Annotated in this window: 59 protein-coding genes, 1 pseudogene and 1 other annotated feature (1 of these 61 cut by a window edge); of the genes and pseudogenes, 24 read left to right on the top strand and 36 right to left on the bottom strand. The window is 52.4% G+C overall.

The genetic code is table 11. The annotated features are described in order from the left end of the window. Positions 1-512 carry the 3' portion of an MBL fold metallo-hydrolase gene (locus JTA15_RS07810; protein ID WP_255580175.1) on the top strand. The gene continues 448 nt to the left of window position 1, outside the view, so the window shows 512 of its 960 coding nt (coding positions 449-960); the start codon falls outside the window, past its left edge; it ends in the stop codon at positions 510-512. A gap of 106 nt (positions 513-618) precedes the next feature. Here the strand turns inward: JTA15_RS07810 and JTA15_RS07805 are convergent, their stop codons facing one another. Further along, positions 619-1386, bottom strand: a complete 768-nt coding sequence (locus JTA15_RS07805; RefSeq protein WP_020882412.1) for an alpha/beta fold hydrolase — start codon at positions 1384-1386, stop codon at positions 619-621. 75 nt (positions 1387-1461) lie between these two features. After that, positions 1462-2283 (bottom strand): alpha/beta fold hydrolase, encoded by an 822-nt coding sequence (locus JTA15_RS07800; protein WP_219373077.1) that lies wholly within the window; start codon positions 2281-2283, stop codon positions 1462-1464. 140 nt (positions 2284-2423) lie between these two features. On the opposite strand from JTA15_RS07800, the gene JTA15_RS07795 reads away from it, so the two are divergent. Further along, on the top strand, positions 2424-2903 hold the full coding sequence (locus JTA15_RS07795) for a MarR family winged helix-turn-helix transcriptional regulator (protein ID WP_047744755.1): 480 nt from the start codon (positions 2424-2426) through the stop codon (positions 2901-2903). A gap of 181 nt (positions 2904-3084) precedes the next feature. On the opposite strand, the gene JTA15_RS07790 is transcribed toward JTA15_RS07795, so the two are convergent. The 4 genes from JTA15_RS07790 to JTA15_RS07775 form a co-directional block, all read right to left on the bottom strand. Then, positions 3085-4233 carry an MFS transporter gene (locus JTA15_RS07790; protein ID WP_219373076.1) on the bottom strand — a complete coding sequence of 383 codons (1149 nt, stop codon included), beginning with the start codon at positions 4231-4233 and terminating at the stop codon, positions 3085-3087. 62 nt (positions 4234-4295) lie between these two features. Then, a complete protein-coding gene (gene add / locus JTA15_RS07785; protein ID WP_255580174.1) occupies positions 4296-5192 on the bottom strand; it encodes an adenosine deaminase in 897 nt (298 codons plus the stop codon). Positions 5193-5267: 75 nt separating this feature from the next. Next, positions 5268-6233: a nucleoside hydrolase gene (locus JTA15_RS07780; RefSeq protein ID WP_044867516.1), complete on the bottom strand. Its 966-nt coding sequence runs from the start codon at positions 6231-6233 to the stop codon at positions 5268-5270. 304 nt (positions 6234-6537) lie between these two features. Further along, positions 6538-7203 carry a Crp/Fnr family transcriptional regulator gene (locus JTA15_RS07775; RefSeq protein WP_020882419.1) on the bottom strand — a complete coding sequence of 222 codons (666 nt, stop codon included), beginning with the start codon at positions 7201-7203 and terminating at the stop codon, positions 6538-6540. A 254-nt stretch (positions 7204-7457) separates the two neighbouring features. Here JTA15_RS07775 and JTA15_RS07770 point away from each other — a divergent pair, with 254 nt between their 5' ends. Next, entirely contained in the window at positions 7458-7991 is a 534-nt protein-coding gene (locus JTA15_RS07770; RefSeq protein ID WP_025203966.1) for a hypothetical protein, read from the top strand. 317 nt (positions 7992-8308) lie between these two features. On the opposite strand, the gene JTA15_RS07765 is transcribed toward JTA15_RS07770, so the two are convergent. Next, positions 8309-8914, bottom strand: coding sequence for a hypothetical protein (locus JTA15_RS07765; protein WP_032679692.1), 606 nt, complete (start codon positions 8912-8914; stop codon positions 8309-8311). A 589-nt stretch (positions 8915-9503) separates the two neighbouring features. On the opposite strand from JTA15_RS07765, the gene cspA reads away from it, so the two are divergent. After that, the gene (cspA, locus tag JTA15_RS07760) at positions 9504-9716 is read left to right on the top strand and encodes an RNA chaperone/antiterminator CspA (RefSeq protein WP_014170400.1); all 213 of its coding nucleotides are present in this window, start codon (positions 9504-9506) and stop codon (positions 9714-9716) included. A 166-nt stretch (positions 9717-9882) separates the two neighbouring features. Here cspA and JTA15_RS21720 read toward each other — a convergent pair whose 3' ends face one another. The 4 genes and pseudogenes from JTA15_RS21720 to JTA15_RS07745 form a co-directional block, all read right to left on the bottom strand. After that, complete coding sequence (locus JTA15_RS21720; RefSeq protein WP_323696500.1) at positions 9883-10611, bottom strand: mechanosensitive ion channel domain-containing protein; 729 nt, start codon at positions 10609-10611, stop codon at positions 9883-9885. A gap of 107 nt (positions 10612-10718) precedes the next feature. Continuing rightward, a pseudogene (locus JTA15_RS21715) lies at positions 10719-11139 on the bottom strand (hypothetical protein). A 314-nt stretch (positions 11140-11453) separates the two neighbouring features. Next, on the bottom strand, positions 11454-12323 hold the full coding sequence (locus JTA15_RS07750) for an aldo/keto reductase (RefSeq protein ID WP_219373075.1): 870 nt from the start codon (positions 12321-12323) through the stop codon (positions 11454-11456). 143 nt (positions 12324-12466) lie between these two features. Then, the gene (locus JTA15_RS07745) at positions 12467-13231 is read right to left on the bottom strand and encodes an SDR family NAD(P)-dependent oxidoreductase (protein ID WP_014170397.1); all 765 of its coding nucleotides are present in this window, start codon (positions 13229-13231) and stop codon (positions 12467-12469) included. A gap of 264 nt (positions 13232-13495) precedes the next feature. Between JTA15_RS07745 and JTA15_RS07740 the strand changes: the two genes are divergently transcribed. Next, positions 13496-14395: a LysR family transcriptional regulator gene (locus JTA15_RS07740; protein ID WP_014170396.1), complete on the top strand. Its 900-nt coding sequence runs from the start codon at positions 13496-13498 to the stop codon at positions 14393-14395. A 75-nt stretch (positions 14396-14470) separates the two neighbouring features. On the opposite strand, the gene JTA15_RS07735 is transcribed toward JTA15_RS07740, so the two are convergent. The 8 genes from JTA15_RS07735 to JTA15_RS07700 all read right to left on the bottom strand — a co-directional run bounded on the left by JTA15_RS07735 (position 14471) and on the right by JTA15_RS07700 (position 20020). Next, on the bottom strand, positions 14471-15262 hold the full coding sequence (locus JTA15_RS07735; RefSeq protein ID WP_148576738.1) for a carboxymuconolactone decarboxylase family protein: 792 nt from the start codon (positions 15260-15262) through the stop codon (positions 14471-14473). Continuing rightward, a complete protein-coding gene (locus tag JTA15_RS07730; RefSeq protein ID WP_223399140.1) occupies positions 15262-15759 on the bottom strand; it encodes a cupin domain-containing protein in 498 nt (165 codons plus the stop codon). The genes JTA15_RS07735 and JTA15_RS07730 overlap by 1 nt, the downstream gene beginning before the upstream one ends. A 108-nt stretch (positions 15760-15867) precedes the next feature. After that, complete coding sequence (locus tag JTA15_RS07725; protein ID WP_020882425.1) at positions 15868-16224, bottom strand: cyclophilin-like fold protein; 357 nt, start codon at positions 16222-16224, stop codon at positions 15868-15870. Between the two features lie 173 nt (positions 16225-16397). Beyond that, positions 16398-17501: an FAD-dependent oxidoreductase gene (locus JTA15_RS07720; protein WP_113656292.1), complete on the bottom strand. Its 1104-nt coding sequence runs from the start codon at positions 17499-17501 to the stop codon at positions 16398-16400. Continuing rightward, positions 17498-18181, bottom strand: coding sequence for a cupin domain-containing protein (locus JTA15_RS07715; protein WP_198922389.1), 684 nt, complete (start codon positions 18179-18181; stop codon positions 17498-17500). The genes JTA15_RS07720 and JTA15_RS07715 overlap by 4 nt, the downstream gene beginning before the upstream one ends. A gap of 43 nt (positions 18182-18224) precedes the next feature. Continuing rightward, positions 18225-18569 (bottom strand): carboxymuconolactone decarboxylase family protein, encoded by a 345-nt coding sequence (locus tag JTA15_RS07710; protein WP_014170390.1) that lies wholly within the window; start codon positions 18567-18569, stop codon positions 18225-18227. A gap of 38 nt (positions 18570-18607) precedes the next feature. After that, a complete protein-coding gene (locus JTA15_RS07705) occupies positions 18608-18889 on the bottom strand; it encodes a hypothetical protein (protein WP_014170391.1) in 282 nt (93 codons plus the stop codon). Positions 18890-19105: 216 nt separating this feature from the next. Beyond that, positions 19106-20020, bottom strand: a complete 915-nt coding sequence (locus JTA15_RS07700; RefSeq protein ID WP_014170388.1) for a LysR substrate-binding domain-containing protein — start codon at positions 20018-20020, stop codon at positions 19106-19108. Positions 20021-20196: 176 nt separating this feature from the next. Between JTA15_RS07700 and JTA15_RS07695 the strand changes: the two genes are divergently transcribed. Continuing rightward, on the top strand, positions 20197-20973 hold the full coding sequence (locus JTA15_RS07695; protein ID WP_219373074.1) for an SDR family NAD(P)-dependent oxidoreductase: 777 nt from the start codon (positions 20197-20199) through the stop codon (positions 20971-20973). A 25-nt stretch (positions 20974-20998) separates the two neighbouring features. Beyond that, positions 20999-22027, top strand: coding sequence for an alcohol dehydrogenase catalytic domain-containing protein (locus JTA15_RS07690; RefSeq protein WP_219373073.1), 1029 nt, complete (start codon positions 20999-21001; stop codon positions 22025-22027). A 43-nt stretch (positions 22028-22070) separates the two neighbouring features. On the opposite strand, the gene trpA is transcribed toward JTA15_RS07690, so the two are convergent. The 6 genes from trpA to trpL all read right to left on the bottom strand — a co-directional run bounded on the left by trpA (position 22071) and on the right by trpL (position 28744). Continuing rightward, positions 22071-22880 carry a tryptophan synthase subunit alpha gene (gene trpA / locus JTA15_RS07685; protein ID WP_014170385.1) on the bottom strand — a complete coding sequence of 270 codons (810 nt, stop codon included), beginning with the start codon at positions 22878-22880 and terminating at the stop codon, positions 22071-22073. Next, positions 22880-24073, bottom strand: coding sequence for a tryptophan synthase subunit beta (trpB, locus tag JTA15_RS07680; RefSeq protein WP_219373072.1), 1194 nt, complete (start codon positions 24071-24073; stop codon positions 22880-22882). The genes trpA and trpB overlap by 1 nt, the downstream gene beginning before the upstream one ends. Before the next feature lie 10 nt (positions 24074-24083). After that, positions 24084-25442 carry a bifunctional indole-3-glycerol-phosphate synthase TrpC/phosphoribosylanthranilate isomerase TrpF gene (gene trpCF / locus JTA15_RS07675; protein WP_219373071.1) on the bottom strand — a complete coding sequence of 453 codons (1359 nt, stop codon included), beginning with the start codon at positions 25440-25442 and terminating at the stop codon, positions 24084-24086. Between the two features lie 3 nt (positions 25443-25445). Continuing rightward, entirely contained in the window at positions 25446-27041 is a 1596-nt protein-coding gene (trpD, locus tag JTA15_RS07670) for a bifunctional anthranilate synthase glutamate amidotransferase component TrpG/anthranilate phosphoribosyltransferase TrpD (RefSeq protein ID WP_014170382.1), read from the bottom strand. Continuing rightward, entirely contained in the window at positions 27041-28603 is a 1563-nt protein-coding gene (locus tag JTA15_RS07665; RefSeq protein WP_025203978.1) for an anthranilate synthase component 1, read from the bottom strand. Before JTA15_RS07665 ends, trpD begins: the two co-directional genes overlap by 1 nt. Before the next feature lie 25 nt (positions 28604-28628). Then, positions 28629-28723: a sequence feature (Trp leader region), on the bottom strand. Continuing rightward, positions 28700-28744, bottom strand: coding sequence for a trp operon leader peptide (gene trpL / locus JTA15_RS21900; RefSeq protein ID WP_106993556.1), 45 nt, complete (start codon positions 28742-28744; stop codon positions 28700-28702). Its footprint overlaps the feature before it by 24 nt. Positions 28745-28871: 127 nt before the next feature. Between trpL and rnm the strand changes: the two genes are divergently transcribed. The 3 genes from rnm (at position 28872) to rluB (ending at position 31354) form a co-directional block, all read left to right on the top strand. After that, positions 28872-29765, top strand: a complete 894-nt coding sequence (rnm, locus tag JTA15_RS07655; RefSeq protein WP_219373070.1) for an RNase AM — start codon at positions 28872-28874, stop codon at positions 29763-29765. Then, positions 29762-30382 (top strand): L-threonylcarbamoyladenylate synthase, encoded by a 621-nt coding sequence (locus JTA15_RS07650; RefSeq protein WP_003856793.1) that lies wholly within the window; start codon positions 29762-29764, stop codon positions 30380-30382. Before rnm ends, JTA15_RS07650 begins: the two co-directional genes overlap by 4 nt. Positions 30383-30478: 96 nt before the next feature. Next, positions 30479-31354 carry a 23S rRNA pseudouridine(2605) synthase RluB gene (gene rluB, locus JTA15_RS07645; protein WP_008502809.1) on the top strand — a complete coding sequence of 292 codons (876 nt, stop codon included), beginning with the start codon at positions 30479-30481 and terminating at the stop codon, positions 31352-31354. Positions 31355-31389: 35 nt separating this feature from the next. Here rluB and cobO read toward each other — a convergent pair whose 3' ends face one another. Together cobO and JTA15_RS07635 are read right to left on the bottom strand one after the other, a co-directional pair. After that, a complete protein-coding gene (gene cobO / locus JTA15_RS07640; protein ID WP_151712347.1) occupies positions 31390-31980 on the bottom strand; it encodes a cob(I)yrinic acid a,c-diamide adenosyltransferase in 591 nt (196 codons plus the stop codon). Beyond that, entirely contained in the window at positions 31977-32738 is a 762-nt protein-coding gene (locus JTA15_RS07635; RefSeq protein WP_020882436.1) for a YciK family oxidoreductase, read from the bottom strand. Before JTA15_RS07635 ends, cobO begins: the two co-directional genes overlap by 4 nt. Positions 32739-32988: 250 nt before the next feature. Here JTA15_RS07635 and sohB point away from each other — a divergent pair, with 250 nt between their 5' ends. Beyond that, a complete protein-coding gene (gene sohB / locus JTA15_RS07630) occupies positions 32989-34035 on the top strand; it encodes a protease SohB (RefSeq protein WP_020882437.1) in 1047 nt (348 codons plus the stop codon). Positions 34036-34069: 34 nt separating this feature from the next. On the opposite strand, the gene JTA15_RS07625 is transcribed toward sohB, so the two are convergent. Next, positions 34070-34321, bottom strand: a complete 252-nt coding sequence (locus JTA15_RS07625) for a YciN family protein (RefSeq protein WP_020882438.1) — start codon at positions 34319-34321, stop codon at positions 34070-34072. A gap of 399 nt (positions 34322-34720) precedes the next feature. On the opposite strand from JTA15_RS07625, the gene topA reads away from it, so the two are divergent. From topA to acnA, 6 genes are all read left to right on the top strand, one after another. Further along, a complete protein-coding gene (gene topA / locus JTA15_RS07620; RefSeq protein WP_020882439.1) occupies positions 34721-37318 on the top strand; it encodes a type I DNA topoisomerase in 2598 nt (865 codons plus the stop codon). A gap of 187 nt (positions 37319-37505) precedes the next feature. Next, on the top strand, positions 37506-38480 hold the full coding sequence (gene cysB / locus JTA15_RS07615) for an HTH-type transcriptional regulator CysB (protein WP_006175683.1): 975 nt from the start codon (positions 37506-37508) through the stop codon (positions 38478-38480). 338 nt (positions 38481-38818) lie between these two features. Further along, positions 38819-38959 carry a YmiA family putative membrane protein gene (locus JTA15_RS07610; protein WP_214579162.1) on the top strand — a complete coding sequence of 47 codons (141 nt, stop codon included), beginning with the start codon at positions 38819-38821 and terminating at the stop codon, positions 38957-38959. Between the two features lie 2 nt (positions 38960-38961). Beyond that, positions 38962-39132: a hypothetical protein gene (locus JTA15_RS07605; protein WP_032669764.1), complete on the top strand. Its 171-nt coding sequence runs from the start codon at positions 38962-38964 to the stop codon at positions 39130-39132. Between the two features lie 140 nt (positions 39133-39272). Further along, a complete protein-coding gene (ymiC, locus tag JTA15_RS21710; protein ID WP_032669830.1) occupies positions 39273-39371 on the top strand; it encodes a small membrane protein YmiC in 99 nt (32 codons plus the stop codon). Positions 39372-39534: 163 nt separating this feature from the next. Continuing rightward, complete coding sequence (acnA, locus tag JTA15_RS07600) at positions 39535-42210, top strand: aconitate hydratase AcnA (protein ID WP_138013898.1); 2676 nt, start codon at positions 39535-39537, stop codon at positions 42208-42210. A gap of 44 nt (positions 42211-42254) precedes the next feature. On the opposite strand, the gene ribA is transcribed toward acnA, so the two are convergent. Next, on the bottom strand, positions 42255-42845 hold the full coding sequence (ribA, locus tag JTA15_RS07595; protein WP_003856813.1) for a GTP cyclohydrolase II: 591 nt from the start codon (positions 42843-42845) through the stop codon (positions 42255-42257). 197 nt (positions 42846-43042) lie between these two features. Between ribA and pgpB the strand changes: the two genes are divergently transcribed. The 5 genes from pgpB to yciH all read left to right on the top strand — a co-directional run bounded on the left by pgpB (position 43043) and on the right by yciH (position 46692). After that, the gene (gene pgpB / locus JTA15_RS07590; RefSeq protein ID WP_020882442.1) at positions 43043-43810 is read left to right on the top strand and encodes a phosphatidylglycerophosphatase B; all 768 of its coding nucleotides are present in this window, start codon (positions 43043-43045) and stop codon (positions 43808-43810) included. 148 nt (positions 43811-43958) lie between these two features. Beyond that, positions 43959-44267 (top strand): LapA family protein, encoded by a 309-nt coding sequence (locus tag JTA15_RS07585; protein WP_013096374.1) that lies wholly within the window; start codon positions 43959-43961, stop codon positions 44265-44267. 6 nt (positions 44268-44273) lie between these two features. Then, complete coding sequence (gene lapB, locus JTA15_RS07580; RefSeq protein WP_014170367.1) at positions 44274-45443, top strand: lipopolysaccharide assembly protein LapB; 1170 nt, start codon at positions 44274-44276, stop codon at positions 45441-45443. Between the two features lie 185 nt (positions 45444-45628). Further along, entirely contained in the window at positions 45629-46366 is a 738-nt protein-coding gene (gene pyrF, locus JTA15_RS07575) for an orotidine-5'-phosphate decarboxylase (RefSeq protein ID WP_020882443.1), read from the top strand. Beyond that, positions 46366-46692 carry a stress response translation initiation inhibitor YciH gene (yciH, locus tag JTA15_RS07570; protein WP_014170365.1) on the top strand — a complete coding sequence of 109 codons (327 nt, stop codon included), beginning with the start codon at positions 46366-46368 and terminating at the stop codon, positions 46690-46692. The genes pyrF and yciH overlap by 1 nt, the downstream gene beginning before the upstream one ends. 104 nt (positions 46693-46796) lie before the next feature. Here yciH and osmB read toward each other — a convergent pair whose 3' ends face one another. The 3 genes from osmB to JTA15_RS07555 all read right to left on the bottom strand — a co-directional run bounded on the left by osmB (position 46797) and on the right by JTA15_RS07555 (position 48257). Continuing rightward, entirely contained in the window at positions 46797-47015 is a 219-nt protein-coding gene (gene osmB, locus JTA15_RS07565) for an osmotically-inducible lipoprotein OsmB (protein ID WP_008501216.1), read from the bottom strand. A gap of 263 nt (positions 47016-47278) precedes the next feature. Further along, positions 47279-48031, bottom strand: a complete 753-nt coding sequence (locus JTA15_RS07560) for a DNA-binding transcriptional regulator YciT (protein WP_020882444.1) — start codon at positions 48029-48031, stop codon at positions 47279-47281. Between the two features lie 43 nt (positions 48032-48074). Beyond that, positions 48075-48257, bottom strand: coding sequence for a hypothetical protein (locus tag JTA15_RS07555; RefSeq protein WP_025204000.1), 183 nt, complete (start codon positions 48255-48257; stop codon positions 48075-48077). Positions 48258-48449: 192 nt separating this feature from the next. On the opposite strand from JTA15_RS07555, the gene JTA15_RS07550 reads away from it, so the two are divergent. Further along, complete coding sequence (locus JTA15_RS07550; protein ID WP_014170362.1) at positions 48450-49316, top strand: crotonase/enoyl-CoA hydratase family protein; 867 nt, start codon at positions 48450-48452, stop codon at positions 49314-49316. Here the strand turns inward: JTA15_RS07550 and pdeR are convergent. The 4 genes from pdeR to fabI all read right to left on the bottom strand — a co-directional run bounded on the left by pdeR (position 49313) and on the right by fabI (position 55583). Continuing rightward, positions 49313-51304, bottom strand: a complete 1992-nt coding sequence (gene pdeR / locus JTA15_RS07545) for a cyclic di-GMP phosphodiesterase (RefSeq protein WP_219373069.1) — start codon at positions 51302-51304, stop codon at positions 49313-49315. The two genes, JTA15_RS07550 and pdeR, sit on opposite strands and share 4 nt — an antisense overlap. 324 nt (positions 51305-51628) lie before the next feature. Beyond that, complete coding sequence (locus JTA15_RS07540) at positions 51629-53563, bottom strand: exoribonuclease II (protein WP_219373068.1); 1935 nt, start codon at positions 53561-53563, stop codon at positions 51629-51631. Between the two features lie 88 nt (positions 53564-53651). After that, complete coding sequence (locus tag JTA15_RS07535) at positions 53652-54638, bottom strand: CMD domain-containing protein (RefSeq protein WP_014170359.1); 987 nt, start codon at positions 54636-54638, stop codon at positions 53652-53654. 156 nt (positions 54639-54794) lie between these two features. Next, positions 54795-55583: an enoyl-ACP reductase FabI gene (fabI, locus tag JTA15_RS07530; protein WP_020882447.1), complete on the bottom strand. Its 789-nt coding sequence runs from the start codon at positions 55581-55583 to the stop codon at positions 54795-54797. 317 nt (positions 55584-55900) lie between these two features. Between fabI and JTA15_RS07525 the strand changes: the two genes are divergently transcribed. After that, entirely contained in the window at positions 55901-56566 is a 666-nt protein-coding gene (locus JTA15_RS07525) for a helix-turn-helix transcriptional regulator (protein WP_255580169.1), read from the top strand.

Genomic DNA, 56566 nt, shown 5'->3' with positions numbered 1-56566 from the left:
TTATTGAGGGTGTGAAAGCGCGCATGCGGTCAGACCTTCGCATTCATGTCGCTGCTGCTGAGGTGGAATTTTGGCGTGAGCCCGATTTTTCACAGGTTTCCATGCCGCCTGGTTTCCCGGAAGCACTGCGCCAAACCGCTACCCAATTTTTGCAAGCGTACCAGACTCAACTGCATACATTCGAAGAGGAATACGAGGTTGCACCCGGCGTGCGTGTCGTTCGTACAGGCGGGCATACTCCCGGACACAGCGTGGTAAGGCTGGCCTCTGAGGGGGAACGACTCACCTTTGCCGGCGATGCCATTTTCCAGGTTGGGTTTGAACATCCTGACTGGTTCAATGGTTTCGACCATTATCCCGAAGAAGCGGCACAGATTCGCATTCGTCTGCTGCAGGAACTGGCAGATAACAGGGAGTCATTGATCGCTACTCATCTCTCATTCCCGTCTGTCTGCCATGTTGCTGTCGACGGCGATACGTTCCGTTGCATCCCGGGTCCCTGGGATTATTAAGAATACCGCTGACGTCATTTTTACGGATACCGGCAGGAACATAAGAGGCATTACTTATACGGCCATCCCTCAGGCGAGGGATGGCGTTCAGGGGGGAGAGCGATGTTTACTTCGCCGCTTCCTCAATAAGTGTGGCAACGTCCTGCGGATGAGAAACCATCACGACATGGGATGCGCCCTTGATCACCACGGTATGTTTTGATCCCGCGCGTTCAGCCATGAATCGCAAACCCTGGGCGGGGATATTCTTGTCGCCGTCACCGTAAATAAAGTAAGAGGGCAGTTTTTTCCAGGCAGGTGCCCCTGACTTTTCAGTTAAAGCCGCTTCGGTAATCGGTCTTTGCCCTGCGGCCATCAGCGCTGCCTCTTTAGCTGAAACGTCATGTGCGAATTGCTGGTGGAACTTCGCCTGGTCGATGGAGAGATCGACGCTACCATCAGCCAGCTTCACCGGTGCGGCGAGCGCCTGGCCAAGCGTGCCGCCAGGGAATTTTCCGGCCAGGTCGGCCGCCGCTTCACCGGCATCCGGAGCAAATGCGGCGACATACACCAGCGATTTCACATTGTTTGTATCACGGGCCGCGTTCGTAATGACCTGGCCACCATAGGAATGGCCGACAAGGACGACCGGTCCCTTAATATTGTTCACCACGGAAGAGACGTAAGCCGCATCAGTCGAAACACTGCGCAGCGGATTCGCCGCAGCGACGACGTTATACCCGTCCTTTTGCAGGATTTGGGTAACGCCATTCCAGCTAGAAGAGTCGGCAAAGGCACCATGAACCAGGACAACAGTCGGCTTAGCGGTTTCTGCGATAGCACTGGCAGACAGCAAAACGGTGGCAACGGCAAGGGAGGCAGCAAATTTGGACATGATCGTTCCTCTTTTCAATTCAGTTTAAAGGCTATGCATATGATGGTTGCGGCCTGTCTGGAACAGGCCACCTTGTTAGCTGCGAATAAAGGCCAGTACGTCAGCGTTAAAGCGATCGGCTTCTGTCTCCGCCAGTCCATGTGAACCGCCGGCATATATCGTCAGCGTCGCATTCGCGACGATCTCAGCGGCGCGGTGTGCGGATGCCTTAATGGGGACAATCTGGTCGTCGTCGCCATGAATAATCAGGGTAGGGCGATCAATCTGCTGCAGGTCGTGTGTGTAATCGACTTCAGAGAACTCATGGATGCAGTCATATTGCCCTTTAATACCGCCCTGCAGGCCGATTCTGCGGAAGTTTTCACGTAACCCGTCATTGGTGGGGACATGGTCACGGTTGAAGCCATAGAACGGAACCGTCAGGTCGAAGAAAAACTGTGAGCGGTTTTTGGCCGTGCCTTCGCGGATGGCATCAAACACCTCCATCGGGGTGCCGTGAGGATTGGCATCCGTCCGGAGCATCAGAGGAGGGACAGCGCCGACCAGAACGACTTTAGCCACACGTGAGGTACCATGACGACCGATATAATGAGCAACTTCGCCGCCCCCTGTTGAGTGACCCACTAAAATCAGATCCTTCAGATCCAGCGCCTCAATCAGCTCAGCGAGATCGTCCGCATACTGATCCATATTGTTGCCGTGGAAAGTCTGGTCCGAACGCCCGTGGCTGCGACGGTCGTGTGCGATGACCCGGAAACCCTTCTGGCTGAAAAACAGCATCTGCTGATCCCAGGCATCAGACGATAACGGCCATCCATGAGCGAAGAGGATAGGCTGACCTGAACCCCAGTCTTTGTAGAAAATGCCTGTTCCGTCTGTGGTGGTGAAAGTTGTCATTTCGTTCTCCTGTCATGTGTTGTGCTATTAGTTTGTGTGCGACTTATTTGCGTGCAAATGAATATGGCAGCCCTTTTTGCCTTTGTCAATCGCTTGCAATTAAATCGTATGCAAATTATTTTAGAGGGACTGGAGGACATATGACTAAACACACTACTTCCGAGGATTCCCTGCCCGATGTGCACGGCATGCTCTGTTTCTCTCTTTACTCAGCGGGACATGCTTTTACCCAGCTCTATCGTCCCATGCTCGATAAGCTTGGCCTGACCTATCCCCAGTATCTGGTGATGGTCACCTTGTGGAATCAGGATGGGCGAACAGTGAAGGAACTGAGTGGAATTCTTTTTCTTGAGTCCAGCACGCTGACCCCTTTACTGAAGCGGCTGGAGACTGCGGGGTTGATCACCCGGACACGCAATCCGAAGGATGAGCGCGAAGTGCTTATCCACCTAACGGAGAAGGGTGAGGCGCTGAAACGCGAGACCAGCACTATCACGCGCTGTATCGTGGATACCCTTGGGATGGATGCCGACATCATTGCTGACATCAAAGCATCAGTTGATAAGATCCGTGACAAGATCCACCGTGCGCAGAAACCGGACGCCGATGACCTATCCTGATTGAGGCGGATTCGGGTTCCTGATAAGTGTACGTCTGGTGACTGACAAGACAGGTACCGGGGAGTTACTTTGCTTTAAGTGCCGGGGTGGGCGGGTGCAATGTCCGCTGCGCCCCGAAGCGACTCTTCAACAGCGTTCATGCACTGCTGTAAAGAATATTGACTTACCCATTGTTGTTTATTTACTGGCGGTTCAGTTTTGGCAATAACACAAAAAGCAAAAATGACAGTAAGAACATGGCGGTGACTGACATGGCAAGAGGGGTGAGCCCACCCGTAATAAAATGTCCAGTTATGAGTGACCCCAGCGCAGTCGTTATGAAGGTGAGGAAAATCATAAGCGCAGATCCTCTGGCATCATTACTGCCTGCAGAAACGATACCCCTGTAGAAGGCGACGGGGCCCCTTAACCCCAGCGCAAAACCCATTGGCGTAAAGAGTATGGTCATAACAAAAGCCCGGCTTCCGTTCAGGAAACCATATCCCGATAGCGCGAAGGCGCTGAGCAATGCCATAAGCGTGCCGGCAAGAATTACTTTTTCGTGGCTAAAACGTTCAGCCAACCCCGGAGAAATGTTGGCGGCGATGATGTAACCTCCTACGTTCAACATTTGCATAAGGATGAAGTCATTCAGGTTCCCGCCCATGGAAAGGATAATGACGCTTGGTGCTCCGAATACGAACGTTATCAGACCGCCAACGGCCAAAGCCTGGCTCAATGCATAGCGAAGATAAACAGCATTTTTCAATAATTGTACGTACGTTCCAGGCGTGTGCTGGCCTGGGTTTCGTTCTGGTCCCTTTGCAAACCTTATCATTACAGCTAAAGCCATCGTCAGTACGCCCAGAGAGATAAACGTGATTCTCCAGTTAAAGAACTGCAGGATAAGTGTACCTACTACAGGGGCTATCGCCGGAACTAATGCCTGTATGCTCCCTAACAATCCAATTGCCCGGGCTGCCTTCCGATGAGGAAACAAACCTCTAATAAATCCAGGGATGAAAACTGATGCTGCAGCAGAAGCCATCCCTTGTATAAATCGTAATATTAAAAGAAGTGTTATTTCTGGAGCATACGCGCAACCAAAAGAAGTTAGTGAAAATAAAAGTAGCGCTAAGAAGAGCATCCTGATTTTGCTGAAGCGATCGGCCAGGTTACCAAATAGTAATAAACCACAGGCATTACCTGCTACATATATGGAGAGTATCCTTTGTGATATCTCCGATGAGGTATTAAAGACTGTAGAAAAAAGTGGAATAGCAGGCAAAACCATATCGGTGCCGGCGGCGGTAGACATCGCACAGAGTATTAGATACAAAAATGTGGTCATGTTATTTCATATTCGATGTAATGAGCGCTCATGCCTGTTGTTTAAATGTATGTCTGGGATTTTCACCCCGTAAGATTGGCTTTGAGTTGTTTCTTCAGCGGTAGCGAGGCAAAACATGCGTCAATAGCATTGATATTGCAAACCAGAAATTCTTCTGTGTCCCATCCAAAAACATGATGTAATAGTTTATATTCTTTATCCAGTGAGGTGTTGGCAACGGTTCTGGCATCAGTATTAATGCTTAATGAAATGCCTTCACGAAAAAGCGCATTAACAGGGTGCTCTTCAATGGAAGGATAAATATTACAGACAATGTTACAACCCGGGCAAATCTCCAGATGGATATGCTCTGCAAGCAACCGATCTAGTGTCGCTCTGTCAGCAATGCTTCTGACGCCATGTCCGATGCGAGAAACTTTCAGTTTATTAAGCGTTTCATTTACGCTGACGAAATCCTTAGCCTCTCCTGCATGTGCGATACAGTTGCCTCCATGCTGGCGTACATAATTAAACGCCTCAACATGGTTATCCAGCGGATAGCGGGCTTCATCAGCTGCAAGGTCAAGCGCGACAACCCCATAATGCAGGTATTTTGTCACCAGTCTTGCCGTCTCAAGGCTCTGTTCTGCCGTAAAATGACGCAGTGTACATAATATTAAATTGGCTTTGATATCAAAAATATGGCTATTTATCTGCATGGCATCCAGGACGGTTTCAATGACCTCTTCAGCCGTAAGATATTGATTAAGATGTAAGAGTGGCGCAAAGCGTAACTCAGCATAAATTACCCCATCAGCATGGAGTTGATCAAACATGTCTTCGACGGCCTGACGTAATGCAGTGTGGGTTTGTAATAAGCTCAGCTGCGGAGAAATTCTTCTTAAAAAATCTCCCAGGTCAGTACATTGACTCGGTGCGATAAAATTCGACTGAAATACTTTAAGATTCAGTGCAGGCATCAGCATTTTGCGCAATGATAGCTAATACAAGTATCCAAATGAACGTGAAGCTCAATTTTCGGAATCCTTCGGGAATTAAAATGCATCTAAAGTTCCTCTATACATCATTGCGGAGTCTGCGAGTAACGAGAATAATTTCTCTTTGAACATACCACTTTTTATTTTAAGTATAATTCTGGCATTAGGTGCTTTCCCTGTAAGGTTTGTCGCATCGATAACATAATGTCCATACGATGACTCACATTTGTACTCCACCCAGGAATAACGGGAAAACGCCTCCTCAACAATATCAGGAAAAAGCGCTACTGCCATGGTGGTGGGGTCTGGCAAATCAAAACCCTTGCGTACCGTTCGGCCTGCATTAAACTCCATCAAGGATTTGTTGCATCTTACGGCGAACTGACCCAAGGGGCTCAGTTGATTGAGGTATGCTATATCATCTTCATTAATGAAAGCTTCTCCCATGCCTATTTCCCACCCAACGACTGTCATAGGGAGCCCTGATTGCATCACTATATTAGCGGCTTCCGCATCAACAAAAAAATTGAACTCAGCCAGAGGCGTGATATTTCCCGAAGTAAGGCCGGCACCGCCCATGATATAAACATGTTTAATTTTTTTCGCAAGCGTTGGTTCCTTCAGTACTGCCATTGCCAGATTAGTCAGAGGTCCCAGGGTAACGATCTCAAGTTCACCTTTGAATTTTTCTGCATAAAGAAGAATCGCATCTACCGCATGAAGTGATTCCGACTTTAGGGTGGTGGGGGGATTTTCCATATTACCCATACCATCTTTGCCATGAATATGGTGAGAAGTGAAGTGGGTTTTAAAAAGCGGCTTTGTCATTCCGGAAAATACAGGAGGAGCATATGTTCCGGCTTTTTCAATACTCACTAATGCGTTTTGAACACACTGTTCGATCTCACAGTTACCAACGACTACTGTTATTGCTTCAACCCTAACGGTACGCTCTCTGAGTGCCATCACAATAGCGACTGCGTCATCAGAAGCGGTATCAGTATCAATAAGTAATTTTCTCATAGTATTTCTCTCAGTAAGGAAGCTTGTCACGAGATAAGATGACGAACAATGCATCCAAAAAAAAGGACATCTATCTCTTTTTAGTGGACATGCCAGTCGGTCTCGCTTCAATAACGATTAGTATTCTGAGCGCTAACTTCGCTAAGATATTTGTGAAAAAATCGTGTGCCATAGTTTTTATATATGGTTAGTGCTTTTATAAAATAAAAAACTTGTGATTAAAAAAGGCTTCATATAAATGAACCATCTTCCGATGGCGTTGAAAGCGGCTGTGGTAGAATGTGGTGCGAAGGTTATTTGCAGATTACTCTGGCTTTAATAATTCACTGTCTTTCACTATAATCGTTTTATTCTTGAGTTCTATGATTTGATTTTCTTGTAACTCTGCTAAAACTCGATTGAGATGTCTCACCGAAATGGAAAGAAATGATGCGACCAATTCTCTTCGCTCAAGCCTGATAACGGAACCATGTTTATTATATTCATTCATGAGGTAATTTGACACTCTCTGTAATGAACTTAAACACATAGTGGTTTTTAATTGAGAAGAGATGAATAATTTATTTGCAAGTTGTTGGCAAAGAAAACGAAGAAAAACTGGCTCATTTAATCCAATAGTATTTATATAGTTAAGTGAAAAATAAACTATCGTTGACGTCTTAAGGATCTTTACTGTACTCAGATTTCTGCTGGTGCTATCATGTTGGAAAATTTCAATGGCACCAATCACAGAAAGAGGTTCTTCTATACAAAAAGTAATATCTTTACCATCTTTAGATAAATGCTCTATTTGTACCTTACCTTTAATTAAACAGTAAACTCCCGATGGGGAATCTCCTTGGTGGAGTAAAATCTCTCCCTTATTAAAAATCAGTAATTTAGCTCTGCTGAGTATGTCATCTGGTAAAATGAATTTAAGTTTAGAGTTCAGAATGTCAGAATGTGATAAATCTATTTGTAATGATTTCATAAAGGTGACTCAACGCTTTGTTTGTGAATTATTATAGATTGCGCATGAAATAATCTCAAGCCATATGCCTGGCATCCCCAGGTTAGCCTGTCAGCGATGATATTTCTGGCGCATCTATACCATTTTCTCAAATCGTCATCAACTCTTATAATAAAACTCCTTTCGAAAAAAGGACATACGTCCTTTTTTTTCGATAAAGCGTTTTTTATACTCCAGGTAAATGGTCTGAGAGTTATTTTATTTGGGGCGGGTTTATGCATTCAGCAACCACTATCGTTACTTTTAGCGGCAAGAAAATTGATTTTCTTAATCTCAGTATAAATGATATAGATATAATTGATATCGCTAAGGGCTTGTCAAATGAATGCCGTTTTGGTGGGCAATGCGAAAGTTTCTATTCAGTGGCTCAGCATTCCGTTCTGGTAAGTTATTTAACGCCAGTGCATTTGGCTCTGGAAGGGCTTCTTCATGATGCCACCGAGGCTTACATAAAAGATTTCCCTTCTCCTTTAAAAAAATGTATGCCGCAGTATATAAACCTTGAGAAAGAAATTGAGTCATTGATCAGAGTGAAATTTAATATTTCCTCCTGTAAAGCCTCAGAAGTTAAGCATGCTGATCGGATCATGCTCGCTACTGAAGCGAGGGATCTGGGTATGGAAAAGGTATTAGACTATCCTTCCCTGCGAGATATATCACCATCGGTTATAATTAAAGTCGTTCCGATGCTACCGAAAGCTGCATTTAGTGCATTTCTTGAGAGATTCGCCGAATTAATAGAGCGTTAAGATGTTAGTTTGCGAATTCACATATAATCACGTGAATTTTTGCTGCGAGGGAGATTGACTTCACCATTAAAAATCTGAAGAAGAGATTTTTGATGTTGTTTTTTTATCTTCATCTGTTCAACGACTATTGATTCTTTTTCACTTTATAAGGGCATTACCTGAACACGGAGCACGCGGATGGCGTTAAGAGAGATGTAACGTATTATATTGGGCGCTACAACGTTTGCTTTTGAGAATAGAAGTCCGCTCTCCCTGTGGCGTTCAACTCATCGTCACAGGAAGATTGGCGTGTTTATCGTGCTCTCTAAATACCAGAATCATTTCTGGCGGGGGAGCGACCGGAAAGAGCAGTAGTACCCTACAGATGCTATAAGGCAGAGCATATACCCGAATGACTCGCTGCCTTCCTCCACGACATTTTTGACCACCCTGACGTAGCTTTGATCAAGTATCGCGTACCATAACCCGTGCATTCCAAACAGCCGGGAGAAGACCAGGACTGCCAACAGACCACTGAGCATTACGCCGTACCACGGGGTACGGGTATAGTGTGCGAGTTGTGTAAGGGTAAGACGATAATGGATAACGGGGTAAAGCAAAGCACAAACGGCGGAAAGCAGTGCAAACCATACCCAACTTCCGTGAGCCAGAAGATCGAAAAATGCATCCAGTTCTCGAATCAGCATGGAGAGGAAGAAGCCGCCAATCAGGATGTTGCAATAGCGCATGAATGCCCATTTCTTCGCCAGCAGGAAGTGTATAAATACAATGCCCCCTAAAACTGATTCCTGCACAATTTCGGTCAGCGATATCTCCGGTATATCCAGGTTAAATAAATAGATATCCGCCCACAGGCAAAGCACGGGCACAGTGCAGGCTGCTGACGCGAAAAGGAAGAAGAAAAAGCTTTTGAGCACAGACATTAACACCACCACTTTCATTCAAAACACCTATGATAAGTGGCTTCGAACGAAAATCTATTTCACTTTGTGCGCTATAGGCATGAATTTTAAGCATTTTGAGCTACTTAGCGAGGGCGCATTAGCTTTCCACCTCAGACTTCAGCCTTGCATCAGAAATCCAGGTGGAAAGTCGCCTGCGCGATGTAATCCCATGCCACACGAGTTCAGCCTCTGGTTGAGCAGTCACGCGCATACGATGACCCATCGTCAGACGGGTATCCACCCTCAAAAGGGGAAGTATGCTTTAGCTAAACAGGGCGTGAATACGCTGCTCCAGCGCCTTAATTTCCATAGCCATTCAGCCGTCCGGGTGTTTAAGTGGTTATAATAAAAAATAAAAACTTTGCTTAAAAAATTTTTCTGTGCCTAAATAGCGTCATCGGTTTGGAATACAGACCTTATTAAAGCAGTTTAGTAAAGCAGTCCTCAGTTCAGGTGTTATCAATAGATACTCTTCTTCGTGAGCCTCCTCCTAAGTGCCAAATAAGTTACTCTCTAAATACAGGCCATCATCGCCGCGCTTAGTGGCTCAAAAAATAAGGAATTATCTATGTCTAATAAAATGACTGGTTTAGTAAAATGGTTTAACTCTGATAAAGGTTTTGGCTTTATCACTCCTGACGACGGCAGCAAAGATGTATTCGTACACTTCTCTGCTATTCAGAGCGACAGCTACAAATCTCTTGATGAAGGCCAGAAAGTGTCCTTCACCATTGAAAATGGCGCTAAAGGCCCAGCAGCGGGTAACGTTTCTCCGCTGTAAGTCGCGCACATTGTCGGTGAGCCTTACGATAGCGATGAAGACGCGAGTCTGAGCAGTTAAGCTTCACCGATAATAAAAAAACCCGCCGAGTGCGGGTTTTTTTATGGCTTCAGGATGGTGATAGGCTGTCTATTATTCCGTTTGACCGGCCTGTTTTCAAAAAAGCTTAACCTTCACCCGGAGGTGGGGTGCGGTCCCGAAGGCTGTGTTCCTGTGATAAACGCCAGAAATCATGTCCTGCCGGATACTGATATAAGCGGAGCGAGAACTGACCAGCGACAGCGGTGATGTATTCAAATATCGCTGACTGAGTATTTTCATACTCCATCCACAGTACGGAAGAGGTAAAGCAATAAATTTCCAGGGGAATACCCGACGGCGTAGGCTTCAGCGTTCTCACCACAATATACATATCTTTGATAATATCAGGCCGATCGGCGAGCCAGGCCATCAGGTAGTGCCGAAAGAGCGTTAAATTTGTCAGGCCATTATCCATAAACCAACTGTCCGGTACGCCCATGGGATCACGTCCGTCGATGAGTTTTGCCAGTGGTTCATTCGTGCCGCGCAGGGCCAGCATCGGGGCCAGCGTTTCCTGCGTGAGAAATGTAACGGAGTGCTGATCGATCGTGGTGCTGCGCATTATCCGGCGTGCGCCTGACGAAAACATGGCCTGCCAGTTGGTATACGTTTCGGTCAGAAAGTTTTTGGTCGGGATACGCGAGATCGTGTTATCCCAGTTACGGATAGTAATGGTGTGCAGCGCAATGTCGGTCACTTCGCCACTCAGGTTCTTATCGGGCATTTCAATCCAGTCCCCCAGCTGCAGGACGTCATTTGATGAAAGCTGGATATTGGCAACGAGCGAAAGCAGGGTATGCTGAAAGACTAACATCAGCACGGCCGCCACGGCCCCGAGGCTGGAAATAATAATCGCGGGGGATTTATTCGACATGACGGCAAGGATCATGATCGCGGCGATGACGTGAATAAATATTTTCCCTATCTGGATATAGCCTTTGATAGAGTGATTTTTGCGCTTCGTCTTGCGTAAATATGAGCTGTTGACAATATCCAGCATCTCATTGAAGAAAACCGACAGAAAAATAAAGAATAGAATCCCACAAATGGTATTTATTGCCGTCACCAGCGATGCTGGCATATTGGGCATAAACTGCAGGACGTAATAAACAATAATAACCGGAATGAAATTCGACAGCTTTTCGGCTATGCGGCGATCTTTTTCCAGCGGGACATCCTGTTTATGGCTGGCAAAGAAGACCTTACGAACGATTTTTATGAGCAGGAATTTGCACATCAGGTGCGCAAAAAAACCTGAAATGACCAACAGAATAAGATTAAATCCAATGGCCAGAGCCGGATTGCTTTCTATAAATGTTAATAAATAATCCAAGTACACCATCGCTTATCGCCTGAATAAGTATGCCATTTTGTATTAACCTTATTCAAAAGATAAATACAAAGATTTAACCAAATCATATAATGGCATATCCGGTACAGACAAGTCCACGACCTGAATCCTAAGTCGCACAGACCTATTTTGTTTCGGTCGGTAACTTTATTTCCAGAACCGTTCCAGGCAATAAAAGCAGACGATGTCCACCTTCAGCATTTGGATCGCTAAAACATATATCCTCTCCCTGTTCGGTACCGAAGCAGGGAGAAAGGCGTTACATTCTCTGCAGAAGTGGAAGAGGGTGGCACGCCGCGTCGCGCTTAGTCGTGGATTTTTACACCCAGACACCCGCGAACAAACTCAGGGTTAAAGTGTTTAACCGCATCGCCAACATAGCCTAAGTCGAGCGAACTGATTTGCGCCATTTCGGCATCGCTCAGGGAGAAGTCCCAGATAGCCAGGTTCTCTTCAATCCGGTTCTGGTGCGTGGATTTAGGAATGACGGTAACGCCACGTTGCACATTCCAGCGCAGAATGATCTGAGCGATGGTTTTTTGATGCGCTTCGGCAATCCCCTTGAGCATTTCATTTTCGTACGGTTTGTGCCTTCCGCCGCCAAGTGGTGCCCAGGCTTCTGGCTGAACGTTGTAATATTTCATGGTCTCGAGTGCGTCAGATTGCGCAAAGTAAGGGTGTAATTCCACCTGATTTACCATGGGCTTAATTCTGACCGTTTCACAGAAGTTGGTGAGCACGTGGGCGTAGAAATTAGACACGCCAATCGCTTTTAGCTTTCCGGCATCATACGCATCTTCCAAAGCCCGCCACGCGCTGAAATAATCGCACATTGCCTGATGCAATAAGTAGAGATCGAAATAGTCTAATCCCGATTTTTTTAACGATGCCTCAATACCGGCTTTGGCGGTCTCGTAGCTTGCCATGTCCTGCACCCACAGCTTAGAGGTAATAAATAACTCCTCGCGGGTACACAGACCTTCAGCGATGGCTTCACGAACGGCATCGCCCACGGCGTCTTCATTGCCGTACACTGCTGCGGTATCAATGAGGCGATAGCCTGTACGAATGGCGCTCAGCACTGACTGTTTACATTCTTCTTTATCGGTGACCTGAAAAACACCAAAACCCGCCATCGGCATTCTGAGGTTGTTGCTTAATACTGTATATTCCACTGAAGAGTTCCTCCACCCTGTTTAGACACCATTCAAAAGTATAAACAGAACCACGACGAACCCGTGGTAATCGTCTTTATTCTTTCAAATCGCTGAATACGCTGGTCTACACCCTGTCGGGAATAAACCAGAATGACATCTGATTACTGAACCGTATAACCGCCATCAATTGCCAGAGCCTGTCCGGTGACGAAGCTGGCATCGGAACTGCACAACCACAAGACGGCGCGCGCGATCTCTTCGGGCTCGCCCAGGCGACCAATTGGTTGCAGCTTCATGAGCTCGGCCATTGCGTCAGGCTCGCTGTTCAGCATATTTTCGACCATTGGCGTGCGGATAATGCCGGGACAAACGGCGTTGATCTGTATTCCACGCGCGGCATATTCCAGTGCTGCGCTTTTGGTCAGCCCGAGGACGCCGTGCTTTGTCGCATGATAAACGCCGCGCCCGGCAATGCCGACCAGCCCGCCCAGAGACGAACAGTTAACGATAGCGCCACTTTTCTGACGGCGCATTTGTTGCAGCTCATATTTCATGCAGTTCCAGATACCCCGCAGGTTAATCGCGTTGACGCGATCAAACTCTTCGCCGCTGGCATCTGCGGTTTCTGCAATGGGGCTCTGAATACCGGCGTTGTTATAGGCGGCGTCGAGCTGACCAAACGCCTGTACTGCGTTCTCAATCATGCGTCTGACCTGCTCTTCGTCAGTCACGTCGCAGACGACGGGTTTAACAGTATACCCTTCGGCCAGTAGCGCATCCGCTTCGCGAGATAACGCATCCTCGCGAATATCCGCCATCACCACCGTTGCGCCAGATTCGCAAAATGCCCTGACGGTCGCGAGCCCCATACCGGAAGCCGCGCCGGTGACCAGCGCCACCTTGCCACTAAAATCATACTTAACCATTTGATACCTCTTACCGTGGAATCACGTGCAATGCAGACGTCTCACGTTGTGTAAAAGTATTCTGCGGGAAATGTGATGTTGTTAAAACTGACTAAATCAAAATGCAGTAATGAGGAATTTTCATAAATTAGATAGACTGCTTCTCATACAGCGCAGGCGGCCGTCATTTATAATGAACACCATACCGCCAGAACGCTTTTCGTCTGAAGAGACAGTGTATTGGGATGAATCAGCCCCCCCTTTTCCGGATATCAGAGGCCCAGATTGGCACGAGAAAATCTTAATGACCTAATGGCTTTTATTGCCGTTGCGCGCGAAAAAAGCTTCACCAAAGCTGCGGCCCAATTAGGCGTATCGCAGTCAGCCCTGAGCCATACTATGCGTACCCTCGAATCTCGGCTGGGGATGAAACTGCTGACTCGCACCACGCGCAGTATTGCGTTAACCGATATTGGTCAGTCCATGCTGGATGACCTGGGGCCTTACATCGATGGTATTCAGGGGCGTTTGCAGTCCCTGAAAGATCTCAACAGCAAACCCGCGGGTACGGTGCGTATATCAACGTCAGATTACGCTATCGGGTCTGTTATCTGGCCGAAGCTGGAACCGCTGCTTAAAGAATATCCTGACATTAGTCTGGAGCTGATTGATGACTATGCCTTGACGGATATTGTTTCCGGGCGGTTTGATGCAGGGACCCGTCTGGGGGAACAGATCTCCAACGGCATGATTTCCGTGCGTATTGGCCCGGATGTCCGTTTTGCCGTGGTCGGCTCACCTGATTATTTTTCCCGCAATCCTCAGCCGCAGCACCCTAACGATCTGATTGATTACAACTGCATCAACCTGCGGTTTCCTACGCATGGCAATTTATACGTCTGGGAATTTGAAAAAGAGGGTAAAAGCCTGAACGTGAAAGTCACTGGTCAGCTGGTCTTTAGCCGGATCTATCAGTGCCTTCAGGCTGCAGTGGAAGGGTACGGCCTGGCGCATGTTCCGCGTGATATCGCAGAAAAGCATATTGCCCGTGGGGAGCTTATTAGCGTGCTCGACGACTGGTGCCCCTACTGGGATGGCTATTATATTTACTATCCCGAGAACCGAAATCTATCGAAAGCATTCCAGCTGGTGGTCGACGCGCTACGCCATTACAAACATCCCTGAAGAGAGACGTTTGTCAGCAACGCAAAGCCAGGCCCCTCATCCGGTGCCTGGCGTTTACAGTTGCGTGGCTAAATGTCAGGCATTATCCCTGCCGGCAAACACCTCTTTAAAGACCGGCATCGCCGAGAAAACATTGGGCCAGCCCGCAACAAAGGCCAGTTGCGTCAGGACTTCGGACGCCTGGGGCCGGGTTAAACCATTGTCCATGGCGCGGTTGAGATGGTAAGGAACCTGGGCCACCTGGCCGGCAGTGACCAACGCGCTGACGGTGATCAGACTTCTGTCCCGAGGCGCCAGTCCGGGCCTGAGCCACAGGTTCTGGAATAGCGCGTCGGTCGTGTATTTCACTACGCCCGGCGAGACCTTGCCAAAGTTTGATTCAACCAGCGTGGCACGCTTGTTTTCCGACTCTTCATCCAGCGGCAGGAAATCCACCTTTCCGCCTGGCAAGGAAGCGGTATCGATATGGCGTTGAGCAAACAGCTGACGCGTGATCAGCGCCGCAGAGGTGGCGTTCGGCCAGCCGGCGTAAAAAGCCAGGTGGGTGATTGTCTCTGAGATTTCCGCAGGTTTTACGCCGCTGTCCAGCGCCACGTTGAGGTAGTGGGGAAGTTCCGCCGTATCATTGCGGCTGATCAGCGCTGCAACCGTCACCAGGCTTCGATCGCGTCGCGACAGTTCCGGGCGATTCCAGAGATCTTTTTCAATAAACTGTTCTGAATAGGCAGCCATTGCTGGCGCGACCTGGGTTACAGCGTCCCGTGAGTCTTCCGGTTTCATTGTCGAACTCCTGTTTTGAGTAGTCTGGGAGACACATCCGTTAATCAATAAGAGTGAAACGATAAGCAGGGCGGTTCTGTTCAGCATTAATGCCCTCCCGCCTGCAGGTACTGCGCATCGCTGACTTTTTCAAGCCAGTTCACGTTTTGCCCCTGTTCATTCGATTCCTGAATGGCCATATGCACCATCGTGGTTTTATCCGTTGCGCCGTGCCAGTGTTTAACCCCTGGCGGGCATTGAATGACATCCCCGGCGTGCACGGTTTTTCGCTCCTGCCCCCACTCCTGCACCCAGCCCGTCCCGGACGTGACCACCAGTGTTTGCCCAAGCGGATGGGTATGCCAGTCGGAACGTGCGCCGGGCACGAAGGTGACATACGCGGCGCCTGTTCTTTGCGGGGCGACAGGTGAGAAGAGGGGGTCAATGTAAGCACGTCCGGTAAAGTGGTCAGCGGGTTCGGCAATCGTCGCGCGACTGCCCGTTTCAGACACGGTCATTTGAGCTGAAGGGGTGGTTTCGCTGTGTGCGGACATACCTGCAAATACCAATAGTGATGCTGCTACAGAGGTGAAACGGATCATCATACTCTCCTGTTGTGAATGAAACGGCAAACCCGGTACCGGGAAAAGAGAAGGGGATAAATGTGTTGTGATGAGATTCGCCGGCTGTGCCGGAAATACATATTCGGGCGGCTACTTATCCGTCAGTAGCTCAAATCGGGCAGTATATTCAGCAGGTGATACGGGCAAGGCATCCGGTTCGTCTAATTGCCCCAGCGTAATTAATCCCGACGCATATCCGTGTGCTTTATAGAAAATCGCCAGATTTCCCCATGGGGCATATAGCGTGATATCACCCTTAGCGGCCGCGGTACCCGCGGGTGCGCCGGCCGTGGACAGGCGGCGAGGAAGATCGCCGATTTTCTCTTCCCCGGCATAATCTTTCAGCTGCAGCGTAAGGGGCAACAGTGCGATAAAGTCACGACTGGTTTGGCTGCTATTCAACGTTGCGGTTAGCGTCTTGTCGTTCAGTATAATTTTTATCTTCATCGGGTTTTCCTGTATGAGTTCGTTGCGCCAGCCGGCATTCGTCTGCAGTCATTGGCAACTATTCTTAACAGAAATAAACCGCGTGTTAATAGGCGTTATCAGAATAGAAAAATGAATAAATTTCATTAATCCGGTCCGGGAAGCAAAATGTTTGTTATCGGCAGATACAGGCCTCAGGGTCTGGCAACGTGGCGTAACCAGTGCCCAACGCCTTCAGCAGCAGCGTCAATTGCGCCGGCCAGATAACCCGAAAATTGCGGTGACCATTCGCTGGCAATCCCGGTTAATTTATCAGCCCATTCTTCCTGCGCCGGAATCTGTTGCGGCTGTGCGTGCCCGACGTCCTGCTGCAGGTCAAATTCTGTCGTCGTAAACGGATCGGCGGCCCAGTCTTTTATCCACTCGGCTTCAGGCTCTGCCGCGTCTTCTCCGAAGAGTCGCACCAGTTGCTCCCGGCACAGTCGCTTGAGTTCGGCCTCGCTCACCGTCCATCGCGATTTTGCCGGTACGCCAATAAAACCAAAGATAGCCGTTTTGCCGGTATCGGGCTCTGACACATCGTGAATTTCAACCATCGGACCCACACGGCTGCTTACGTCGCCGGAGAGATGCTGTGACTGCAAAAAGTCGGCATGGTACAGGGCGACATATTTTGCGTGAGGCGCCATCCAGGTTGGCGTTTTACGCCAGTGTGAAAGTACCTGCTCCGGCAATGCCGGCTCGAACGTCATTTTTGCTGCCAGCGCGGGAGGCAGGGCGAGGAAAACGTGTTCACCGGAGAAAAGTGAGCCTTCGCCCGTTTCGGATTGCGTCGCGACCTGCACACCCTCGCCGAGACGGGAAATAGAAACCACCTGATGGTCTGACTTAATCTTCTGCGCCGGGATCTGGCGTGTTAATGCGCTCGTCAGCGTCTGCATTCCACCCTGAAGCCTGAACGACTCCGGTGATGTCACATAGGCAGGATAACGTTGCGCGGGGGACGTCGTCTGGCGTTCATAAAGCATATCCCCCGGTCGCCCCTGAGGGAGAGGCGTTAATCCAAGTTGATGAACCAGGTGTGCGAAGTCAGGCTGAATTTCCGGCCAGAACCAGGTCGCGCCCATGTCCACATGAACCCCATCAGGCGTGTTTGCTAACGCCTGACCTGAAAGTACGCGACCGCCGGTTCTTTTCCTCGCTTCCAGTATCACGTAATCCACTCCCGCTTTTTCAAGCAGTGTGCCCGCATACAGGCCGCTGACACCCGCACCAATGATAATAACGCTGCCTTTCATGGTATCGCTCCGGTCAGTGTGGTCGGGCTGAGATGTCCCGTTTTAAGATAAAAAAGTGCCCCAGAGGCGGCGGCCGTCAGCGCCGGCAAATCGCCTTCAGGAAATCTGAGCCAGCTTCCTTTCAGGTAACGACCTTCCGGTGCGCTGATTTCCCCTTCGAGAAGCAGGAGCTCGGCTCCTCCGGCGAGCGGAGCGCAGAAGAGTCGTTCACCCGGTGCGATCCGCTGAAGCTGGGTGGTTTCCGCTACGCTTGCGAACAGGGGACAAAGGAGTCTGTGCGGCTGGCCGTGCCAGCGACTCGCCTCGTTGGTATTGATCCTGACCGGTTCCTGTTCTTCGGCGGCGAACTGGCGCAGCTTAACGAACAGGGTGGTGCCGTCACGACTGGACGGTCGATGCGACGAGCCGTCCGGGCTGCGCAGATACCAGCCAGCCGGATAATCGGTTCCGTTTTCCGTAAAGGTACCGCTCAGCACCAGAATCTCTTCTCCGCCGGGGTGGGTGTGCTCAGGAAACACAGAATCAGGGGCATACCTGACAAGGCTGGTTGCGCGGGCCTGCTCGCGGCCAATGCGATCAAGCATGACGCGCTCCACACCAGGTTGCGGGGAAGGCACCCAGCGGTAGTCATCAGGAGTAATGATGGCTCGCTGTGAAAAATCAGAATTCAGTAACATCATAGTCAGTCATTAAACGGCACCGCAGGCGGTGCCGTATACAGGTTTATTTTGTTGGCAGGTTGTCAAAAACATCCAGAGCCCGGGCGGTGTAGGTTAACGCAGCACCGGCGTTCAGACTGATGGCAACGGAAAGCGCTTCAGCTATCTCTTCACGCGTTGCGCCTTTCTTAACCGCAGCTTCCACATGTACCGCCAGGCAACCATCACAGCGAGTGGTAACGGCAACAGCCAGCGCAATCAGTTCGTGGGTCTTGGGATCAAGGTGCTGATTTTCAGAAGCCCCTTTATCCATCTGCTGTAAGCCTTTCATAAATTCAGGCTGCAGTCTGGCAAATTTCCCGACGGTGGCCAGCAGGCTGGTGCGATATTCATTCCAGTTTAAAAACATTCATAGCTCCGGTACGTGTAGGTTTCAGAAAATGCCCGTTACAGGACGTCGTAAATGCGGATTTCAGGCGCGCTGTTCAGATACGGTTTCAGTGCTTCAACGACATCCTGGGTGAAAAGCGGACTGCTGAGATACGCCTGTGCCTGGGACACGGTTTTAAATCCGTGCAGGACCTGTACGTCCTCGTCACGAACAAGCAGTTCTTTAGAGGTGGCACCGTCGATGGTGGTCAGGAACGGGGTTTTGTATTGCTGGTAGACCCCGGCGGCTGCCGCACGGTTTTCATTACTGATATCAAGGCTGATTTGCAGATAAGCCATCGTTCTCTCCTTCGCTCAGGGTTAAGGCAAGGCGGCCGGATAAGGTACCGGTCTGCTTTACCGTTCGTTGAGGGCGATTATGAGAAAGCCGGTTATCTTCAACAAATCAGTTAATCTTGCGTTGCAGAAAAGAAAAACTATGTCGGGCGTCTTAAGAGAGAAGCATCATGCCGGTACGCGATGACCCTTGCTGCATGATGCTTAAAAAAGGGGGAGTTAAGGATTGTCAGAGACCACGTCATGCAGAAGCCAGTCGTGAAATATTTTTACTTCTTCACGCATGGCGGTGTGCTGCGGGGTCACCAGGTAGTAAGACCATGTTAACGGCCAGCGATGGTCTGGGTGCAATTGAACCAGTTGCCCGGTTTCAATCAGCTGTTTCACCAGCGCGTGACGCACAATCGCCACCCCCCGGCCGCTCAGGGCCGAGAGAATCACGGCGGAGGTGGAGTTAATATGCAGCCTGCTTTCCAGCGCGCCAGGGGCATTGACGGTACGGAGAACGTCATCCCATGAGGGAAAATTCGCGCCCGGGTGCGGCGTGTCATCGTGGATCAGCTTCTGCGTGGCGAGCCAGTCACCACAGGCAATTTTCTCCGGAGGCACCAGGCGGGGGCTACAGACCAGCACCGCCTCTTCATCCATCAGCCAGGTTTTATTCACGCCGGGCCAGTCTCCCTGTCCGCAGCGAATGCCGATATCCGCCTCGCCGTGCGATACGTCCATCAGCTTTTCCGTGACGTTAAGCCGCAGATCGATTGTGTCATGCGTTTCTGAGAACCGGTTAAGACGCTCCATCAGCCAGTTCATCATCAGTACCTGAGAGGCGGTGACGACCACGACAGAACGTGCGCGACGTCCGCGCAGTTTGTTTAACCCGCTTTCCAGCTTGTCCAGGCCCTGCGTAATGTCCTGCAGCGCATCCTGAGCCTCATCCACCAGCGTCAGGCGCTCCTTACCCGACCGCGTACGGCGAAGCAGCGGGTGGCCAACCCAGTCTTCGAGCGAACGAACAAGCTGGCCCACTGCGGCAGGCGTCACGCCAAGCTCTTGTGCCGCACCGGTAAAGCTACCGTGACGGGCGGTCGCTTCAAAAGCATGTAGCCATTTAAGTCTGTTCAGGGAACGCATTGCAGGTACTCCGATTTATTCTTTCTTTCAGTATACCTGAGCGAAGAAGATTTTCTTTCCTGTGTCGCAATTTCTTCTCAGTCGTCAACCCTGGTGCAGGGTGGCATTCTGGATGCACACGATGAGGAGCGAGGCTTTTCATCAATGACAACCAAATGTTTTAAAAGAGGTTAGCAATGAACGCATCTTTTGCCGGTAAAAAGCTGTTAGTGGTCGGTGGTACAAGCGGTATGGGCTTCGAAACGGCGAAGCGGGTTCTGAAACACGGTGGCAGCGTGGTGCTGGTGGGGAACCGCAAGGACAAAGCGGAGCAGGCTCGTCAGGCGCTGGCGGTCGACGGACCGGTATCCATCATCGTGGCTGACCTGATGAAAGAAGAGGGTATGCAGCACGTGATGAATACCATCAATGCTGAACACAAAGACATCAGCCTGCTGGTCAATGCCGCTGGCGTGTTCTTCCCGAAACCATTTACTGAACATGAAGCGTCAGATTACGACATGTACATGAGCATCAACCGCGCGACCTTCTTCATCACCCGTGATGTGGTGCGCAATATGATTGATGCCGGTATTAAAGGCTCCATCGTCAATATCGGCTCTATGTGGGCACAGCAGGCCATCGGGGCCACGCCGTCTTCCGCATATTCCATGGCGAAAGCCGGCCTGCATGCGTGGACCAAAAACCTGGCTATTGAGCTGGGCGGGAAAGGCATTCGCGTCAATGCCGTGTCTCCGGCCGTTGTTCACACGCCAATTTATGAAGGCTTCATCCCGAAAGACGATGTAAAAGAGGTGATGAACAGCTTCGACAGCTTCCATCCGATTGGCCGCGTGGGTACGCCGGGCGATGTGGCTGAAACGGTAGCCTTCCTGCTTTCTGACAAGACAGGCTGGGTCACCGGCGCGATCTGGGACATTGACGGCGGTGTCATGGCTGGCCGTAACGCATAATACACCGCTCATCACAGGTGATACCGTGAATAAAACTTTTCGTGCTATGCAGGTTTCCTCGCCGGGCGTGCTTGAAATGGTCGTCAGACCGTTGCCCGAGCCGGGACCCGAGGACGTACTGATCAAAATTGAGGTATGCGGGGTTTGTGGTGCCGATCTTCAGGACGCGGAGAAGGTACCGGAAGCGGGGCAGCCCGGTCGCATTCCGGGCCATGAAATTGTGGGCCACATTACCCGGAAAGGAGATGCAGTTCCCGGGATCTGGCACACCGGTCAGCGCGTGGGCGTCGGGCGTCTTGGGGGATATTGCCAGCATTGCCCGCCTTGCCGTAACGGGCTTTTTCACCTGTGTGAAAATCAGCTAACGCCGGGGCTGAGCTGTGACGGAGGTTACGCCGAGTATGTTGTTATCCGACATACCGCGCTGATTGCCATTCCTTCAGCGCTCACTTCCGTTCACGCGGCCCCGATCTTGTGCGCCGGTACGGCAACCTTTAACGCGTTGCGTCAATCCGGTGCCAGCGCGGGAGACAGGGTGGTTATTCTCGGTATTGGTGGCTTAGGCCATATGGCGATTCAGTACGCCCGTAGGATGGGGTTTGAGGTTATCGTGATTGCGCGCGGCAGTGAAAAGGCGCATGACGCTTTACAGCTGGGCGCTCATCACTATATCGATGCGCAGACGGAAAACGCGGCGGAACGGCTGAGAGCGGAAGGCGGTGTCGAGATTATTGTGGCCACTGCCCCGGATGCAGACGCGGTTGCAGCGTTATTGCCAGCCCTGGCCCCCAGAGGAAAAGCGATCCTGTTGGGTGCCGGACGCACACCGTTGCAGGTCATGCCGGGTATGATGATTGGCGCGGAACGCACCCTGACAGGTTCATTTGTCAGCACCCCGTCGCAAACCGAATGCGCACTGCGTTTCAGCCACCTCTTTCAGACGCTGCCAGTCACAGAGCTGATGCCCTTTGAACAGGCAAATGAGGCGCTCGACAGGTTACGGCAGGGAAAGGCGCGCTACCGGATAGTGCTTACGATGAACCCGGATAACTGATCGGCAGAAACACCGTCTGGCGGGGAGCCAGACGGTGGAGAGGTTACGCTTTACGCGTTGCCGCTTTCATTGCACTCACAAACGTTTTCAGCTCAGCCAGCATTTGCTCTGGCTTGTCCACGTTCTTCTCAATGATTTTAACGATAGCGGAGCCTGAGATTGCACCGGCTGCGTTAGCGTCAATTGCCGCCGTGACCTGATCGGGAGATGAAATCCCAAAGCCCTGCAGCGGAGGGGCCGCGTGGTATTCAGCCAGCTTCTCGACCAGATGATGCAGAGGCAGCGCCGCTTTGTTCTCCGCGCCGGTTACACCCGCCCGGGAGAGCAGGTAGGTATACCCGCGACCATAAGAGGCAATCTGGCGCAGCAGTTCATCATCGGCGTTTGGCGGGCAGATGAAGATAGGTGCCACGTTATGGCGCATCGCCGCCTGGCGGAACGGCGCAGATTCTTCAACCGGTACGTCTGCCACCAGCACCGAGTCAACGCCCACGCGCGCGCATTCTGCATAAAAGGTATCAATACCGCGACTGAAGACCAGGTTGGCATACATCAACAGGCCAATCGGAATGGTCGGGTGCTTCTGGCGGATAGCGGCCAGCATCTCGAAACATTGCCCCGGGGTGACACCGGCCGCGAATGCCCGCAGCGTTGCGTTCTGGATAGTCGGGCCATCGGCCAGAGGATCGGAAAACGGAATACCCAGCTCCAGCGCGTCGGCACCGGCTTCAATCAGGGTGTCGATAATTTTCAGCGACTGCTCAGGACCCGGATCACCCAGCGTCACGAAGGGAACGAACGCGCCTTCCTGGCGAGATTTCAGTGCTGCAAATGCGTTATCGTAGCGTTCCATCAGATTTCYCCTCGTGCTTTCARAATATCGTGWACGGTGAARATGTCTTTRTCRCCGCGMCCGGAAAGGTTRACCACCAGCARTTGCTCTTTWTCCGGGTTCTCTTTCATCATTTTCAGCGCATGCGCCAGGGCGTGAGAGGACTCCAGGGCAGGAATGATCCCTTCGTGGCGACAGAGCGTTTTAAACGCCTCCAGGGCTTCGTCATCGGTAATGGAAACGTAGTCCGCACGACCAGTGCTGTTCAGGAAGGCGTGCTGAGGCCCAACGGAAGGGAAATCCAGGCCTGCTGAGATAGAGTATGACTCTTCAATCTGGCCGTCATCGGTCTGCATCATYGGYGMTTTCATRCCRAAGTAGATCCCCACGCGACCRTGTTTCARCGGKGCRCCGTGCTCRCCGGTTTCAATYCCGTGRCCTGCMGGTTCRACGCCAATCAGCCCGACGCTGGTTTCGTCGATGAAATCAGCGAACATGCCGATAGCGTTAGAKCCWCCRCCMACGCAGGCGATCACTGCATCCGGCAGGCGWCCYTCTTTTTCCAGRATCTGYGCTTTKGTCTCYTCRCCRATCATGCGCTGRAAWTCACGCACRATAGTCGGGAACGGGTGCGGGCCGGCAGCGGTGCCGAGCATATAGTGTGCGGTTTCATAGCTGCCAGACCAGTCGCGCAGCGCTTCGTTACACGCATCCTTCAGCGTCGCGGAGCCACTGTGCACCGGGATCACTTCTGCGCCCATCAGACGCATACGGAATACGTTAGGCGACTGGCGCTCCACGTCTTTTGCGCCCATGTAAATGCGGCATTTCAGACCGAGAAGGGCGCTGGCAAGGGCTGATGCCACCCCGTGCTGGCCTGCGCCAGTTTCAGCGATGATTTCGGTTTTACCCATCCGTTTTGCAAGCAGCGCCTGACCCAACACCTGGTTGGTTTTATGCGCGCCGCCGTGCAGCAAATCTTCACGCTTAAGATACAGCGTGGTTTTGGTGCCTTCGGTCAGGTTACGGCATTTCGTCAGGGCCGTTGGACGGCCAGCGTAGTTTTTCAGCAGGTCGGTAAACTCAGCCTGAAACGCCGGATCTTTCTGCGCGCTCACGAACGCTTCTTCCAGCTGGCGCAGGGCGGGCATCAGGATTTGCGGGACGTACATCCCGCCGAACTCACCAAAATAGGGGTTTAGTAATGTCGTCATCTTCTCTTCCTTAATATGCACGCAGAGTTTTAAAAACCGAGGCCAGCTTACTGGCATCTTTGATGCCCGGTTGCGACTCTACGCCTGAATTGAAATCGAGGCCCGCGCAGCCCGCTTTGGCGGCTTCCACGCAGTTATCCGGGCTAAGTCCACCCGCCAGCAAAACATTGTCCAGCACTTCGCCGTGCAACAGGGACCAGTCAAAACGCTCTCCCGTGCCGCCCTGGCCATTATCGAGTACGTATTTATCAACATGATTCAGGTTACGCTCAGGCAACCTGTCGCCCACGCTCTGCGCTTTCCAGATTTGCACCTGAGGTGCCAGCGCGCTGCGCAGGGCATCGATATAGGCCTGATCTTCGTTGCCATGAAGCTGTACCGCATGCAGAGATAACGCTTCGGCTTTTGCTACCACGTCGGCGATTTCCGCGTTGCGAAAGACCCCTACATAGCTGAGTGGCGCTGCCGTCATCACCTGACGCGCCTGCGCTTCGGTCACCACGCGCGGGGAGGAGGCGACAAAAATCAGCCCGCCGTAAATCGCACCGGCTTCATACGCAGCCAGGGCATCCTCTTCACGGGTTAAGCCGCACACTTTGTTTTCACCCAACAGTACGCGGCGCACCGCGGCATTGAGATCGTCATGTTCCATCATTGCAGAACCAATCAGGAAACCGTTGGCGAAATGGCTCAGCTCGCGGACCTGAGCGTAGCTGTTAATACCGGATTCACTGATCACGGTGACGCCAGAGCCCAGACGCGGCGCCAGCTGGCGCGTGCGGTTCAGGTCAATCGACAGGTCACGCAGATCGCGGTTGTTGATGCCGACCACTTTGGCTTTCAGCGCAATGGCGCGTTCCAGCTCCTCTTCGTTGCTCACTTCGGTCAGCACGCCCATGTTCAGACTGTGCGCGACCGCAGCGAGCTGGCGATACTGTTCGTCATCCAGCACTGAGAGCATCAGCAGGCAGGCATCGGCCTGGTAAAAGCGTGCCAGCCAGATCTGATACGGGTCGATAATAAAGTCTTTGCACAGGATCGGTTGTGGCGCGATCCCGCTGACAACGGGCAGGAAATCGAAGCTGCCCTGGAAATACTTCTCATCCGTCAGCACGGAGATGGCTGACGCATGATGTTTGTAGATACCGGCAATTCGCGCCGGATCGAAATCGTCACGGATAACGCCTTTCGACGGGGACGCTTTTTTGCACTCAAGAATAAACGCGGTGCGTGCGCCCTGCAGAGCATCATAGAAACGACGGCTGCTCGGGACAACGTCATTCTGGAAGCTGGCCAGCGGCTGCTGTGCTTTACGTGCTTCCACCCAGATGGCCTTATCGGCAACGATTTTCGCTAAAACGGTCTGCATTCTTTACCCTCTTGCCGCAAGTGCGGTAACGCGATCGTAAGCTGCACCTGAGCGCAGTACGTTCAGAACTTTTTGTGCGTTGGCTTTGAGATCTTCCTCGCCGTGCAAACGCATCAGCATCGCGACGTTGGCAGCCACGGCGGCCTCGTGGGCGACCTCACCTTTACCTTGTAATAAGCGCGTCAGAATGTCACGGTTTTCTTCAGGCGTGCCGCCCGCCAGCGCTTCCTGATGGTAAGGCGTTAAACCAAAGTCGCTCGCCTCCAGCTGATAGCTCAGGATTTCACCGTCGCGAAGTTCGGCCACCAGCGTTGGCGCATGCAGCGACACTTCATCCATTCCCCCACTGTGAACCACCGCGGCACGTTGATAACCCAGCACGCGCAGGGTCTCTGCAATCGGCAGAACCAGCTCCGGGCTGTAGACGCCAATCAGCGCCAGCGGTGGATGGGCCGGGTTGATCAGCGGGCCGAGCACGTTAAACAGCGTGCGGGTTTTAAGCTGCTGGCGAACCGGCATCGCATGGCGGAAACCGGTGTGATATTTCGGCGCAAACAGGAAGCAGACGCCCAGGTCGTCCAGGGCTTCACGCGAACGTTCGGCGTTCATCTCGAGATTGATGCCGAATGCGGCCAGCAGGTCCGACGATCCCGACCGGCTTGAGACGCTGCGGTTACCGTGCTTCGCCACTTTCAAACCACAGGCAGCCGCCACGAAGGCGCTGGCGGTGGAGATATTGATGCTGTTGCTGCCGTCACCACCGGTACCGACGATATCCGCAAACATGTAGTCCGGGCGCGGGAACGGGGCGGCATTTTCCAGTAGCGCCGTTGCCGCACCGGCAATTTCCTGCGGGCTTTCACCGCGAACTTTCATGCTCACCAGCGCGGCCGCCAGTTGTTCAGGCTTCAGTTCACCGCGAACCACGGCGGAGAAGAGCTGGTGGCTCTCCTGCTGGCTCAGAGTCTGTGCCTGATACAATTTTTCCAGAACAGGTTGCAGGGTGTTGGTCTGTTCCAGTTTCTGCAGCGCCCAGTCCAGGGTCTGTTCCAGCAGACGCGCGCCGTGAGAGGTGAGGATTGACTCCGGATGGAACTGCATTCCACAGACACGATCGGTATCGTGACGTACGGCCATCACCATGCCTTCGAACGAGGCGTTAATGGTCAGGCCAGCCGGGATGTTGCTGCCGACCAGCGAGTGGTAGCGCGCCACCGGCAGCGGATTCGGCAGCCCGGCAAACATCGCCTGACCGTCATGTTCAATGCTGGAGGCTTTACCGTGCAGGATTTCACCCGCCTGACCGACGTATCCGCCATAGGCTTCAACAATCGCCTGATGCCCCAGGCAGATGCCGATAATAGGCAACTTGCCGCGCATACGGGTCAGCAGTTCAGGCATACAGCCCGCCTCACTGGGGGCGCCGGGGCCAGGAGAGAGCATCAGCACCGGGTTTTGCATGGTTGCCAGACGCTCAATCAGGGTTTGCGCCGGCACGTGGTTACGATAGATAACGACGTTGTGACCATTCGCACGTAGCTGATCTGCCAGGTTATAGGTAAAGGAGTCGATATTATCGAGCAGCAGAATGTCAGCCATCAGAAAATCTCCTGTGCATGGTGTGCGGTAGCGATGGCACGCAATACCGCGCGAGCTTTATTGCGCGTTTCGTCAGCTTCAGACTGCGGAACAGAATCAAGAACCACCCCGGCGCCCGCCTGGACGGTGGCGATGCCGTCTTCAACATAGGCAGAGCGGATAACGATGCAGGTATCAAGGTCACCGTGCGCGGTGAAATAACCCACCGCACCGCCATAGCTGCCGCGACGACGCCCTTCGGCGGCGGCGATAAGCTGCATCGCACGGACTTTCGGCGCACCGCTCAGGGTGCCCATGTTCATGCAGGCGCGATAGGCGTGCAGCACGTCGAGGTCGTTGCGCAGTTCACCCACCACGCGGGAGACCAGGTGCATCACGAAGGAGTAACGGTCGACTTTCGTTAAGTCAGCCACATAGCGGCTGCCGGGAGTACAAATACGGGCCAGATCGTTACGCGCCAGGTCAACCAGCATCAGGTGCTCGGAGAGCTCTTTGTGGTCGGTGCGCATTTCCAGTTCGATACGGCTGTCGAGATCGCGATCCAGAGAGCCATCGGCGCGACGCCCGCGCGGACGTGTACCGGCAATCGGGTAGATCTCGATCTGGCGGCTGGTGGCGTCGTATTTCAGGGAGCTTTCCGGTGACGCACCAAACAGGGTGAACTCGTTGTCCTGCATAAAGAACATATACGGGCTTGGGTTGCTCTTTTTGAGCACGTCATAGGCCGCCAGCGGCGACGGGCAGGGCAGTGAGAAACGACGGGACGGGACGACCTGGAAAATTTCCCCGGCGCGAATCGCCTTTTGCATCTGACGCACCACGGCACCGTACTGATCGTCGGTCTGGTTAACCTCACAGGTCATCTTCTCTACATGCTGAACCGGCAGTGCGGGTGGCGCTTCGGTCATTTGCTGTTGCAGCTGAGCAATGCGCTGCTCAAGACGTGTTTTCTCGGTCACGGATGGGGTGAACAGGCTCGCCTGAATACGGGTGTATTTTTTCTGATGGTCGATCACCAGCAGGGTTTCGGCCAGGTAGAAGCAGTAGTCAGGGCAGCGGTTGCCCTGTTCGGTTTCCGGCAGGTCTTCGAAACCGGCGACCAGATCGTAAGCAAACAGCCCGCCAAAGAACATCGCTTCGCGTTCATCTTCTGGTACCGAGACCAGGTTTTGCAGCAGGCGGAAGGCATCGAAGACTGACAAAGAACAGAGGCGTGCATCTTCGTCCAGCAGTTGGCTGACCGGCGGGAAATGCAGTACCCGCACTTCCGGGTGACGTTCATTCTCGATGCCCGCTGGGAGGGAGGCGTCCAGCAGTGGCAGCAGCGCGGCACCGTTCTCAGAGAGCGCCTTAATCGTGACAGTGTCACCCAGCGCGGTAATGCGCAATGCGCTGTCGACCAGCAGCAGGCTCTTAAGATCGTCTTTACTGTCAATATCTGCGGATTCCAGCAGCAACGTCGCCGGACGCGCACCGCAGACCTGATGAAACAGCGCGGTTGGGTTGTGGCGATAGACCGCCTCGCAGGTCAGCAATTCGAGGTGTGGTTTGGCTGTTTGCATTATGTTGTTCTCATTTATTCTGTTCAAAAAAAAGCCCGCTTAGTCGCGGGCTGGGTATCTGTTTGCATTTTGCAGACGTGTGACACTGCCCGATAATCAGGATGTGCGCCACCAACCGTGCAGAGTGAAATGTGCTGTCATTTTCAGATACCTTTCTCGTGTGAACTTGCGTACTAGTTAACTAGTTCGATGGCAAGTTGTCAACCCTTGATTTCAGAATTTCGCGCCAAGCCGTTATCATAGGGGTTTCGGATGTCTTTAACCTGCTATGGGAAGTGCTTTGAGCGATACCACCTACGCCGTAATTTATGATTTACACAGCCATACTCAGGCCTCTGATGGCCTGCTGACACCCGAAACCCTGGTTCATCGCGCCGTTGAAATGCGTGTCGGCACGCTGGCGATAACCGATCACGATACGACAGATGCTATTCCCGCGGCGCGCGCCGAAATTGCCCGCAGCGGACTGGCGCTGAATCTGGTGCCCGGCGTCGAAATTTCGACAGTCTGGGAAAATCACGAAATTCACATTGTTGGCCTCAATATCGATATTGAACATCCGGCAATGCGTTCGTTTTTGCAAGAACAAAAATCGCGCCGCAACGAACGCGCCGAAATGATTGGTGAGCGACTGGAAAAAGCGCATATTCCCGGAGCGCTGGAAGGTGCACAGAAACTGGCAAACGGTGGGGCGGTGACGCGCGGCCATTTTGCCCGTTTTCTGGTTGAGGCGGGCAAAGCCACGACGATGGCGGACGTGTTTAAAAAATATCTGGCACGCGGGAAAACCGGTTACGTTCCGCCACAGTGGTGTACAATAGAACAAGCTATTGATGTCATTCATCATTCTGGCGGTAAGGCCGTGCTCGCCCATCCGGGGCGGTATAATCTTTCTGCTAAGTGGCTGAAAAGACTGCTGGCACACTTTGCCGAATGTGGCGGTGAGGCGATGGAAGTCGCCCAGTGTCAGCAGGCGCCCAATGAGCGTGCGCAGCTCGCAACCTACGCGCGTCAGTTCGGTCTGCTGGGTTCGCAAGGGTCGGATTTCCATCAGCCCTGTGCGTGGATCGAGCTGGGACGCAAGCTCTGGTTGCCCGCAGGCGTTGAGCCCGTCTGGCAGCTCTGGGAAAAGCCGCAGAAAATTGAAGAGAGGGAAGTATGAGTCAGTTTTTCTATATTCATCCGGATAACCCGCAGCCACGCTTAATTAATCAGGCCGTGGAGATCGTTCGCAAAGGCGGCGTGATTGTCTACCCGACCGATTCTGGCTACGCGCTGGGCTGTAAAATTGAAGACAAAGGGGCGATGGAGCGCATTTGCCGCATTCGTCAGCTGCCGGACGGCCATAACTTTACCCTGATGTGCCGCGATCTTTCTGAACTGTCGACCTACGCGTATGTCGATAACGTGGCGTTTCGTCTGATCAAAAATAACACGCCGGGTAACTACACCTTTATTCTTAAAGGAACCAAGGAAGTGCCGCGTCGTCTGTTACAGGAAAAGCGTAAAACCATCGGGATGCGCGTACCGTCCAACCCGATTGCGCAGGCGCTGCTGGAAACCCTCGGCGAGCCGATGCTTTCGACCTCTTTAATGTTGCCTGGCAGCGAGTTCACCGAATCCGATCCCGAAGAGATTAAAGACCGTCTGGAAAAGGTGGTCGAGTTGATTATTCATGGCGGCTACCTTGGTCAGCAGCCAACCACCGTAGTTGACTTAACCGAAGATGCGCCAGAAGTGATTCGTGAAGGCGTGGGTGATGTTAAGCCTTTCTTGTAAGGGTGTAAGCAGATATACTACGCGGCCATCAAAGCAGGGCTGAGCCCTCTTTTGACCTGATTCGACGCCTGTGAAGGCGACACCTGAGGAAGCTCAATGAGCGAGAAGTTACAGAAAGTGCTGGCGCGTGCCGGCCACGGTTCACGCCGTGAAATCGAAGCCATTATTGAAGCGGGTCGCGTGAGTGTGGACGGTAAAATCGCCACGCTGGGTGACCGCGTAGAAATCGTACCGGGATTGAAGATCCGCATCGACGGTCATCTTATTTCCGTGAAAGAGTCCGCTGAGCAGATTTGCCGCGTGCTGGCGTATTACAAGCCAGAAGGCGAGCTGTGTACGCGCAACGACCCTGAAGGTCGCCCGACGGTGTTTGACCGTCTGCCTAAACTGCGCGGCGCTCGCTGGATTGCCGTGGGGCGTCTGGACGTGAATACCTGCGGCCTGCTGCTGTTTACCACTGATGGTGAACTGGCAAACCGTCTGATGCACCCTAGCCGTGAAGTGGAACGCGAATACGCCGTGCGTGTCTTCGGCCAGGTTGATGAGAATAAACTGCGCGATCTGTCACGCGGCGTTCAGCTGGAAGACGGTCCTGCGGCATTTAAAACCATCAAATTTACCGGTGGCGAAGGCATTAACCAGTGGTACAACGTTACCCTGACTGAAGGCCGTAACCGCGAAGTGCGTCGTCTTTGGGAAGCGGTAGGTGTGCAGGTGAGCCGTCTGATCCGTGTCCGTTATGGCGACATCCTGCTGCCAAAAGGTCTGCCACGGGGTGGTTATACCGAGCTGGATCTGACACAGACTAACTACCTGCGTGAACTGGTCGGCCTGACGCCAGAAACCACCTCTAAAGTGGCGGTGGAAAAAGATCGTCGTCGTATGAAGGCGAATCAGATCCGTCGTGCGGTGAAACGCCATAGCCAGGTGAGCAGCAACCGCCGCTCTGGCAGCCGTAACAACAACGGTTAACATAAAAGCCCGGTGAAGATCGCCGGGCTTTTTTCTTAGTAATCAATACCGATTTGCGCTTTGATTCCCGCGTCAAACGCGTGTTTGACCGGACGCAGTTCGCTGACGGTATCAGCAAGCTCCAGTATTTCCCGATGACAGCCACGCCCCGTGACGATAACCGTCTGGTGCGCCGGGCGTTGTTGTAACGCCTCCAGTACCGCATCCAGCGGGAGATAGTCGTAGGCCACCATATAGGTTATCTCATCCAGCAGAACCATATTCAGGGCGGGGTCTGCCAGCATTCTTTTGGCGTGCTCCCAGACTGCAAGACAAGCTGCAGTATCGGTTTCCCGGTTCTGCGTATCCCATGTAAAACCTGTCGCCATCACCTGAAATTCAACGCCATGCGGTTCAAGCAGATTACGTTCGCCGTTGGGCCATTCGCCTTTGATGAACTGAATGACGCCCACTTTCTGCCCGTGACCGACAGCACGCGTGGCGGTGCCAAATGCCGCGGTAGTTTTACCTTTGCCGTTACCGGTAAAGACGATAAGTATCCCGCGCTCGTCCTGTGCGGCCGCAACGCGCGCATCGACCTGTTCCTTCAGACGCTGCTGGCGTTGTTGATGGCGTTCTTCACTCATTGCGAAATCCCTGGTTTACGGCCCGGCTGGGCATCGAAGGTCATCCCCGTTTTACGACGGCTGTCGTCGCCCATCAGCCAGAGATAGAGCGGCATAATGTCTGCGGGTGTTTTCAGTTTCTGCGGGTCTTCCGACGGGAAGGCGCTGGCGCGCATTTTGGTGCGCGTTCCTCCCGGGTTAATGCAATTTACGCGCAGATGGCGGCTTTGATACTCTTCCGCCAGCACCTGCATCATCCCTTCAGTCGCGAATTTCGAGACGGCATATGCCCCCCAGTTGGCTCGACCTTCGCGGCCTACGCTGGAGGAGGTAAAGACCAGCGAGCCGGACTCGGATTTAAGTAATAAAGGAAGCAATGCCTGCGTCAGGAAAAACGTGCCGTTGACGTTGACCTGCATCACCTGCTGCCAGATATCGGGATCCTGTTCATCCATAGGACGGACTTCTCCCAGCAAACCCGCATTGTGCAGGACACCGTCCAGCCGCGGATAGTGGGCGCTAATACGGTGAGCAAGCTCCTGGCACACCGCTGGCGTGCAGGTGAGTAAATCGAGGGTATACCACGGGGCCGGAATGCCGCCTGCCGCCTCTATTTCCTGCGCGACGCTTTTCAGTTTCTCTTCATTACGACCAATAAGAATAACGCTCGCGCCATAGTCAGCGTAGGTCAGGGCCGCCTCGCGACCAATTCCGTCACTGGCACCGGTGACCAGAATGATGCGATTTTGCAGCAGATTTTTTTGCGGTTGATAATGCACGGGGACTCCTCTGGCGCGCAGTGACGCAATGACGCCTTCTTTATGACTTTTCGGCTTTATGCCCGAATTAGCATGAGAATTCAATCAGTCTACAGGAGGCATTACTGTAAAATTAACAATTTGCAAATATTTAAACCCCCATGAGGGGATTCCTGAAGCAGGCTCGCAGAGGTAATGTCACGAGCGAGACGCATGGGCAGGGCTGTTGTACACTGCCGTGAAAGAATCGTGGTTAAACAAGGTGGAACGCGTGGAATTACTTTCTCAGTATGGGTTGTTTTTGGCCAAAATCGCAACGGTGGTGATTGCCATTGCGGTGATTGCCGTTCTGATTGTAAACCTGACGCAGCGTAAGCGTCAGCGTGGGGAGTTACGCATTACCCGCCTGAGTGAGCAGTATAAAGAGATGCAGGAAGATATGTCTCTGTCGCTGCTCGATAGCCATCAACAGAAGCAGTGGCTTAAAGCGCAGAAGAAAAAGCATAAACAGGAAGCCAAAGCGGCAAAAGCGAAAGCAAAGCTCAATGCACCGCAGGATGAGGCAAAGCCACGCGTCTATGTGCTCGACTTTAAAGGCAGCATGGATGCGCATGAAGTTTCTTCTTTGCGCGAAGAGGTCACTGCCGTTCTTGCCGTGGCAAAACCGCAGGATCAGGTGGTGGTGCGTCTTGAAAGCCCGGGCGGTGTGGTACACGGTTACGGACTGGCTGCGTCACAGCTGCAGCGCCTGCGTGAAAAACAGATCCCGCTGACCGTTGCGGTGGATAAAGTCGCGGCGAGCGGTGGCTACATGATGGCCTGCGTCGCGGATAAAATTGTGGCGGCACCGTTTTCTATTATTGGTTCAATCGGTGTGGTTGCGCAAATCCCTAACTTTAACCGCTTCCTCAAAAACAAAGAGATCGACATTGAACTGCACACGGCCGGGCAGTACAAACGCACTCTGACGCTGCTGGGGGAAAACACGGAAGAGGGGCGTCAGAAATTCCGTGAAGATCTCAATGAAACGCACCACCTCTTTAAAGACTTTGTGCACCGCATGCGCCCATCGCTCGATATTGAGCAGGTCGCGACGGGGGAGCACTGGTACGGGATCCAGGCCCAGGAGAAAGGACTGGTAGATGAAGTGGGCACCAGCGATGACCTGCTGCTGAACCTGATGGATGGCCGTGAGCTGGTGGGCGTGCGCTTTACGCAGCGCAAGCGTCTGCTCGATCGCTTTACCAACAGTGCGGCAGAAAGTGCCGATCGGCTGTTGCTCCGCTGGCTACAGCGCGGACAAAAACCGTTGCTGTAAACAAAAACGCGAGGCTCAGGCCTCGCGTTTTGCATTAATCAACCAGGTGATATTTCTCTGAAAGCGTATGCGCCAGGTATTTAAACATGTTAAACACGGCGGTGCTTTTCGGGGTAGGTAGCCCCTGTTCGTCAAGGAAGTATTCGCCGCTGAAAACCAGCACGCCATTACGCTGTTCTACGCCGGTGGCTTCAATGCCCGCCAGAGTGTCTTCATGATCACGGATAAGCTTGTTTGCTTCGATAAGCAGAGAGACTCGGTCAATTGGTTGGGTCGTATTGTGCATAATCCACTCCTTAAACAGTGACAATAGTCTACGCCGAGGGCGCTTTGGGGGCAAATTTTCCCTGTAATCTGAGGGGATAAGGTGCAGGAGCCTGGCTGGCGTGATTTGCTTTTGCATGCTAATAAAGTTGCGTAACGGATTTTATCAGGTAGAGTGTGCGCTTTCGTCATTCTGGCAACAGAATTGCTTGACATTCGACCGGTAATTCGTCACGAATCATACGAGGCGTGAGAAAAATACCCGAAAACTCAATCACCTGGGCGTCATTTCTATGACGTTCGGTAAGACAAAGGGGTTGATATCCCCTGACGCAGTCGCAATATCAATGACGCGTCGTCAGTGGAAGGGAAATCAACGTGCGGCGTATTCCTGGAAGAATTAAATTAGGTAAAGGTGAATATGGGTAAAGCTCTCGTCATCGTTGAGTCCCCGGCAAAAGCCAAAACGATCAATAAGTATCTGGGTAATGACTACGTGGTTAAGTCCAGCGTGGGTCATATCCGCGATTTGCCGACCAGTGGCTCAGCCAGCAAAAAGAGCGCAGACTCTACCTCCACCAAAGGGGCTAAAAAGCCTAAAAAGGATGAACGTAGCGCGCTTGTCAACCGCATGGGTGTTAACCCATGGCATAACTGGGATGCACAATACGAAGTGCTGCCCGGGAAAGAAAAAGTTGTTAATGAGCTGAAACAGCTTGCTGAAAAAGCAGACCACATCTATCTCGCAACCGACCTTGACCGCGAAGGGGAAGCCATTGCGTGGCACCTGCGGGAAGTGATCGGTGGTGATGACAAACGCTACAGCCGTGTAGTGTTTAACGAAATTACGAAGAATGCGATTCGCCAGGCGTTTGAAAAGCCGGGCGAACTGAACATTGACCGTGTAAACGCACAGCAGGCACGTCGCTTTATGGACCGTGTTGTGGGCTACATGGTGTCTCCACTGCTGTGGAAAAAGATTGCCCGTGGTCTGTCCGCAGGCCGTGTGCAATCCGTTGCCGTGCGTCTTGTCGTTGAACGTGAACGCGAAATTAAAGCGTTTGTGCCAGAAGAGTTCTGGGAAGTCGACGCGAATGTCACCACGCCGGGCGGGGATGCTCTGCCGCTGCAGGTGAGCCATCAGAACGACAAGCCTTTCCGTCCTGAAAACCGTGACCAGACCATGGCCGCGGTGGCGTTGCTGGAAAAAGCACGCTATCAGGTTCTGGAGCGTGAAGACAAACCGACCAGCAGTAAGCCTGGCGCACCGTTTATTACCTCTACGCTGCAACAGGCCGCAAGCACGCGTCTGGGTTATGGCGTGAAGAAAACCATGATGATGGCCCAGCGCTTGTATGAAGCGGGTTACATCACCTACATGCGTACCGACTCGACTAACCTGAGTCAGGATGCGGTTAACATGGTGCGCGGCTATATCGGTGACAATTTCGGTAAGAAATACCTGCCGGAAAGCGCTAACCAGTACGCCAGCAAAGAGAACTCACAGGAAGCGCACGAAGCCATTCGTCCTTCTGACGTCTCTGTGTTAGCGGAATCGCTGAAGGATATGGAAGCCGACGCCCAGAAGCTGTACCAGCTTATCTGGCGCCAGTTCGTCGCGTGTCAAATGACACCCGCGCAGTATGATTCCACTACGCTTACCGTTGGTGCGGGTGATTTCCGTCTGAAAGCGCGTGGCCGTATCCTGCGTTTCGACGGCTGGACGAAAGTCATGCCTGCACTGCGTAAAGGCGACGAAGACCGAACGCTGCCGGCGGTGAACAAAGGGGATGAACTCTCTCTGGTTGACCTCGTGCCAGCTCAGCACTTTACCAAGCCGCCTGCGCGCTTTAGCGAAGCATCGCTGGTAAAAGAGCTGGAAAAACGCGGTATTGGTCGTCCGTCAACCTATGCGTCAATCATTTCGACCATTCAGGATCGTGGCTATGTGCGTGTTGAAAACCGCCGTTTCTACGCTGAAAAAATGGGTGAGATCGTAACCGACCGTCTGGAAGCTAACTTCCGCGAGTTGATGAACTACGACTTTACCGCACAGATGGAAGACAGCCTTGACCAGGTTGCCAGCCATCAGGCGGAATGGAAGAAAGTGCTCGACAGCTTCTTCAGCGACTTTACCAACCAGCTTGAAAAAGCGGAGAAAGATCCTGAAGAGGGCGGCATGCTGCCTAACCAGATGGTACTGACCAGCATCGATTGCCCAACCTGTGGCCGTAAGATGGGGATCCGTACTGCGACAACAGGCGTCTTCCTCGGTTGCTCCGGCTATGCGTTATCGCCGAAAGAGCGCTGCAAAACCACCATCAACCTGGTACCTGAGAACGAAGTTCTTAACGTGCTGGAAGGTGACGATGCAGAAACCAATGCCCTGCGTGCCAAACGTCGTTGTAAGAAATGTGGCACGGCGATGGACAGCTACCTAATCGATCCGAAACGTAAATTGCACGTCTGCGGGAATAACCCAACGTGTGATGGTTATGAGATCGAAGAGGGTGAGTTCCGCATCAAAGGCTATGACGGCCCTATCGTTGAGTGCGAGAAGTGTGGCTCGGAAATGCACCTGAAAATGGGGCGTTTCGGGAAATACATGGCGTGCACCAACGACGAGTGTAAGAACACCCGTAAGATTCTGCGTAACGGTGAAGTCGCGCCGCCGAAGGAAGATCCGGTTCCGCTGCCAGAATTGCCGTGTGAGAAGTCTGACGCCTATTTCGTGTTACGTGACGGTGCTGCCGGGGTCTTCCTCGCGGCCAACACCTTCCCGAAATCGCGTGAAACCCGCGCGCCGCTGGTGGAAGAGCTGCATCGTTTCCGCGACCGTCTGCCTGAGAAACTGCGTTATCTGGCCGATGCGCCACAGCAGGATCCTGAAGGGAATAAAACGGTGGTACGTTTTAGCCGTAAAACAAAACAGCAGTACGTTGCGGCTGAGAAAGAGGGGAAAGCGACCGGCTGGTCCGCCTTCTTTGTCGACGGAAAATGGGTTGAAGGCAAGAAATAATCTTCCCTTACCGTAACTTACCTGTAAAAGGGCCGGACTTCCGGCCCTTTTTTATTACCTTGTTATTATTTTTTGTTCCGTACTATACAGTCAGGCTATAAATGATATAGTGGTTATAGTTAACCCTTTTCTTATTATCAAATCGTCTTAAGCGATTGACCGCGTGCGCTAAATCGGATGGTCTGGCATGAAATTACAGCAGCTTCGTTATATCGTTGAGGTGGTGAATCACAACCTCAACGTCTCTTCTACCGCTGAGGGGTTATATACCTCGCAACCGGGCATCAGCAAACAGGTTCGTATGCTGGAGGACGAATTAGGTATCCAGATTTTCGCTCGCAGCGGTAAGCACCTTACGCAGGTGACACCCGCCGGGCAGGAAATCATTCGTATTGCCCGGGAAGTCCTCTCCAAAGTTGACGCTATTAAGTCCGTGGCGGGTGAACATACCTGGCCGGATAAAGGCTCGCTTTATATTGCCACAACGCATACTCAGGCGCGTTATGCGCTGCCAGGTGTTATTAAGGGCTTTATAGAACGTTATCCGCGCGTCTCTTTGCATATGCATCAGGGCTCGCCCACGCAAATCGCTGAAGCGGTTTCAAAGGGCAACGCGGACTTTGCCATCGCGACAGAAGCGCTTCACCTGTATGACGATCTGGTTATGCTACCGTGCTACCACTGGAATCGTTCTATCGTAGTGACCCCGGATCATCCGCTCGCGGGGAAAGGGTCGGTGACTATTGAAGAGCTGGCGCAATATCCTTTAGTGACATACACCTTCGGCTTCACCGGACGCTCTGAGCTTGATACGGCCTTTAACCGGGCGGGATTAACGCCGCGCATTGTCTTTACCGCCACGGATGCTGATGTCATTAAAACCTATGTGCGGCTTGGCCTGGGCGTTGGCGTGATTGCCAGCATGGCCGTCGACCCGGTTTCAGACCCGGATTTGGTTCGTCTTGATGCGCACGATATTTTCAGCCACAGCACGACCAAAATTGGTTTCCGTCGCAGCACCTTCCTGCGCAGCTATATGTATGATTTTATTCAACGCTTTGCCCCGCATTTAACGCGTGACGTGGTCGATACGGCGGTTGCATTACGTTCAAATGAAGATATTGAAGAGATGTTTAAAGACATCAAACTTCCGGCAAAATAATCACTCCCGGTATCTTTCCCTCACGGAAAGATACCGAATTAACTCCTCAAAGCTAAATCATAATTATCATCATCTACATTTTCCCTGCCATATAATGTCATTACCCATTTAATCTGTATGGTTTTAATGTCGTGAATTGGCGACAAAAGTAGAAAGTAATTTACGGCTACGCAAATATTTCTTTTCAATTATTTATTTCTGGTCAAAAGAATGAATATTTCCCACCAATTGATGCGTAAATTCACTGGCTTTTCGGCTAAAGTTTCTTTAGGATTTATCTCAACAGATGATTAATTGTACCAATTGTTTGGTCCTAAATGATAAGCGATATCGATTGTATGAGGTTAGCAATGCCTTCAGGAAGTGAAGAACCGCAAAGGGATCCTGCGCTCAAGCGTAAAGCCTGGCTGGCGGTCTTTCTCGTCTCCGCCCTGTTTTGGGTAGTGGTTGCTCTCCTTGCCTGGAAATATTGGGGTTGAATATGGCAGTGACGGTACGTACAGAAACGGTAAAACAGATGTGTCAGCATCGTGACAGTGGTCACAAAGGACGCAAAGCACCTGCGACCGTTGTCCCCGCGTCCTGGAAACTGACGCCACAGCAGCAAGCCTTTATTGATGTGTTCGCAGAAGACGAACCCAAAAAACAATAATTTAGTTAATTGCGTAATGATGCAAATAGTCTGAATAAAGACTCTGCACCTTTGTACTCTTTAATAAATACACATCAGCAATATAGAACTGAGGGCAAACCTCGGAGCCTTTTTAAAAATAATGCCTGGTGTACCCTATGATGAATAACATGATGTCTCACAAATACTGGTCATGGCTCGGCGTTTTTTCTGTGTCGATCCTGTTCTGGTCTCAGCTCATCTGGCTGGCCTTCCTGTAAATCCAAAACCTCGCTGCGGCGGGGTTTTTTGTTTTCGCACTTCACTGGACCATTCCTAAATTTATCAATTCGGGTTGTTATCAAAACGTTACGACATCTTTGTGTTATCTTTAATTACAGCCCTGATGATTGTCAGGACATCTCTGTAATTAAGGAGGAGCTTATGTCGTTAACCCTACGCGAAGCCAGTAAGGACACATTACAGGCAGAAAACAAAACCTGGCATTACTATAGCCTGCCACTGGCTGCCAGAACGCTTGGGGACATTTCGCGTTTACCCAAGTCCTTGAAAGTTTTGCTGGAAAACCTCTTACGCTGGCAGGATGGCGATTCCGTCACCCTTGAGGATATCCAGGCGCTGGCGGGGTGGCTGAAGAGTGCCCATGCCGACAGAGAAATAGCCTATCGCCCGGCGAGGGTCCTGATGCAGGACTTTACCGGTGTTCCTGCCGTGGTTGATTTAGCCGCCATGCGCGAAGCCGTTAAGCGCCTCGGGGGCGATACGGCAAAAGTGAATCCGCTTTCTCCCGTTGACCTCGTGATTGACCACTCCGTGACCGTTGACCACTTTGGTAATGATGACGCTTTTGGTGAAAACGTACGTCTGGAGATGGAACGTAACCACGAGCGCTATGTCTTCCTGAAATGGGGGCAACAGGCGTTCAGCCGCTTTAGCGTGGTTCCGCCTGGAACCGGTATTTGCCATCAGGTTAACCTCGAATATCTGGGCAAAGCCGTCTGGAGTGAATTGCAGGATAAAGAGTGGGTGGCTTATCCGGATACGCTGGTCGGGACGGATTCACATACCACCATGATTAACGGCCTCGGTGTGCTGGGGTGGGGCGTCGGGGGTATTGAAGCGGAAGCGGCTATGCTTGGTCAGCCGGTGTCGATGCTCATTCCTGATGTGGTGGGCTTCAAGCTCACCGGTAAGCTGTCGGAAGGCATTACCGCGACCGACCTGGTGTTAACCGTCACCCAGATGCTGCGTAAGCATGGGGTGGTGGGTAAATTTGTTGAATTCTACGGTGACGGACTGGATTCGCTGCCGCTGGCCGATCGCGCCACGATCGCCAATATGGCGCCGGAATATGGCGCGACCTGTGGCTTCTTCCCCATCGATGACGTCACGCTGGAATATATGCGCCTGAGTGGTCGCAGTGAAGAGCAGGTCGCGCTGGTCGAGGCCTACACTAAAGCGCAGGGGATGTGGCGAAACCCGGGTGATGAGCCGGTATTTACCAGCACGCTTGAGCTGGATATGGGAAGCGTCGAGGCGAGCCTTGCCGGGCCAAAACGCCCGCAGGATCGGGTCGCGTTACCGGACGTTCCAAAAGCTTTTGCCGCCAGCAATGAACTGGAAGTCAATGTCGCGAAAAAAGATCACCGTCCAATAGACTATGTCCTGAACGGACATCAGTATCAACTTCCGGATGGCGCGGTGGTTATTGCCGCTATCACCTCCTGCACCAACACCTCGAACCCAAGCGTTTTGATGGCCGCGGGGCTGTTGGCCAAAAAAGCCGTTGAGCTTGGTCTGAAACCACAGCCGTGGGTTAAGGCTTCGCTGGCCCCGGGCTCTAAAGTGGTTTCAGATTACCTGGCGCAGGCAAAACTCACCCCGTACCTTGACGAGCTGGGCTTTAATCTCGTGGGTTACGGATGTACTACCTGTATCGGTAACTCCGGTCCGCTGCCTGAGCCGATTGAAACGGCGATCAAGCAGGGCGATCTTACCGTGGGTGCGGTTCTTTCCGGTAACCGCAACTTTGAAGGGCGTATTCATCCGCTGGTGAAAACCAACTGGCTGGCCTCGCCGCCGCTGGTTGTGGCTTACGCTCTGGCGGGAAACATGAACATCAATCTCACGACAGACCCGATTGGTCACGATCGCAAGAACGAGCCTGTTTATCTGAAAGATATCTGGCCGTCTTCACGCGACATCGCGCGAGCCGTTGAAAAGGTCTCAACCGAAATGTTCCGCAAAGAGTATGCGGAAGTGTTTGAAGGCACACCGGAATGGAAAACAATTAACGTCGTGGGCTCGGATACCTATGACTGGCAGGATGATTCGACCTATATTCGTCTGTCACCGTTCTTTGATGACATGCTGGCTGAACCTGCTCCGCTTAAGGATATCCACGGGGCGCGTATTCTGGCGATGCTGGGCGATTCCGTTACCACGGACCACATCTCGCCGGCGGGCAGTATCAAAGCCGACAGTCCGGCTGGCCGCTATCTGCAAAGCCGGGGGGTGGAACGCCGGGACTTCAACTCCTACGGATCGCGTCGTGGTAACCACGAAGTGATGATGCGCGGGACGTTTGCCAACATCCGCATCCGCAACGAAATGGTTCCGGGCGTGGAAGGGGGCATGACGCGTCATTTACCTGGCACGGAAGTGGTTTCGATTTATGATGCCGCCGTCAAATACCAGCAGGAAGGCACGCCGCTGGCGGTGATTGCCGGTAAAGAGTATGGCTCCGGCTCCAGTCGAGACTGGGCAGCGAAAGGTCCGCGCCTGCTTGGGGTTCGCGTGGTCATTGCCGAATCTTTCGAGCGTATTCACCGTTCGAATCTTATCGGGATGGGGATCCTGCCGCTAGAGTTCCCGCAGGGCGTCACCCGTAAAACGCTGGGACTGACCGGGGAAGAGCAGATTGATATTAGTGGTCTGCAAAACCTGCAGCCGGGTAAAACGGTTCCGGTGACGTTAACGCGAGCAGACGGTAAAACGGAAGTGCTTGAATGCCGGTGTCGCATTGATACGGCAACCGAGCTGACCTACTACCAGAACGACGGCATATTACATTACGTGATTCGTAAAATGCTGGATTGACGCAGTCAGCCCGGCTCGCGATGGCGATGCCGGGCATCTCGCGATCACTCGCTCAGGAGGTGACCCATTTTGGCGGCTTTGGTATCAAGATAGTGGGCATTTTTCGGGTTGCGGCCGACAATCAGCGGAACACGTTCGACGATATTGATCCCCGCTTCGGTCAGGATTTCCACCTTTTTCGGGTTATTGGTCAGCAGACGGACCTCATCTACCCCCAGAAGCTTGAACATATCGGCGCACAGGGTAAAGTCGCGTTCATCGGCGGCGAACCCGAGCTGGTGGTTCGCTTCAACCGTATCGTATCCCTGATCCTGCAGCGCGTAGGCGCGGATTTTATTCAGCAGGCCAATATTACGACCTTCCTGACGGTGATAAAGCAGCACCCCACGACCTTCTTCAGCGATGTGAGAAAGGGCTGCTTCAAGCTGGAAACCGCAATCACAGCGCAGGCTGAACAAGGCATCGCCAGTCAGACACTCCGAATGTACGCGAGAGAGTACCGGCGTCTGTCCTGAAATGTCACCGAACACCAGCGCGACATGATCCTGTCCGGTTGCCAGTTCTTCAAATCCCACCATCAGGAAATCGCCCCATGGGGTTGGCAGTTTGGCTTCTGCCACACGTTTAAGCTGCATGTGATTCTCCAGAGTAGGCTGACACGTTTCGTGCCTTTCGCCTGTTTGGCTTTCTGTATCTGTTCATTTTGCCACAAGCTCAGCACGTTCGCCTAATGGGCGCCATGCTATATGGACGTTAAACGCACGATCCGACATATCCACCCAACAGATGAATTTCAGTTATGATTGTGGTGCTTAGCGAAAAAGGAGAAGACATGCTTTCAATCGCCAGACGTACGGCAGCAGGTGCGGCCATTCTACTTATTATGCCGCTGGCCGTATGGGTCTCAGGCTGGATGTGGCAGCCGGGGCAGAACGCCACATGGCTGAAAACATTATACTGGATAACGGAGACGGTCACCCAGCCGTGGGGAATTATCACGCATGTGATCCTTTGCGCCTGGTTTCTGTGGTGTTTGCGCTTTCGTCTGCGTGCGGCGCTGATGCTCTTTGCGATACTGGGTGGGGCGATCCTCATCGGTCAGGGCGTGAAGTCCTGGGTTAAAGATCATGTCCAGGAGCCGCGTCCTTTTGTCGTCTGGCTGGAAAAAGCGCACCATGTTCCGGTGGATGAGTTCTACAATTTAAAACGTAAAGATCGTGGTGCGCTGGTCAAAGAACAGCTTGCGGAACAGCAGGATATCCCGAAGTTCTTACGTAAACACTGGCAAAAAGAGACCGGGTTTGCTTTTCCTTCCGGCCATACCATGTTTGCTGCCAGCTGGGCGTTACTGGGAGTAGGGCTGCTTTGGCCACGGCGACGTACGGTCACGATCGCGATTTTACTGGTCTGGGCCACAGGGGTGATGGGCAGTCGTTTGCTGCTGGGGATGCACTGGCCGCGGGATTTGGTGGTGGCTACGCTGATCTCATGGCTGCTTGTGACGCTGGCAACATGGCTTGCTGAACGCATCTGCGGTCCGTTAACGCCACCGCCTGTCGAGGAAGAAGAGATCGCCGAAAGGGACCAAAGCGACGCCTGACGGTTGATATTCCGTGTTTTGCCCATAAATCCATGACTGGCGCGTCACTTTTTCCGTTTCGCGCCCGTCACTAAAATGGTAGTTTATAAGGCTGATTGCGGTGAGTTGAACACACTTTATTCGCTTGAACCACATAACGGGAAGTAATGTGAAATATTTACTCATTTTCTTACTGGTATTGGCGATTTTTGTCATTTCAGTCACATTGGGTGCACAAAACGATCAACAGGTGACGTTTAACTATCTGCTGGCGCAGGGCGAGTATCGTGTATCGAGCCTTCTGGCGGTTTTATTCGCCGCGGGCTTTGCGATTGGCTGGCTGGTATGCGGTCTTTTCTGGTTGAAAGTTCGTGTTTCACTTGCGCGCGCTGAACGTAAAATTAAACGACTCGAACATCAAATTGCGCCTGCGTCCGACATTCCGGAAAGCTCTGGTGTGCCGGTCGTCAAGGAATAATCGACTATGCTGGAGTTGTTGTTTCTGCTTTTGCCTGTAGCCGCAGCCTATGGCTGGTATATGGGCCGCAGAAGTGCGCAACAAACAAAACAGGATGAGGCTAACCGACTCTCCCGCGACTACGTTGCTGGGGTGAACTTCCTGCTGAGCAATCAACAGGACAAAGCAGTAGACCTGTTCCTCGATATGCTCAAAGAGGATACGGGCACCGTTGAAGCGCATCTCACCCTGGGAAACCTGTTCCGCTCGCGCGGCGAGGTTGATCGCGCCATTCGTATTCACCAGACCCTTATGGAAAGCGCCTCGTTGACCTACGATCAACGCCTGCTGGCGGTACAACAGCTGGGCCGTGATTACATGGCGGCGGGGCTGTACGACCGTGCAGAAGACATGTTCTCGCAGCTGGTGGATGAAACGGATTTCCGCGTCAGCGCCTTGCAGCAGCTGCTGCAGATTTATCAGGCCACCAGTGACTGGCAGAAAGCCATTGATACGGCCGAGCGTCTGGTGAAGCTGGGCAAAGATAAGCAGCGAGTTGAGATAGCCCACTTCTACTGTGAACTGGCCCTTCAGCAAATGGGCAACGACGACATGGACAAAGCCATGGCGTTGCTTAAAAAGGGTGCCGCCGCTGACCGTAACAGTGCGCGTATCTCCATCATGATGGGGCGCGTCTTTATGGCGAACGGCGACTATGCCAAAGCTGTAGAGAGCCTGTTGCGGGTTATTGACCAGGATAAAGAGCTGGTCAGTGAAACCCTCGACATGCTGCAAACCTGCTATCAACAACTGGATAAGCAGGATGAATGGGTGGCGTTCCTGCGACGTTGCGTGGAAGAGAACACCGGCGCGACTGCCGAACTGATGCTCTCGGACGTGGTTGAGCAGTATGAGGGCAGTGATACCGCGCAGGTCTATATTACGCGTCAGCTGCAACGTCATCCGACCATGCGGGTTTTCCATAAGCTGATGGACTACCACCTCAACGATGCAGAGGAAGGGCGCGCCAAAGAGAGCCTGATGGTACTGCGCGACATGGTAGGCGAGCAGGTACGAAGCAAACCGCGCTATCGTTGCCAGAAATGTGGGTTTACGGCGTATACGCTGTACTGGCACTGTCCTTCATGCCGGGCATGGTCGACCATCAAGCCAATCCGAGGCCTTGATGGGCAGTAATTTTTAAAAACGATCTATTTTAGTTACAACATACTGATGGGTTTTCAGAACCCATCGAGTCCGTGCGGTTTGCCGGCCAGGCAGGAGAGTAAATCGATCCTGTCAATTTTCAGCGCTGGCAGGTAGAATGCTCGCCGTTTATCTGTTCCGCGCCGCTGCGCGCCCATAGACGAAAAGGGCTGGTCATGACGTCTGTTACTTCCTCCGCTTCCCGCGTAATTACTGATTCTCCTGTTGTTGTTGCGCTTGATTACAATAAACGTGACGCGGCACTGGCCTTTGTCGACGGTATAGACCCTCGCGACTGCCGTCTGAAAGTTGGCAAAGAGATGTTCACGCTGTTTGGACCGCAGATCGTACGCGACCTGCAACAGCGCGGTTTTGACGTTTTCCTCGACCTTAAATTCCACGATATCCCGAATACTACCGCGCACGCCGTGGCTGCTGCTGCCGAACTGGGGGTATGGATGGTCAATGTGCATGCATCGGGTGGGGCAAGAATGATGACCGCGGCCCGTGAAGCGCTCCTGCCGTTCGGCAGCGACGCACCGTTGCTGATTGCGGTTACCGTGCTGACCAGTATGGATGAGAGTGATTTACGCGATCTCGGTGTGACGTTGTCACCTGCTGAGCATGCAGAGCGTCTCGCGCGCCTGACGCAAAATTGCGGGCTTGATGGTGTCGTTTGTTCCGCGCAGGAAGCCGTGCGTTTCAAATCAGAACTGGGCCAGGCTTTCAAACTTGTTACCCCAGGTATCCGCCCGGCCGGCAGCGAGGCCGGCGATCAGCGTCGCATTATGACGCCTGAACAGGCGCTGGCGGCAGGGGTAGACTATATGGTCATCGGGCGTCCTGTGACGCAATCGGCTAACCCGTCAGAGACGCTCAAGGCGATCAATGCATCACTGAAAAAGGGGGCATAATGACTGATTCAAACAGTCGTCTGGTCTACTCAACAGAAAGTGGGCGTATAGACGAACCAAAAGCGAAAGCCGAGCGCCCGAAGGGGGACGGTATTGTTCGTATCCAGCGTCAAACCAGTGGACGCAAAGGTAAGGGCGTATGCCTTATCTCCGGCATTGATCTTGACGACGCGGAACTGGTTAAGCTGGCCGCCGATCTGAAAAAGAAATGTGGCTGCGGTGGTGCCGTGAAAGACGGCATTATCGAAATCCAGGGCGATAAACGTGATTTAATTAAATCCCTGCTCGAAGCCAAAGGCATGAAAGTGAAACTGGCGGGCGGCTAAAATAGATGAGCCACGGCATTTGCCGTGGCTCTTTTTTTTACGTGCGTAAGTCAGACCTGAAATGCGTTCTAATATCGCAGTACCGGTGAAGGCTTATTTAATAATTATTTGCCGACCTGGTGACCGATAATACCACCGACAGCAGCGCCACCTAATGTACCCAGCGTACTGCCATCTGTTAATACCGCACCGCCCAGAGCACCAGCACCGGCACCAATTGCGGTGTTGCGGTCACGTTTAGACCAGTTAGAGCAAGCGCTCAGGGACATTGCTACAGTGATTGCCAGAACAGCGGCGGCTAATTTTTTGCTGGTTAAGGTCATAATACTTTCTCCTGAATTATCGATTCACGGAAAGAGCTACGCTTTAAGTATAGACGAATTGAATACTTAAAAACTGTTTTCCGTGAAAGCTGGTCGCGCAGGCGTTACGTAATCACGCAGGTGATAGTCACTTCCTGTTATATCGCTAACATTAATTTTACGACTTTAAGGCGGGTTAAACAGGTAAAAACTCTTAAAGGAGGGTTAGGAATCATCTCAGACAGTAGGGACATAGGCGCCCGACATTCGGGCGCTTAAAGGACTCAGGACGACTTTTTAATAATATTGACGATAAGACCGTCATCTTCCAGTTTAATACGATGCTCATCGCTCAAACGTTCGTCGGTAATTACGCGGCTAAAGCGAGAGACTGGCCCCATGGTATAAGGGTGAACGGCGCCAAATTTTGAGCTGTCAGTCAGCACAATGGCTTCACACTCTTTTTCCAGCACCGCATTCACCACATCAGAACGCATCATATCGCGGCCGGTGAAGCCCGTTTCTGGCTGCCAGCCATCAATACCAATAAAGGCCTTGCTGAAATGGACCTGCTGAACATACTGGCGGGTCAGGGGGCCAACCATGCTTTCGCTTTTTTTCTGGTAAATGCCGCCCAGCAGGATCACCTCGCAGCGGGTCTCTTTGAGCAGGTGCGCGATATAGCTACTGACCGTGATGATAGTAACGTCTTTCTGTTCGGCAAGCGTGCGCGCCAGTAAGGCATTGCTACTGCCGTTTTCGATAAACACCGTCTCACCATTGTTGACTAAAGACGCGGCAAACTCCGCCAGTTCACGCTTCAGGGCGTAGTTGTTCATCATGCGCGTCTCAACATCCTCGCTATCGAGCGGGACCGCATACCCATGCGCACGACGCAGGTAGCTCTGTTTCTCCAGGAGGTTAAGATCCTGGCGGATGGTGACTTCTGAAACGCCGGTGGTTTTAGCGAGATCGACTACGCTGACGCGTCCCTGGTCAATGACCATCTGCAAAATGATTTGTTGTCGGGAATTCATAGCATCCAATTAATAAAGCGAAACAGGTTCGAAAACAGCAGGATCAAACTTCCCACGGCGCTTTTGGCTGTCCGTTCTCAGGCGCGTTTTCAGCACCCTTCTGAGCAAGAAGTTCAGACTTCAGGATCTCCAGATTACGGATCGCCGAGTGATAATCGCCTGCCACCAGGATATCCAGCACGGTATCAATACGTTGTGCTACAGCTTGTGCATCAATAGTAGACATAATCTCACCCCAGGTGCGAAAAGGTAATATTTTCAATGATGCAGAAAATGGGATCAAAAGAGAAGGGAAAAAATGCAATAACTAAATTACATAAATGAAAGTGATAAATTTATTCCCCCACATGCTGCGGGCTTAATGAGTGGATTAGTCTAAAACTGCGCGCAAGGCGCTTTTTCTGTGAGGAATTAGACTATGACAGTTATCAACCAGCCTACCTGCACCCTGTTTACCGATACTGAACGTTTCACACAGTTGTCAGCCTACTACGAGGAAGAGCGGCACACCATCTGGATGATGCTGCGGGCGCAACCTCGTCCTTGTTTTAATCATGCGTTAATTGAGGAGATCATGAACCTCTCCTGGCTGGTTCGCCAGTCCGGGTATCTTGTCGATTTTTGGGTAACCGGGTCACTGGTTCCTGAAATGTATAATGCGGGAGGCGATTTACAGTTCTTCGTAGAGTGCATTCAAAATGGACGGCGTGAAGCGTTACGCGCGTATGCACGTGCCTGCGTCGACTGTGTCCACGCAGCGTCGCGGGGGTTTGATACGGGCGCGGTCTCTCTGGCAATGGTTGAAGGCAGCGCGCTAGGCGGTGGGTTTGAGGCTGCGCTGGCACACCATTTTGTTCTCTCTCAGCGCGATGCCCGTCTGGGCTTCCCGGAAATTGCCTTCAACCTGTTCCCGGGCATGGGGGCATATTCGCTGGTCGCACGTCGGGCAGGGATGAAACTGGCGGAAGAACTCATCTACAAGGGGGAGTCGCATACGGCAGAATGGTACGAACAGCATGGATTGGTCGATGTGCTGTTTGAGCCCGGGCAGAGCTACGTCTCCGTCAGAACCTTCATCGACACGCTGCGGCCGAAGCTGAACGGGGTAAGGGCGATGTTGCGCGCCCGAACCCGGGTACTGCAACTGCCGCGCAGTGAACTGATGGATATCACGGAAGACTGGGTTGATGCGGCGTTTTGCCTCGAGCCAAAAGATATCGCCTATATGGAGCGTCTGGTGATGCTGCAAAACCGCCATCATGGGGCATTACGCAAAGCCAGTTAACGCTGTTTTCGCGACTGATATCGCTTTAGCCATCGCTCGAATGCGGCAGCGGGCATTGGCTTAGCGAAGAGAAAGCCCTGCCGTTCGTTGACGCCGTTCTTGGTCAGAAAGGCGTCTTCTTTCGCGCTCTCGACCCCTTCAGCAATGACCTGCAGGTTTAATGCCTGTGCCACCGCGACGATGGCCCGCACCAGAGACTGGGAGATCGATTGTTTATGTATATCCCTGACGAAGGATTGATCAAGTTTAATGGCGTCGATAGGGAACCGCGCCAGCTGCGACAGAGACGAGTAGCCGGTGCCGAAATCATCAAGATGAATTTGCGCGCCAAGTTTGCTGAACTGCTGGATCACAGAGAGCGCCAGCTCTTCGTTTTCGATAAGGCAGCTTTCCGTGAGTTCAACGTCGATAGGGCAGTATTCAAAATCCAGATCCTTCAGCGCCTGCTTTAAATCGCTGAAAATGGTCTGGTCGGCCAGCTGACGTGCGGAGACGTTGACCGCCACGCGCAGGTTAATCCCCTTATCGCGCCATTTAGCCACCTGGCGCACCACATCAAGCATCACCCAGCGGCCCAGCGGGACAATCAATCCCGACTCCTCGGCATAAGAAATAAACTCCAGCGGAGGGATTAAACCGCGTTCCGGCGACTGCCAGCGCACCAGCGCTTCAAGACTTCGGATTTCACCCCGCCAGGTAATTTTAGGCTGGTAGTGAATCAGAAGTTGATCGTTATCCAGCGCTTTACGCAGGTTGGTATCCAGCCAGAGATATTCAAATACGCGCTGGTTCATCTCGGGTGAGAAGACGCAGAACTTGCCCCGGCCATTCTCTTTCGCCGTGTACATGGCGGTATCGGCATTACGGATGACGCTTTCCCTGTCGTTACCGTGCTGCGGGGCGAGGGCGATACCGAGCGAGCAACCGGTGTAAATTTCTATCAGGCCGATTCTGAACGGCTGGCGCAGACGGGTTAAGATCCGCGACGCCATGGCTTCCAGAGCGCCCTGAGAGGTATCTGTGGCCATGACAATAAACTCATCGCCGCCAAGTCGCGCCAGCACCTGACCGTCATCCAGACAGCTCAGAATGGCCAGAGCGACAGCCTGCAACAGCTGGTCGCCAAACATATGCCCGTAGGCATCGTTGACCTTTTTAAAGTTATCCAGGTCGAGATACACCACGCCGACCTGCGTTTCACCGCGGCTGGCGATGGCATCAGAAATCAGTTCGTGGATCGCATTACGGTTTGGTAAACCGGTGATGGTGTCGGTATTGGCCAGCACGCGCAGACGCTCCTGGGCGCGGCGCTCCTCGGTAATGTCGGTGCCGGAACAGATAAGGAAAATTTCATTTTTGCCGCTGCCACTATGAACAAACTTGTTTCTGAACAAAAACAACCGTTGCCCTTTACGCGTTTTGATCCAGCGTTCGACCTCGTAGGAGCTGCCGTTGCGAAAAAAACCGGTGATATTGCGCTTCGAAGCTGCCGCTTCGCTGCGGCTCATAAACAGCTTGAAGACGTTCTGGCCAATAACTTCTTGTTCTTTCAGACCGGTATATTCTTCACTCAGCCGGTTAAAACGCTGAATATTGCCGTTATGATCGAGAATAACGATGACGGAGTTGGCTTCAGAGACAACCTGTTCAGCAAAAGAGAGGCCCTGAGCCAGGTCACGAGCCACGGAGGGCGTATCGTTCCACGCTGACGCGGTGCCGGCCCATTCATTTCGGGTTATTTTGCGCCCCACAAGATGAACCGGGACATCTTCGCCGTACAACGAGAGCGTCATGGAGATGCTGGAGGTAATGACGGTTAACTGGCGGATGAGTTCGGCTTGTTCATCATCCAGCGCCACCACCTCAGTCACATCGGAATTTTCGCTGGCGGCAAGGTGCAGAGCGTTGCTGTCAGCTGTCATTCGCCACCAGGGGCTATGCGTACCCATGTAACGAAACAGCAAATTCTGCTCCAGATCGTCCATCATGTTTTCTCCCGCAGCTGCTCATTAGCGCACAAATCATTCATTTGCCGTCGACTTTTCCGTTGTGAAACAGCGGCAACCCAAAAATGAACGTCGTGTTTTTTCCCGGTTTTCTTATAAAAAACGCGTCTGGCGAAAAAGGCTATTTATTGTATAAAAATTCACGTAATCGAATATAACGGCACTCTTTTACTGTAGATAATTATGGCAATTTTGGGCGGGAAGACGCTGAAAATAGTACGAAAAAATAATGATTTTGCGGCGGGGGTTCAAAAGAAAAATTGTCGGCGCTTCCCGAAGGGAAACGGCCGACAATTTAAGCGGTTATCAGGCGACCGGGCGCGCGATAACGCTGCGGGTTTCCATGCGAACTTCAGCGATGTTTACGTCAATCACGTCTGTGACTTTGTAAACTGTTTCGCCTTTGATTTGCACAGTACCATTTTCCTGGCTGCAGACCAGTTCGTCACGGACGGCATGCAGGAACGGGGCAGGGATAAAGGCGACGGCACCGTTATCCACCAGGCGAACGCGCATACCGCCCCGGCTGATATCAATGATTTCTGCGGCAAAGCGAGTATCTGTACCCGCTTTATCCTGCAGGTAGCGTGCGTACAGCCAGTCTCCCACGTCACGTTCCGCCATACGGTTCAGGCGACGTCGTTCGGCCATCTGCAGGGTGGTGTCATTTTGCGGACGCGCAATGGACTCACCCTTAATGATCGCCTTCAGCAGACGGTGGTTGACCATGTCACCATACTTACGAATAGGTGACGTCCAGGTCGCGTAGGCTTCCAGGCCGAGGCCAAAGTGTGGACCCGGCTCGGTGCTGATTTCAGCAAAGGACTGGAAGCGACGGATACGGCTGTCGAGGAAACCGGATGGCTGTGCATCCAGCTCGCGGCGCAGCTTACAGAAGCCCTGCAGCGTCAGCACTTCTTCAGGGTCAACGTGCACATCGTGGTTCTTCAGCAGGGCCGCCAGCGCTTCGGTATTGGCCGGATCAAAACCGGTGTGGACGTTGTAAATACCAAAGCCCAGCTTGTCACGCAGGACGCGAGCGGCACAAATGTTGGCAGAAATCATCGCTTCTTCAACAATGCGGTTCGCAATGCGACGCGGTTCGGCCACGATATTCAACACCTCGCCTTTCTCACCCAGCACAAAGCGATAGTCCGGACGCTCCTTAAAGACCAGCGCATGGGTTTTACGCCACTCGCCGCGGTTCAGACAAATGCGGTGCAGCAGGCGGATCTGTGCGGCAATCGCGTCTGATTCCGGTTTCCAGGTGCCGGTATTCTCAAGCCAGTCGGAAACATTGTCGTAGGCCAGCTTGGCTTTCGATTCGATGGTTGCGGCAAAAAATTCAATATCGTCTTCGATCGCGCCATCGGCGGCGATGGTCATGCGGCAGGCAAGGACCGGACGCACTTCATTTGGACGCAGTGAGCAGAGGTCATCTGACAGTTCGCGCGGCAACATGGGGATGTTGAAGCCCGGCAGGTAGTTAGTGAACGATCGGACTTTTGCCATATCGTCCAGCTTGCTGCCTTCAACGATCCATGCGGTGGGATCGGCAATGGCGACGGTCAAATGCACTTTGCCATCAGCGCTCTCTTCCGCATACAGCGCATCATCCATATCTTCTGTGCTGGCGCTGTCGATAGTGACAAACTCCAGGGCAGTGAGGTCGCGACGCGTCAGGCCTTCGTCCTGCATTTCAGTCGCTACGCCGTCTGGCGCTTCTTTCTCAAGATTATGGCGTGCAAGCGTCACCCACCATGGCACGAAATGGTCGTCGCCAAAGGTGATGAACTGGGTCAGTTCAGCATAAAAGCCACGATCGCCTTTCAGAGGATGACGGCGCATTTCTGCTACGGCCCAGTCACCTTCTTTGAAATCATGCTCAACACCACGGGCGGCGCGGCAAGGAATGGCATCTTTCAGCAGGGGATGATCCGGCACGATAGAAAGACGATCGTCTTTTCGCTGGACCTTACCCACGAAGCGGGTCAGGAACGGTTCGATCAGTTCTTCCGGCTCGGCGGACTCACGTTCCTTTTCGGTATGAATGACGGCCGTAATGCGGTCGCCATGCATCACTTTCTTCATCTGCGGTGGCGGAATGAAGTAGCTTTTCTGCGCATCAACTTCAAGGAAGCCAAAGCCCTTTTCCGTGGCTTTTACGACCCCTTCTGCACGCGGCGTCTGGGAATGCAGTTGCTGTTTAAGCTGCGCTAGCAGCGGGTTGTCCTGAAACATAATGTTCTATTTTCGTAGCCATTGAGCGGCTGACAGTTTTACGCGATTCTCACTGTCACAGCAAGCGGTCTTTGGGTAATTAGTATGGTTATTCCCCTTTGCCAAACGCGACTTTCAGGCGTTCAAGCCAGCCATCCATCGCGCTCCGGGTGAGCAGTTTTATCGCCCGTACCGCAGGCAGTCCTTGTTCAGTGAGCGGGGTGAACTGTGCGGCACTGAAGCGGTCCGGAGAACGCGTCAACAAGTCGATTGCCGCCGAAAGCGCCGGCGAATCAAGAGAAATATCATCATGGCTGTTTACCAGGATCTCACCCGTCAGGTCGAGCAGGATGGGCTCATGGCTGAGTACCGGCGTCAGCGCTTCAAGGGCGGGTTCGGCCTGCCAGCGGGAAAGCGATTCAAGCTGATGCGCGCTGGCATAACGCAGTTCAACGACAGGTAAAAGCGCCACCCAGGACTCAGGAGCTGCTGGCAGCGTGTGCGGCTGAATATGGTGGCCGGGTAGCCAGCGTACAGGATGCCCCAGCAGGGCCTGAAAGACGGCCACCACGCGTGCCTGAAAACCAATAAAGCCGATAATCTGATTAATAAGCACCATGTCGTAGGTTGTCAGGCCCACCTCATCAAGCTGCTGCTGTGCTTTATCATCGATGACATCAGGTGAGCTGGCGAGCTGACGGGCGTACTGGGTGATTTGTGCCAGGCGGCGGTTACTTTCGCGTGAGGAGTCAGGGCCGGGAAGCGGGGCGAGGAGGGCGGCATAGTGGTTACACAACCGTTGGACGCCACAGGCCTGCGCGACCGTTAATGCAGTACTCAATCTGTCGTAGGCGCTGAGCGTATGCAGCCGGTTAACGGAGATTGAGAGCGGAAACAACAGGTGGCATAAGGTTCTGGCAGGGGTGAGCCAGCCAGTACAGGCGGCGACAATCTCGTCAGGCAGGGCTAAATCGAGCAAAAAACGATCGTCGACGTTAGCGGCTTCGGGCACCAGAGGCAGAACATCCGTCTGCGCGTGGTTTGACTGGGTTTCGTGGTACCAGTGGCCTTTGCCGGAAAAACGGCGTTGTTCCATGGGCGTTCCTTGATCTCAAAATGGCGATCAATATCCTGGCGTAAGGCAGATGTGGGGAAAAATATTGTTAGGTGATAACAAATAGCTGAACGGAATAACGAAGGGGTCGGGCGGAGGAAGGAAAACTCTCTTCCCGTGAGGGAAGAGAGTCACAGCTTATTTAATTTCCAGCTCGTTCATTGCAGCGATGTTGAAGCCGCCGTCAACGTGAACCACTTCGCCGGAGATACCCGCGGAAAGGTCAGAGCACAGGAACGCTGCAGAGTTACCCACATCTTCAATGGTAACGGTACGACGAATCGGAGTAACCGCTTCGCAGTGCGCCAGCATTTTACGGAAATCTTTGATACCGGAAGCTGCCAGGGTACGGATTGGACCCGCAGAGATAGCGTTCACACGCACACCTTCTGGACCCATCGCGTTCGCCATGTAGCGGACGTTTGCTTCCAGAGACGCTTTAGCCAGACCCATAACGTTGTAGTTAGGGATAGCACGTTCTGCGCCCAGATAGGACAGGGTCAGCAGAGCTGCGCCGGGGTTCAGCATCGCACGGCAAGATTTAGCCATTGCCACGAAGCTGTAGGAGCTGATGTCGTGAGCGATTTTGAAGCCATCACGGGTTACCGCGTTCACGTAGTCGCCGTCCAGCTGATCGCCAGGAGCGAAGCCGATGGAGTGAACGAAACCGTCGAATTTCGGCCATGCTTTTGCCAGTTCAGCAAACATGCCATCGATGCTTTCGTCTTGTGCAACGTCGCATTCCAGAACAAGGCTGGAACCCAGCTGCGCGGCAAACTCTTCTACACGGCCTTTCAGCTTGTCGTTCTGGTAGGTGAACGCCAGCTCAGCGCCTTCGCGATGCATAGCCTGTGCGATGCCGTATGCGATGGACAGTTTGCTGGCAACGCCAGTTACCAGAATGCGCTTACCGGAAAGAAAACCCATAGATTTAATCCTTATATTCATTGCTTATTTTTTGCCTTGTAAATCATAGCATTACAGGCAACATTTCAAAGTCATTCGAAATTAGCTCGAAATTATATCCCACTCAGTGCCCCTTGTGTCACGCTATTTCTCGCTCAAAGCCCGTGACGTATGTCATGGAAGGGGGTGAGCGAACGCGTTATCACGCTGTTTCACAGGCATCCGTCCATTATATCACTGCGCGGCCGGTTCGCCTCATCCAACCAGAGGCGGGCGTTTTTGCGCAAAATGATCCGTTCAGTGGATTTTACGTATTACAATCCAGTTAGAGTCAAAACATGAAAGAAATCATTAACAAACACGTTATAGACTGGGTTGAAGATAATATTTTATCTCTGGAGCATATCGATCGGCTGGTCGTAAAAACGGGTTACAGCAGAAGGACGCTCGAAATCTGGTTTAAACACCAATTCCACCAGTCGCTGGGTGAGTATATGCTCAGGAGACGAATGAGCTATGCCGCGTCTTTATTAAGGATGACGTCGCTGCCGGTCACCGAAATCGCTCACATTTTTCAGTATCATAGTGGACAGGGTTTTGCCCGCGCGTTTAAGAAATTGACCGGGAAAACACCGTCTCAATATCGAAGCGATGAAATATGGGACTTCCAGCGTTACCATCCTTCACTGTTATTAGAAGGGCTCCGTAAACCTGACGTGAAGATATGTCGGCTGGCGCGGACGTTTTCCTATAACGATACCCTGACGGAATATGATCATATTTTTAATCCTGCGATACAGGATGTGACCAAAAGACTGAGAAAACTTTTGCTTGATCATCGTGGGAGGGTAAAAGAAATCGCCATCAGGGGACGGCGTCCAGAAGGCCTAGATAAAAGCCGGGAAAACATGGCTGAAGTCATAATTGATTATCTGTCACCGGATAATACGTCGCACCAAAAACAGGAATATCATTTTTCCGGTAAATATGCCGTTATGCGGTAA

Source organism: Enterobacter sp. BIDMC 29, from assembly GCF_019378755.1.
Lineage (GTDB): Bacteria > Pseudomonadota > Gammaproteobacteria > Enterobacterales > Enterobacteriaceae > Enterobacter > Enterobacter ludwigii.
This window is presented reverse-complemented; position numbering and strand designations above follow the sequence as displayed.

Bases quoted from the DNA above. Each gene is read 5' to 3' on its own strand.
- JTA15_RS07805 (WP_020882412.1), bottom strand. From the start codon at position 1,386: ATGTCCAAATTTGCTGCCTCCCTTGCCGTTGCCACCGTTTTGCTGTCT.
- JTA15_RS07800 (WP_219373077.1), bottom strand. From the start codon at position 2,283: ATGACAACTTTCACCACCACAGACGGAACAGGCATTTTCTACAAAGAC.
- JTA15_RS07795 (WP_047744755.1), top strand. From the start codon at position 2,424: ATGACTAAACACACTACTTCCGAGGATTCCCTGCCCGATGTGCACGGC.
- JTA15_RS07790 (WP_219373076.1), bottom strand. From the start codon at position 4,233: ATGACCACATTTTTGTATCTAATACTCTGTGCGATGTCTACCGCCGCC.
- add (WP_255580174.1), bottom strand. From the start codon at position 5,192: ATGCCTGCACTGAATCTTAAAGTATTTCAGTCGAATTTTATCGCACCG.
- JTA15_RS07780 (WP_044867516.1), bottom strand. From the start codon at position 6,233: ATGAGAAAATTACTTATTGATACTGATACCGCTTCTGATGACGCAGTC.
- JTA15_RS07775 (WP_020882419.1), bottom strand. From the start codon at position 7,203: ATGAAATCATTACAAATAGATTTATCACATTCTGACATTCTGAACTCT.
- JTA15_RS07770 (WP_025203966.1), top strand. From the start codon at position 7,458: ATGCATTCAGCAACCACTATCGTTACTTTTAGCGGCAAGAAAATTGAT.
- JTA15_RS07765 (WP_032679692.1), bottom strand. From the start codon at position 8,914: ATGTCTGTGCTCAAAAGCTTTTTCTTCTTCCTTTTCGCGTCAGCAGCC.
- cspA (WP_014170400.1), top strand. From the start codon at position 9,504: ATGTCTAATAAAATGACTGGTTTAGTAAAATGGTTTAACTCTGATAAA.
- JTA15_RS21720 (WP_323696500.1), bottom strand. From the start codon at position 10,611: ATGTTAGTCTTTCAGCATACCCTGCTTTCGCTCGTTGCCAATATCCAG.
- JTA15_RS07745 (WP_014170397.1), bottom strand. From the start codon at position 13,231: ATGGTTAAGTATGATTTTAGTGGCAAGGTGGCGCTGGTCACCGGCGCG.
- JTA15_RS07735 (WP_148576738.1), bottom strand. From the start codon at position 15,262: ATGCTGAACAGAACCGCCCTGCTTATCGTTTCACTCTTATTGATTAAC.
- JTA15_RS07730 (WP_223399140.1), bottom strand. From the start codon at position 15,759: ATGATGATCCGTTTCACCTCTGTAGCAGCATCACTATTGGTATTTGCA.
- JTA15_RS07725 (WP_020882425.1), bottom strand. From the start codon at position 16,224: ATGAAGATAAAAATTATACTGAACGACAAGACGCTAACCGCAACGTTG.
- JTA15_RS07720 (WP_113656292.1), bottom strand. From the start codon at position 17,501: ATGAAAGGCAGCGTTATTATCATTGGTGCGGGTGTCAGCGGCCTGTAT.
- JTA15_RS07715 (WP_198922389.1), bottom strand. From the start codon at position 18,181: ATGATGTTACTGAATTCTGATTTTTCACAGCGAGCCATCATTACTCCT.
- JTA15_RS07710 (WP_014170390.1), bottom strand. From the start codon at position 18,569: ATGTTTTTAAACTGGAATGAATATCGCACCAGCCTGCTGGCCACCGTC.
- JTA15_RS07705 (WP_014170391.1), bottom strand. From the start codon at position 18,889: ATGGCTTATCTGCAAATCAGCCTTGATATCAGTAATGAAAACCGTGCG.
- JTA15_RS07700 (WP_014170388.1), bottom strand. From the start codon at position 20,020: ATGCGTTCCCTGAACAGACTTAAATGGCTACATGCTTTTGAAGCGACC.
- JTA15_RS07695 (WP_219373074.1), top strand. From the start codon at position 20,197: ATGAACGCATCTTTTGCCGGTAAAAAGCTGTTAGTGGTCGGTGGTACA.
- trpA (WP_014170385.1), bottom strand. From the start codon at position 22,880: ATGGAACGCTACGATAACGCATTTGCAGCACTGAAATCTCGCCAGGAA.
- trpCF (WP_219373071.1), bottom strand. From the start codon at position 25,442: ATGCAGACCGTTTTAGCGAAAATCGTTGCCGATAAGGCCATCTGGGTG.
- trpD (WP_014170382.1), bottom strand. From the start codon at position 27,041: ATGGCTGACATTCTGCTGCTCGATAATATCGACTCCTTTACCTATAAC.
- JTA15_RS07665 (WP_025203978.1), bottom strand. From the start codon at position 28,603: ATGCAAACAGCCAAACCACACCTCGAATTGCTGACCTGCGAGGCGGTC.
- rnm (WP_219373070.1), top strand. From the start codon at position 28,872: ATGGGAAGTGCTTTGAGCGATACCACCTACGCCGTAATTTATGATTTA.
- JTA15_RS07650 (WP_003856793.1), top strand. From the start codon at position 29,762: ATGAGTCAGTTTTTCTATATTCATCCGGATAACCCGCAGCCACGCTTA.
- rluB (WP_008502809.1), top strand. From the start codon at position 30,479: ATGAGCGAGAAGTTACAGAAAGTGCTGGCGCGTGCCGGCCACGGTTCA.
- cobO (WP_151712347.1), bottom strand. From the start codon at position 31,980: ATGAGTGAAGAACGCCATCAACAACGCCAGCAGCGTCTGAAGGAACAG.
- JTA15_RS07625 (WP_020882438.1), bottom strand. From the start codon at position 34,321: ATGCACAATACGACCCAACCAATTGACCGAGTCTCTCTGCTTATCGAA.
- topA (WP_020882439.1), top strand. From the start codon at position 34,721: ATGGGTAAAGCTCTCGTCATCGTTGAGTCCCCGGCAAAAGCCAAAACG.
- cysB (WP_006175683.1), top strand. From the start codon at position 37,506: ATGAAATTACAGCAGCTTCGTTATATCGTTGAGGTGGTGAATCACAAC.
- JTA15_RS07610 (WP_214579162.1), top strand. From the start codon at position 38,819: ATGAGGTTAGCAATGCCTTCAGGAAGTGAAGAACCGCAAAGGGATCCT.
- JTA15_RS07605 (WP_032669764.1), top strand. From the start codon at position 38,962: ATGGCAGTGACGGTACGTACAGAAACGGTAAAACAGATGTGTCAGCAT.
- ymiC (WP_032669830.1), top strand. From the start codon at position 39,273: ATGAATAACATGATGTCTCACAAATACTGGTCATGGCTCGGCGTTTTT.
- acnA (WP_138013898.1), top strand. From the start codon at position 39,535: ATGTCGTTAACCCTACGCGAAGCCAGTAAGGACACATTACAGGCAGAA.
- ribA (WP_003856813.1), bottom strand. From the start codon at position 42,845: ATGCAGCTTAAACGTGTGGCAGAAGCCAAACTGCCAACCCCATGGGGC.
- pgpB (WP_020882442.1), top strand. From the start codon at position 43,043: ATGCTTTCAATCGCCAGACGTACGGCAGCAGGTGCGGCCATTCTACTT.
- lapB (WP_014170367.1), top strand. From the start codon at position 44,274: ATGCTGGAGTTGTTGTTTCTGCTTTTGCCTGTAGCCGCAGCCTATGGC.
- pyrF (WP_020882443.1), top strand. From the start codon at position 45,629: ATGACGTCTGTTACTTCCTCCGCTTCCCGCGTAATTACTGATTCTCCT.
- yciH (WP_014170365.1), top strand. From the start codon at position 46,366: ATGACTGATTCAAACAGTCGTCTGGTCTACTCAACAGAAAGTGGGCGT.
- osmB (WP_008501216.1), bottom strand. From the start codon at position 47,015: ATGACCTTAACCAGCAAAAAATTAGCCGCCGCTGTTCTGGCAATCACT.
- JTA15_RS07560 (WP_020882444.1), bottom strand. From the start codon at position 48,031: ATGAATTCCCGACAACAAATCATTTTGCAGATGGTCATTGACCAGGGA.
- JTA15_RS07555 (WP_025204000.1), bottom strand. From the start codon at position 48,257: ATGTCTACTATTGATGCACAAGCTGTAGCACAACGTATTGATACCGTG.
- JTA15_RS07550 (WP_014170362.1), top strand. From the start codon at position 48,450: ATGACAGTTATCAACCAGCCTACCTGCACCCTGTTTACCGATACTGAA.
- pdeR (WP_219373069.1), bottom strand. From the start codon at position 51,304: ATGATGGACGATCTGGAGCAGAATTTGCTGTTTCGTTACATGGGTACG.
- JTA15_RS07540 (WP_219373068.1), bottom strand. From the start codon at position 53,563: ATGTTTCAGGACAACCCGCTGCTAGCGCAGCTTAAACAGCAACTGCAT.
- JTA15_RS07535 (WP_014170359.1), bottom strand. From the start codon at position 54,638: ATGGAACAACGCCGTTTTTCCGGCAAAGGCCACTGGTACCACGAAACC.
- fabI (WP_020882447.1), bottom strand. From the start codon at position 55,583: ATGGGTTTTCTTTCCGGTAAGCGCATTCTGGTAACTGGCGTTGCCAGC.
- JTA15_RS07525 (WP_255580169.1), top strand. From the start codon at position 55,901: ATGAAAGAAATCATTAACAAACACGTTATAGACTGGGTTGAAGATAAT.